This is a genomic window from Lysinibacillus sp. NPDC097214 (assembly GCF_050277945.1).
GTDB classification, from domain to species: Bacteria; Bacillota; Bacilli; order Bacillales_A; family Planococcaceae; genus Lysinibacillus; species Lysinibacillus xylanilyticus_B.
Genome location: NZ_JBNNSS010000004.1, coordinates 142,037 through 199,707, shown reverse-complemented (window position 1 = coordinate 199,707; position 57,671 = coordinate 142,037). Strand labels below are relative to the sequence as shown.

Annotated in this window: 53 protein-coding genes, 3 pseudogenes, 1 riboswitch and 1 other annotated feature; of the genes and pseudogenes, 11 read left to right on the top strand and 45 right to left on the bottom strand. The window is 35.4% G+C overall.

Annotated elements, in window-relative coordinates; all coding sequences use genetic code 11:
- Nucleotides 1-86 precede the first annotated feature (86 nt).
- Nucleotides 87-133, bottom strand: a riboswitch (PreQ1 riboswitch).
- Nucleotides 134-450: 317 nt separating this feature from the next.
- The 5 genes and pseudogenes from speE to ACQKMI_RS10975 all read right to left on the bottom strand — a co-directional run.
- Nucleotides 451-1,305 carry a polyamine aminopropyltransferase gene (gene speE, locus ACQKMI_RS10995; RefSeq protein WP_427488802.1) on the bottom strand — a complete coding sequence of 285 codons (855 nt, stop codon included), beginning with the start codon at nt 1,303-1,305 and terminating at the stop codon, nt 451-453.
- A complete protein-coding gene (gene speD / locus ACQKMI_RS10990) occupies nt 1,305-1,739 on the bottom strand; it encodes an adenosylmethionine decarboxylase (protein ID WP_082172725.1) in 435 nt (144 codons plus the stop codon). Before speD ends, speE begins: the two co-directional genes overlap by 1 nt.
- Entirely contained in the window at nt 1,736-3,232 is a 1,497-nt protein-coding gene (locus ACQKMI_RS10985) for an aminotransferase class I/II-fold pyridoxal phosphate-dependent enzyme (protein WP_427488800.1), read from the bottom strand. Before ACQKMI_RS10985 ends, speD begins: the two co-directional genes overlap by 4 nt.
- Nucleotides 3,232-4,407, bottom strand: a complete 1,176-nt coding sequence (gene metK / locus ACQKMI_RS10980; RefSeq protein ID WP_427488798.1) for a methionine adenosyltransferase — start codon at nt 4,405-4,407, stop codon at nt 3,232-3,234. The genes ACQKMI_RS10985 and metK overlap by 1 nt, the downstream gene beginning before the upstream one ends.
- 663 nt (nt 4,408-5,070) lie before the next feature.
- Nucleotides 5,071-5,196 (bottom strand): annotated as a pseudogene (locus ACQKMI_RS10975) (radical SAM protein); the annotation flags it as partial.
- 180 nt (nt 5,197-5,376) lie between these two features.
- On the opposite strand from ACQKMI_RS10975, the gene ACQKMI_RS10970 reads away from it, so the two are divergent.
- Both ACQKMI_RS10970 and ACQKMI_RS10965 read left to right on the top strand, forming a co-directional pair.
- On the top strand, nt 5,377-6,060 hold the full coding sequence (locus tag ACQKMI_RS10970) for a GntR family transcriptional regulator (RefSeq protein ID WP_427488796.1): 684 nt from the start codon (nt 5,377-5,379) through the stop codon (nt 6,058-6,060).
- 21 nt (nt 6,061-6,081) lie between these two features.
- Nucleotides 6,082-6,699: a sterol desaturase family protein gene (locus tag ACQKMI_RS10965; protein ID WP_427488794.1), complete on the top strand. Its 618-nt coding sequence runs from the start codon at nt 6,082-6,084 to the stop codon at nt 6,697-6,699.
- A gap of 520 nt (nt 6,700-7,219) precedes the next feature.
- Here the strand turns inward: ACQKMI_RS10965 and ACQKMI_RS10960 are convergent.
- From ACQKMI_RS10960 to ACQKMI_RS10950, 3 genes are all read right to left on the bottom strand, one after another.
- A complete protein-coding gene (locus ACQKMI_RS10960; protein WP_427488792.1) occupies nt 7,220-7,324 on the bottom strand; it encodes a hypothetical protein in 105 nt (34 codons plus the stop codon).
- A 115-nt stretch (nt 7,325-7,439) separates the two neighbouring features.
- Complete coding sequence (locus ACQKMI_RS10955) at nt 7,440-8,015, bottom strand: hypothetical protein (protein WP_427488790.1); 576 nt, start codon at nt 8,013-8,015, stop codon at nt 7,440-7,442.
- 136 nt (nt 8,016-8,151) lie between these two features.
- The gene (locus tag ACQKMI_RS10950; RefSeq protein WP_427488788.1) at nt 8,152-9,027 is read right to left on the bottom strand and encodes a tyrosine-type recombinase/integrase; all 876 of its coding nucleotides are present in this window, start codon (nt 9,025-9,027) and stop codon (nt 8,152-8,154) included.
- A gap of 368 nt (nt 9,028-9,395) precedes the next feature.
- Between ACQKMI_RS10950 and ACQKMI_RS10945 the strand changes: the two genes are divergently transcribed.
- On the top strand, nt 9,396-10,190 hold the full coding sequence (locus tag ACQKMI_RS10945; protein ID WP_427488786.1) for an enoyl-CoA hydratase/isomerase family protein: 795 nt from the start codon (nt 9,396-9,398) through the stop codon (nt 10,188-10,190).
- A 47-nt stretch (nt 10,191-10,237) separates the two neighbouring features.
- On the opposite strand, the gene ACQKMI_RS10940 is transcribed toward ACQKMI_RS10945, so the two are convergent.
- Nucleotides 10,238-11,053, bottom strand: coding sequence for a hypothetical protein (locus ACQKMI_RS10940; protein ID WP_427488784.1), 816 nt, complete (start codon nt 11,051-11,053; stop codon nt 10,238-10,240).
- 655 nt (nt 11,054-11,708) lie between these two features.
- Between ACQKMI_RS10940 and ACQKMI_RS10935 the strand changes: the two genes are divergently transcribed.
- Nucleotides 11,709-12,884: an aminotransferase class I/II-fold pyridoxal phosphate-dependent enzyme gene (locus ACQKMI_RS10935; protein ID WP_427488782.1), complete on the top strand. Its 1,176-nt coding sequence runs from the start codon at nt 11,709-11,711 to the stop codon at nt 12,882-12,884.
- Nucleotides 12,885-12,942: 58 nt separating this feature from the next.
- Here ACQKMI_RS10935 and ACQKMI_RS10930 read toward each other — a convergent pair.
- A pseudogene (locus ACQKMI_RS10930) lies at nt 12,943-13,244 on the bottom strand (NUDIX hydrolase); the annotation flags it as partial.
- A gap of 27 nt (nt 13,245-13,271) precedes the next feature.
- On the bottom strand, nt 13,272-13,652 hold the full coding sequence (locus ACQKMI_RS10925) for a hypothetical protein (RefSeq protein ID WP_427488780.1): 381 nt from the start codon (nt 13,650-13,652) through the stop codon (nt 13,272-13,274).
- Nucleotides 13,653-13,805: 153 nt separating this feature from the next.
- On the opposite strand from ACQKMI_RS10925, the gene ACQKMI_RS10920 reads away from it, so the two are divergent.
- Nucleotides 13,806-14,165 carry a hypothetical protein gene (locus tag ACQKMI_RS10920; protein ID WP_427488779.1) on the top strand — a complete coding sequence of 120 codons (360 nt, stop codon included), beginning with the start codon at nt 13,806-13,808 and terminating at the stop codon, nt 14,163-14,165.
- Between the two features lie 139 nt (nt 14,166-14,304).
- On the opposite strand, the gene ACQKMI_RS10915 is transcribed toward ACQKMI_RS10920, so the two are convergent.
- The 5 genes from ACQKMI_RS10915 to ACQKMI_RS10895 all read right to left on the bottom strand — a co-directional run bounded on the left by ACQKMI_RS10915 (nt 14,305) and on the right by ACQKMI_RS10895 (nt 19,011).
- A complete protein-coding gene (locus ACQKMI_RS10915; protein ID WP_427488777.1) occupies nt 14,305-14,724 on the bottom strand; it encodes a DUF1801 domain-containing protein in 420 nt (139 codons plus the stop codon).
- A gap of 101 nt (nt 14,725-14,825) precedes the next feature.
- Nucleotides 14,826-15,389 (bottom strand): GyrI-like domain-containing protein, encoded by a 564-nt coding sequence (locus ACQKMI_RS10910; protein WP_427488775.1) that lies wholly within the window; start codon nt 15,387-15,389, stop codon nt 14,826-14,828.
- A gap of 64 nt (nt 15,390-15,453) precedes the next feature.
- Entirely contained in the window at nt 15,454-16,404 is a 951-nt protein-coding gene (locus ACQKMI_RS10905; RefSeq protein ID WP_427488773.1) for a helix-turn-helix transcriptional regulator, read from the bottom strand.
- 392 nt (nt 16,405-16,796) lie between these two features.
- Nucleotides 16,797-17,996: an AI-2E family transporter gene (locus tag ACQKMI_RS10900; RefSeq protein WP_427488771.1), complete on the bottom strand. Its 1,200-nt coding sequence runs from the start codon at nt 17,994-17,996 to the stop codon at nt 16,797-16,799.
- A 64-nt stretch (nt 17,997-18,060) separates the two neighbouring features.
- Complete coding sequence (locus tag ACQKMI_RS10895) at nt 18,061-19,011, bottom strand: LCP family protein (RefSeq protein ID WP_427416933.1); 951 nt, start codon at nt 19,009-19,011, stop codon at nt 18,061-18,063.
- A 175-nt stretch (nt 19,012-19,186) separates the two neighbouring features.
- Here ACQKMI_RS10895 and msrA point away from each other — a divergent pair, with 175 nt between their 5' ends.
- Nucleotides 19,187-19,711 (top strand): peptide-methionine (S)-S-oxide reductase MsrA, encoded by a 525-nt coding sequence (msrA, locus tag ACQKMI_RS10890; RefSeq protein WP_427488769.1) that lies wholly within the window; start codon nt 19,187-19,189, stop codon nt 19,709-19,711.
- Nucleotides 19,712-20,268: 557 nt separating this feature from the next.
- Here the strand turns inward: msrA and ACQKMI_RS10885 are convergent.
- The 5 genes from ACQKMI_RS10885 to ACQKMI_RS10865 form a co-directional block, all read right to left on the bottom strand.
- A complete protein-coding gene (locus ACQKMI_RS10885) occupies nt 20,269-20,658 on the bottom strand; it encodes a YidH family protein (protein ID WP_427488767.1) in 390 nt (129 codons plus the stop codon).
- Between the two features lie 60 nt (nt 20,659-20,718).
- On the bottom strand, nt 20,719-21,900 hold the full coding sequence (locus ACQKMI_RS10880) for a serine hydrolase domain-containing protein (RefSeq protein WP_427488765.1): 1,182 nt from the start codon (nt 21,898-21,900) through the stop codon (nt 20,719-20,721).
- A 16-nt stretch (nt 21,901-21,916) separates the two neighbouring features.
- Nucleotides 21,917-23,152 carry an MFS transporter gene (locus ACQKMI_RS10875; RefSeq protein WP_427488763.1) on the bottom strand — a complete coding sequence of 412 codons (1,236 nt, stop codon included), beginning with the start codon at nt 23,150-23,152 and terminating at the stop codon, nt 21,917-21,919.
- Between the two features lie 132 nt (nt 23,153-23,284).
- Nucleotides 23,285-24,862, bottom strand: coding sequence for a class I adenylate-forming enzyme family protein (locus ACQKMI_RS10870; RefSeq protein ID WP_427488762.1), 1,578 nt, complete (start codon nt 24,860-24,862; stop codon nt 23,285-23,287).
- 88 nt (nt 24,863-24,950) lie between these two features.
- Nucleotides 24,951-26,126, bottom strand: coding sequence for an acyl-CoA dehydrogenase family protein (locus ACQKMI_RS10865; protein ID WP_427488760.1), 1,176 nt, complete (start codon nt 26,124-26,126; stop codon nt 24,951-24,953).
- A gap of 173 nt (nt 26,127-26,299) precedes the next feature.
- Between ACQKMI_RS10865 and ACQKMI_RS10860 the strand changes: the two genes are divergently transcribed.
- The gene (locus ACQKMI_RS10860; protein ID WP_427488758.1) at nt 26,300-27,208 is read left to right on the top strand and encodes a LysR family transcriptional regulator; all 909 of its coding nucleotides are present in this window, start codon (nt 26,300-26,302) and stop codon (nt 27,206-27,208) included.
- 1,490 nt (nt 27,209-28,698) lie between these two features.
- Entirely contained in the window at nt 28,699-28,998 is a 300-nt protein-coding gene (locus ACQKMI_RS10855; RefSeq protein WP_427489322.1) for a VOC family protein, read from the top strand.
- 166 nt (nt 28,999-29,164) lie between these two features.
- On the opposite strand, the gene ACQKMI_RS10850 is transcribed toward ACQKMI_RS10855, so the two are convergent.
- The 3 genes from ACQKMI_RS10850 to ACQKMI_RS10840 form a co-directional block, all read right to left on the bottom strand.
- Entirely contained in the window at nt 29,165-29,680 is a 516-nt protein-coding gene (locus ACQKMI_RS10850; RefSeq protein WP_427488756.1) for a hypothetical protein, read from the bottom strand.
- A 466-nt stretch (nt 29,681-30,146) separates the two neighbouring features.
- A complete protein-coding gene (gene recQ, locus ACQKMI_RS10845; protein WP_427488754.1) occupies nt 30,147-31,916 on the bottom strand; it encodes a DNA helicase RecQ in 1,770 nt (589 codons plus the stop codon).
- A gap of 8 nt (nt 31,917-31,924) precedes the next feature.
- Nucleotides 31,925-33,028, bottom strand: coding sequence for a TcaA NTF2-like domain-containing protein (locus ACQKMI_RS10840; protein WP_427488752.1), 1,104 nt, complete (start codon nt 33,026-33,028; stop codon nt 31,925-31,927).
- Between the two features lie 584 nt (nt 33,029-33,612).
- On the opposite strand from ACQKMI_RS10840, the gene ACQKMI_RS10835 reads away from it, so the two are divergent.
- On the top strand, nt 33,613-34,350 hold the full coding sequence (locus ACQKMI_RS10835; protein WP_427488750.1) for an AraC family transcriptional regulator: 738 nt from the start codon (nt 33,613-33,615) through the stop codon (nt 34,348-34,350).
- Between the two features lie 183 nt (nt 34,351-34,533).
- Nucleotides 34,534-35,463, top strand: a complete 930-nt coding sequence (locus tag ACQKMI_RS10830) for a DMT family transporter (RefSeq protein WP_427488748.1) — start codon at nt 34,534-34,536, stop codon at nt 35,461-35,463.
- 221 nt (nt 35,464-35,684) lie between these two features.
- Here the strand turns inward: ACQKMI_RS10830 and ACQKMI_RS10825 are convergent, their stop codons facing one another.
- The 7 genes and pseudogenes from ACQKMI_RS10825 to ACQKMI_RS10795 form a co-directional block, all read right to left on the bottom strand.
- A complete protein-coding gene (locus tag ACQKMI_RS10825; RefSeq protein WP_427488746.1) occupies nt 35,685-36,251 on the bottom strand; it encodes a DUF6434 domain-containing protein in 567 nt (188 codons plus the stop codon).
- A gap of 118 nt (nt 36,252-36,369) precedes the next feature.
- Nucleotides 36,370-37,542 carry a CynX/NimT family MFS transporter gene (locus ACQKMI_RS10820; RefSeq protein ID WP_427488744.1) on the bottom strand — a complete coding sequence of 391 codons (1,173 nt, stop codon included), beginning with the start codon at nt 37,540-37,542 and terminating at the stop codon, nt 36,370-36,372.
- Nucleotides 37,543-37,713: 171 nt separating this feature from the next.
- Nucleotides 37,714-39,388 (bottom strand): annotated as a pseudogene (gene argS / locus ACQKMI_RS10815) (arginine--tRNA ligase).
- Nucleotides 39,389-39,521: 133 nt separating this feature from the next.
- Nucleotides 39,522-39,741, bottom strand: a binding site (T-box leader).
- A gap of 158 nt (nt 39,742-39,899) precedes the next feature.
- Entirely contained in the window at nt 39,900-41,783 is a 1,884-nt protein-coding gene (locus tag ACQKMI_RS10810) for an FAD-dependent oxidoreductase (RefSeq protein ID WP_427488742.1), read from the bottom strand.
- Between the two features lie 1,440 nt (nt 41,784-43,223).
- Nucleotides 43,224-43,661 carry a VOC family protein gene (locus tag ACQKMI_RS10805; RefSeq protein WP_427488740.1) on the bottom strand — a complete coding sequence of 146 codons (438 nt, stop codon included), beginning with the start codon at nt 43,659-43,661 and terminating at the stop codon, nt 43,224-43,226.
- Between the two features lie 350 nt (nt 43,662-44,011).
- Nucleotides 44,012-44,788, bottom strand: coding sequence for a putative protein N(5)-glutamine methyltransferase (locus tag ACQKMI_RS10800; protein ID WP_427489320.1), 777 nt, complete (start codon nt 44,786-44,788; stop codon nt 44,012-44,014).
- 180 nt (nt 44,789-44,968) lie between these two features.
- A complete protein-coding gene (locus tag ACQKMI_RS10795) occupies nt 44,969-45,451 on the bottom strand; it encodes a hypothetical protein (protein ID WP_427488738.1) in 483 nt (160 codons plus the stop codon).
- Nucleotides 45,452-45,623: 172 nt separating this feature from the next.
- Here ACQKMI_RS10795 and ACQKMI_RS10790 point away from each other — a divergent pair, with 172 nt between their 5' ends.
- On the top strand, nt 45,624-45,869 hold the full coding sequence (locus ACQKMI_RS10790; RefSeq protein WP_427488736.1) for a hypothetical protein: 246 nt from the start codon (nt 45,624-45,626) through the stop codon (nt 45,867-45,869).
- A 467-nt stretch (nt 45,870-46,336) separates the two neighbouring features.
- Here ACQKMI_RS10790 and ACQKMI_RS10785 read toward each other — a convergent pair whose 3' ends face one another.
- From ACQKMI_RS10785 to ACQKMI_RS10720, 14 genes are all read right to left on the bottom strand, one after another.
- Nucleotides 46,337-47,161: a copper amine oxidase N-terminal domain-containing protein gene (locus ACQKMI_RS10785; protein WP_427488734.1), complete on the bottom strand. Its 825-nt coding sequence runs from the start codon at nt 47,159-47,161 to the stop codon at nt 46,337-46,339.
- Between the two features lie 149 nt (nt 47,162-47,310).
- The gene (locus ACQKMI_RS10780; protein ID WP_427488732.1) at nt 47,311-47,448 is read right to left on the bottom strand and encodes a hypothetical protein; all 138 of its coding nucleotides are present in this window, start codon (nt 47,446-47,448) and stop codon (nt 47,311-47,313) included.
- 66 nt (nt 47,449-47,514) lie between these two features.
- A complete protein-coding gene (locus ACQKMI_RS10775) occupies nt 47,515-47,649 on the bottom strand; it encodes a hypothetical protein (RefSeq protein WP_427488730.1) in 135 nt (44 codons plus the stop codon).
- A complete protein-coding gene (locus ACQKMI_RS10770) occupies nt 47,636-47,833 on the bottom strand; it encodes a hypothetical protein (RefSeq protein WP_427488728.1) in 198 nt (65 codons plus the stop codon). The genes ACQKMI_RS10775 and ACQKMI_RS10770 overlap by 14 nt, the downstream gene beginning before the upstream one ends.
- Nucleotides 47,834-47,842: 9 nt before the next feature.
- Nucleotides 47,843-48,004: a hypothetical protein gene (locus ACQKMI_RS10765; RefSeq protein ID WP_427488726.1), complete on the bottom strand. Its 162-nt coding sequence runs from the start codon at nt 48,002-48,004 to the stop codon at nt 47,843-47,845.
- 108 nt (nt 48,005-48,112) lie between these two features.
- The gene (locus ACQKMI_RS10760; RefSeq protein ID WP_427488724.1) at nt 48,113-49,216 is read right to left on the bottom strand and encodes a siphovirus ReqiPepy6 Gp37-like family protein; all 1,104 of its coding nucleotides are present in this window, start codon (nt 49,214-49,216) and stop codon (nt 48,113-48,115) included.
- Between the two features lies 1 nt (nt 49,217).
- A complete protein-coding gene (locus ACQKMI_RS10755; RefSeq protein WP_427488722.1) occupies nt 49,218-49,886 on the bottom strand; it encodes a hypothetical protein in 669 nt (222 codons plus the stop codon).
- A gap of 118 nt (nt 49,887-50,004) precedes the next feature.
- Nucleotides 50,005-51,588, bottom strand: a complete 1,584-nt coding sequence (locus ACQKMI_RS10750; protein ID WP_427488720.1) for a DUF6273 domain-containing protein — start codon at nt 51,586-51,588, stop codon at nt 50,005-50,007.
- Between the two features lies 1 nt (nt 51,589).
- Nucleotides 51,590-52,564 carry a hypothetical protein gene (locus ACQKMI_RS10745; protein ID WP_427488718.1) on the bottom strand — a complete coding sequence of 325 codons (975 nt, stop codon included), beginning with the start codon at nt 52,562-52,564 and terminating at the stop codon, nt 51,590-51,592.
- A 77-nt stretch (nt 52,565-52,641) separates the two neighbouring features.
- Nucleotides 52,642-53,499: a phage tail domain-containing protein gene (locus ACQKMI_RS10740; RefSeq protein WP_427488716.1), complete on the bottom strand. Its 858-nt coding sequence runs from the start codon at nt 53,497-53,499 to the stop codon at nt 52,642-52,644.
- 13 nt (nt 53,500-53,512) lie between these two features.
- Nucleotides 53,513-56,269 carry a phage tail tape measure protein gene (locus ACQKMI_RS10735; RefSeq protein WP_427488714.1) on the bottom strand — a complete coding sequence of 919 codons (2,757 nt, stop codon included), beginning with the start codon at nt 56,267-56,269 and terminating at the stop codon, nt 53,513-53,515.
- A complete protein-coding gene (locus ACQKMI_RS10730) occupies nt 56,269-56,610 on the bottom strand; it encodes a hypothetical protein (protein ID WP_427488712.1) in 342 nt (113 codons plus the stop codon). Before ACQKMI_RS10730 ends, ACQKMI_RS10735 begins: the two co-directional genes overlap by 1 nt.
- A 23-nt stretch (nt 56,611-56,633) precedes the next feature.
- The gene (locus ACQKMI_RS10725; protein WP_427488710.1) at nt 56,634-56,987 is read right to left on the bottom strand and encodes a hypothetical protein; all 354 of its coding nucleotides are present in this window, start codon (nt 56,985-56,987) and stop codon (nt 56,634-56,636) included.
- A gap of 50 nt (nt 56,988-57,037) precedes the next feature.
- Nucleotides 57,038-57,652, bottom strand: a complete 615-nt coding sequence (locus ACQKMI_RS10720) for a hypothetical protein (RefSeq protein ID WP_427488708.1) — start codon at nt 57,650-57,652, stop codon at nt 57,038-57,040.
- Between the last annotated feature and the right edge of the window lie 19 nt (nt 57,653-57,671).

Sequence of the window (57,671 nt, the reverse complement as noted above, 5' to 3'; positions counted from 1 at the left end):
AGAGAGGCATTACCAATCGTTCTATTAAAACATAAGTAAAAACATAAAAAAAAGCCACGTCCGATATGGACATGGCATATTATCATGTTTCCATAGTTTTTTATAGAGGGTATCAGCTATGAACCTCTCCCGTTCTAGTCCGGGCATTCTTTTCTTCAATATAATACAAAAAATAGTACAAAACGTCAAATGGATTTTTTTTATAAAATTTTCCCATACATGTTTTTCTGAAAAAACCACTGTAATATTGCCCTAATCCTGACGAATTACTTGCATTGCAAAGCGAGTTTCTGGTCGAAAACTAGTTGTTCCGTCGAAAGGAATACCGAACTATCCAATGAAAAGCTCATGGAGTGTTTCGGAATAGTTCGGTTTTTCTAATTATCGTGTTTTGTTAATTTAGAGATTATTCGGCTTTACAAATGAACCATTTAGTTATGTTCCAGCCTCTTATTCATCACGATCAAGTGACTCTTTCACAAATGTAGGAAGTGCAAATGCACCAACGTGTAAATCTGTATTGTAATATTTCGTTTTTAGACCAAATTTGTCCCAAGCATCTACTTGAATATCTTTAATTGGATGTAATGCTTTTGAAGCAAATCCGAATAGCCAGTGTCCCGATGGGTATGTTGGCATATGGAATTGATATACGCTCGCGATTGGGAAAATACCTTTAATTTTTTTATGTGCTTTACGCATGTTTTCTGCATACTCGGCAAAGTATGGTGATTCATGTTGGTTAATTAAAATTCCTTTTTCATTTAATACACGGTAACATTCTTTATAGAAAGCTGTTGTAAATAAACCTTCGCCGACTGAAATTGGATCAGTAGAATCTACTAATATTAAATCGAATGATTGATCAGCTGCGTTTTGAACATAAGCTAAGCCATCATCGAAAATCATTTCCATACGTGGATCTTCTTCAACACCAGCAGCTGTAATTGGAAGATATTTTTGGCTCAAACGAAATACTAACTCATCGATTTCTACCATTACTACTTTTTCAACTGATTCGTAACGTAGTACTTCACGAGCAGTACCTCCATCACCACCACCGATAATTAATACCTTTTTTATATCTGGGTTAGTAGCGAATGCTGGGTGCGTAATCATATCGTGATAAACGAACTCATCTTTTTCATTAACCATCATCAATCCGTCTAACGTGAAGAAAGTACCAAACTCTTCACTTTTATAAAAATCGATTTTTTGGAACGGAGATTGATCACTATGAATCTCTTCGTTGTATCCGATTGAAAATTTACAGTTATCGCTCCATTGTTCTGTATACCATTTCATTAAATCACGTCCTCTAATACTTCTTGTTTCACTAGAATTGTATCAATTTCTTGTTCTGCAAATTGGCGAATTTTATCTGCCATTCCACGTGGTACTTCAAATGATTCTGTCTTTTTCGCTTGCAGTTTTTGTTCTAAATATTCTGCTGCCTTCCAAGGACTTACAGAGTCACCACAAGTGTAAACATCTACAGAAGCAAAACCGTATTCTGGCCAAGTATGAATCGTTAAATGTGATTCAGCAATAATTACTGCACCCGAAACACCATATGGGTTGAAATGATGGAAGCAAGATTCTACAATTGTTGCCCCAGAATAGTCAGCAGCTTCATTCATAAACTGCTCGATTAATGCGTTTTGCTCAATAATTTCACTTGGGCAACCATAAAATTCAATTAATACGTGTCTTCCTAATGTTGATAATTCAATGCTCATTTATTTGTCTCCCTTACGACTGTAATATAATTTTCTTCTTTCGTTTCGAACAGAACATTCCCAAAATTAAGAAAATAGAAGTTATATAATTCTACTACTTCCTCTGAAATAACTTCACCAGGGATAATTAGTGGTATTCCCGGTGGATAAATCATTAATGAATCTGCGCTGATTCGACCTACCGCATCATAAATTAAAATTGTTTCTGTTTCAGCATTACACGCCTGTTGCGGTGTCATTGCTAATTTATTAATTTGATTCGCTGTCACATAAGCTGACTGAATCGCATCTTTTTTTGCGTGATTAAGTTCAATATCTTTTAACGCATGTACTAATTTACCGATTGTTTCATTCGTATCAACATGACTAATGACTGCCATTATGACATATCCTTCAGCAAGTTCTAATTGAATGCCATACTGTTGTTTCAATATTGTGTAAACTTCGAAACCAGTTAAACCGAGATCGTTCACACGAATTACAAGTTTCGTCCAATCATAGGATTGATTGAAATTTTGTTGTACATATTCAGCTTTTAGCACTTCATAGCGTGAATTATTTTCAATTTCTTCAATTGCTGTATCAACAATTGACTTTAATTGGCTATAACGTTGTTGTCCATACACCGCTAATTCCCTTCGCGCTACATCTAAAGAACTCATTAATAAATAATTTGCACTCGTCGTTTGAAGCATATTTAATACTTTTTGCAAATGCTTCGAATCGATTCGTTTTTCTTGTAGTAATAGAAGCGAACTTTGTGTTAATGAACCCCCAGTTTTATGCATACTGACCGTTACTGCATCTGCACCAGCACTAATTGCATCGTTTGCATCAGGTAAAAATGTTAAATGGGCTCCATGTGCACTATCAACAATAACTGTTACATTTTGTTCATGTGCGAGCTTACAAATTTCTTGCAGTTGATTCATCGAACCAAAATATGTTGGATACGTCACAAGTAAAGCTTTCGCTTGTGGGTTTTCTGCAAGTGCCGATTTTACATTTTCAACTGAAATTCCGTGTGCAATACCAAAATGTTGATCAACTTCAGGTTGAATAAATACTGGCTTTGCTCCACTTAATATAATGCCGTTCATAACTGATTTATGGCAGTTACGAGGTACAATCAATGTATCGCCCTGTTTACATGTCGCTAAAATCATCGCCAAAATTCCTACAGTAGTTCCATTTACTAAAAAGTAAGCGTAGTCTACATTAAATGCTTGTGCAGCTAATTGTTGAGCTTCTTTAATAACCGATTCCGGGTGACTTAATAAATCAAGCTCCTTCATCGAGTTTACATCCATTCTTAATGTCATTTCTCCAAGCGTCCATTTTAATGGGTTTTCATGTAGCCCCATTTTATGACCAGGTACATCAAACGGCGTAACATCTTGTTTAGTATAATTGACTAAAGCTTCAAATAATGGCATGCGGTCTTGAGTGGCTAAAAATTCCTCAGTAGCCACTCGATTTTGCACGCATTGCATTATTGTCCCATAGCAACTGTTAAAAGTTGCTCTAATTCTGAAACTTTGTCTGTTTTTTCCCAAGTTACGTTTACATCACTACGTCCAAAGTGACCATAAGCTGCAACTTGTTGATATTGTGGTTTACGTAGATTTAGCATGTTAATAATGCCATTTGGCGTTAAGTCGAATAATTGACGAATCGCTTTTAAAATTTCTTCTTTCGCTACTTTTTCTGTACCAAATGTTTCTAAAGCGATACTAATTGGTTCACTTACACCAATTGCATATGATAGTTGGATTTCACATTTATCTGCCAAGCCTGCTGCAACAATATTTTTTGCAACGTATCGCGCTGCGTAAGCCGCTGAACGGTCAACTTTTGTACAGTCTTTACCAGAGAATGCGCCACCACCATGACGAGCTGCGCCGCCATAAGTATCAACAATAATCTTACGTCCTGTTAAACCTGCATCTCCGTGTGGTCCGCCTACTACGAAACGACCAGTAGGATTAATTAAAATGCGGAAGTCTTCATTCATACCAAATTGCTTCGCAACAGCTTTAATTACATTTTCTGTAACGTAATCAATGAATTCTACTCGATCAAAATCATCATCATGTTGTATTGACATTAAAACAGTATCAATTTTAGGTTGTATACTATCCGTATAATCAATTGTTACTTGTGATTTCATATCTGGTCGAGCCCATTTGAATTGACCATTTTTACGTAGCTCAGTTGCACGTTTTACAAGCATATGTGCCATTTCAATTGCTAAAGGCATATAGTTTCCAGTTTCATTAGTCGCAAAACCGAACATAATCCCTTGGTCACCTGCACCAACTTCTTTTGTATCGCTTGAAGAATCAACACCCATTGCGATATCAGGAGATTGCGTGTGTACTAAAACTTGTACATTACAGTTATGACCATCAATACCGAACTTATCGTCTGTGTAACCAATGCCGATTAGGGTATTACGGGCAATTTTTTCGATATCTAGTTCAGCTTTAGTAGTGATCTCTCCACCAACAATTACTGTGTTTGTAGTTGTGAATACTTCACATGCCACACGTGATAGCGGATCTTGCGATAATGCTGCGTCTAATACTGCATCTGAGATTTGGTCTGCAATTTTATCTGGATGTCCTTCCGATACAGACTCCGATGTGAATAATACTTTTTCTGACAATTTTAACTACCCCTAACAAATTATAGATTTTTAGGGCATAAAAAAAAGCTCACCCAATTTTAAGGAAAGCTTCGAATACTATCAGCTGCTGTTCCTCTTATTGTTCACAAAAGTTAATTTTGTGCTCAGGTTCGGCCCACTGGATTCAGTTCATTATGAACTAAATTGTTTGGCCACCGTATCTTCGACCCCTCGTCTCAACGGTTATTAATAAGAGCTATATTATTATGCTGAGACTCATATTAAGTCATAAACATTTGAGTGTCAATTTATTTTTTTATATTTTTTAATGATTAATCGCTATGAAAATTAATTCATCTACCCTAAATACTAAGCGTAACAATTTGCAACGATTAAATATATATTAGAAAAAGTGAATAAAAATGCATATCGGATTTTTTTATATTAATAATAGAATGAACACCTATTAAATTTGTTAATATATGCGTTAAAAAAACATATTGTAAGCATAAAAAATTTTAGATCATCAAGGTAGATTTAGGAATTTTTTAGATCTTTTATTTATAAAATCATTTAAATTTCTATAATTCAGATTATTATTTTCGGTCAGTTATTAAAAAATCATGACGATTCTTTGATTTAAACCAGGTGTATTGATTAACTAATTTTAACCCTATTGAATAAACTGCGAGGTTGATTTCCACTACGGATACTTCTCACATACCCCCCCTTATCTTTAAAACCACTATGGCCATCAAAGCTATGGAATGAGAAATTCATTTGTCTTAGCTAAGGCTTATTTAAAGCTTTTTCCCTCTTTCTATTAATTGTTTGATTCAAATAATTTAAATTTATATTGCTTGCTACTAAGTATTTACTGGTTTGTTTGATAATCCTATTTATAAATATTTGCACTTGTTATTGACAGAAAATTCAGACTTAACGTATAATTTTTGGTATTACCACTGTATTTAATTTGTATTACCACATAGCAAAGGGGACGAGGATTTGAAAGAAAAGGAACGCTCCTCAGATAAAATTGAGAATGAATTAATTAGATCCATATTGGCTGGTGTTTACTCTGTAGGAAGTACTTTACCGCCGGAAAGAGAGCTTGCAAAAGAATTTGGTGTTGGTCGTCCAACTATTCGGGAGGCACTTCAACGGTTAGGAAGGGGTGGATGGATAACAGGGAGAAAAGGAATGCCTGCGGTTGTTAATGATTATTGGCGCAATGGAAATCTAACGACACTTGTTAATATTGTTGAGAATCATCATACTATAACAGATGAATTTATCATGTACTTATTAGAATTAAGGAGTTCCTTGGCTCCGACTTATATTCGTGATGCCATCACGTTTAATCAACCTAAAGTGGTTGCTCTCCTTGCCAATCTAGAGCAGCTTGAAGATCGTGCAGAAAGCTATGCAGCATTTGATTGGGATTTGCAAAAAAGATGTGCTGGCCTTGCTGTCAATCCAATCTTTCTACTCATTTTAAATAGCTTCGATTCCATTTATATAGATATGGCAAAAAGATATTTTTCTGTAAAAGATCATCGAGGGTTGTCCTTCAACTATTACCAAGACTTATTAAAAGCTGCATTAAAGGGAGATGCAATGGAAGCGGAAAGGCTTTCTACGACAACAATGGCGAAAAGCTTGGCTCTTTGGAAAGATAGAAAAAAATAAAGAATACTGGAGGCGTGATAAATGAGATTGAAATATTTTAAAGAATATTTTTCCTACCCTGATATATTAATCATGACCTGTCTATTCCTTATTAGCTTTGGATTTATGATTCTACATTTAACCTCTATCGGAATTTTGGGTGCTTTTATTCTGGGAATGATTATGTATTCCTTAGCTGAGTATGTTACACACAGGTTTCTTTTTCATCTGAAACCACCAAAGAATGCATTTTTGTTAAAAATGCTTAAACGCTTACATTATGACCACCATTCAAATCCTAATGAATTACACTTATTATTTTTACCCTTATGGTATAGTGTGCCAAATATTGCAATTGCAGCAGCCATTTTTTATTTTCTTTCATCTAGCTTTGTAATGACAATCGCATTTATTGCAGGTATCATGCTCTTTTTATTGTTTTATGAGTGGAAGCATTATATCGCCCATCGTCCCCTTCGACCAATCTCTCCATGGGGCCGGTGGATGAAAAAAGTTCATTTATGGCATCATTTCAAAAATGAAAATTACTGGTATGGTGTTACGAACCCAGCCTATGATTTCCTCATGGGTACCTTTAAAAACCAAAAGTATGTTGACCAAAGTAAAACTGCTAAAAATCTAGAGAAACGCGGCAACTAAAAAATAGAATTATAAAATATATGCCTTATAGGTAAAATATTCGGTCCTATGCTGTCTTTATGATATATTTTGCTCGTTAGAAGAAATCTGTTACGTGAAGTATAAAATGTCCTAGAATTTAGAGACACATATTTATAGACTTCAAATAAACATAAAAAGCCACAACCCATTAATAAAGGGGTTTTGTAACCAAAAAAATCCAATCATTGTTTTTCAATGATTGGATTTAAATAACACTTATTTATGATACGGTCCTCCGTGAAATGTCTAAAAGAGGTTAGTAAATTTCCATTTTATTTCTGTCTCCTTCAAATATAAGAGTCCGTTCTAAGCGGTACTTCAATATGCATTTTTATTTATTGTTCTAGTTGTTGAATATCTATTAAAACTACATTATAGAGTTCCATGAAGTTAAATCCATTCTTATGGAAAACTATAGGATATAAAAAGGACTGTCACAAAATTCATTTTCATGACAGTCCTTGTAAATTTTCTCATGGACAATAAATAAAAGTGTTTGTTATTTAGAAACAACTACTATGACTGTTGATTCAATTTTGTTTCCAGACTTATCTTTAGCCACAACAGTTAGGCTTGTGCCTGCTTTTGGGGCTTTAATCTTCACAGTGAATTTCCCTTTTGAATTTGCTTTTGCTTCCCCTAATAATGTTTCCCCGTTTTACTATAAGTACAGGTATTCATTATCTATTTTAGTAAAAAATGAAGATGAATATTATTAATTATGCCTCGGCATTATTTCTCTCCCAAAATAAAATACCACCGTCATCTGCAATTACAAAATAATTGCCACTAAATGAAAACCCATAGCAATCCAAAAAACCTCTATAAATGCGAACACAATTTTTATTGTGTCCTTCGACCAAACAGTCCTCAAACGCAGGTTGATAAATTATATCTTCACAAGGGTAAAGAGGAGATACTCTTTGTAAACAATCTCCGAATTTATTACTGACTGGAAGTATGCTTCCACCATATTTGCTTGCCAATTTGATCGATTTATCTTTTAAAACGTCGAAGCCTTCACAGATTAACAATGTTTCATCTAAAACAAAGTCATCTGTATAATCTCGGGATATTTTTTCTGCTCTTGCTAAATCTATAATTCCCCTACCATTACTAGATACGACAAGTAATAAATCGGATGATACATCAAACCCGAAATATTCAAAACTGCCAATACTAAAATTACCCTTAAAAGTCCATCCAACCGGACTTTTAGCAGAAGGTATTTGTTCTAATATGTTATATGTATTTTTTCTATGTTCCTCAAATGCCTTACTATTAAAGTAATCCATGATAACCTCCATTATAGAACTGTTAAAAAATATACTAAAAAACTATTAATTAATTTATAAAAGCGTGCACAAATTTCATATTGTTATTTATACACGCTTAATCACAATCCACTACAGAAGAAAAAACGATCTTTCTTTATTCAAAACGCTCCTGTCTTTCAGTAAGTACCCATTTTCGTACATAGCCCATTTTTTCCTGAATATTTTCAACTGTTTTTTCACTTTGAAATGCCTTTTGCATGACAGTGTAGCGTAAATCTGTGGCTCTCACATTTGTGCTGATATCCTTTGATATCGTTTGGAAAATTCGCTCAATTGTTTTCGTTGAGATGGCTTTAGATTGACTAGCCTCACTTACCCAAACCCATTCTCCCAGCTTTTCTTCATGTAATTCCTCTGCTGCTTCTTTATAGTGCTCCAGCATACCCATTAAAATTGAAGTAAGCTTTATTTCTCTTCGTCCATTTTGATTAGCAATGTAAACCATCGATGTGCCAAAATTAAAATGAGACCATTTCATGCGTACAAGCTCTGCTGGCTTACATCCTGTTTCCATCAGTAGTTGGACAATGCAGCCATTACGTCTTGCTAACCAAGCATGCTCCATTGTTTTCGCGTATTGGAAATAAGTTGGCCAGACGTTCGAAATTTGCATCAATTGCTTCTTAGTCAATAATGTCAAAGCCTCTTTCTGTCTCTTTTTGGGCTGTAAAATACCCTCATAGTCAAAGGGTTCCACCCACTCTCTTAAAAAGACAAAGTCTACAAAGCCCCGTAATGTAGCAATTTTATGATTAAACGTGTTGACATTTGCGTAGGTCTCTTTCAAATAATTATTATATATAAATAACAATTCTTTTATATGATGATCTACATACAAGTAGTTGTTCTCATGAGCAAACGCTAAAAACTGCTGTCCATCTATATTGTATTGCTTTTTCGTCGCAGCACTTTTCTTCAATGAGTTTAAAAGTAAATAATAGCTGTTCCATGCCTCCACTAGTGTGACCATCTTGTGACCTCCTTATCGACTGTGCGTGTTTTAATTTAAGTTTACTATATTTTGGGGCGTTAGTTTATAATTCATTTATATAAATTGTAACGTCGGATAATCTGTAATATTCATACACTATCGCGCTTCCCGTGTTCAAATGCTTCTTTCGAAACAAAGAAACAAATGATCCTTTAGCAGTGTCCCACATCTTTTGTTTTCTTACAATAGTAATTTTCCGCACTTTGTTGAAGTACAATTTCTTTAAAATGACCCTATTCTTGTATAACTAGGCTAATTTACATGAAAATTCGTATAATTTAGTGTTTATACCCGTTTGTGTTATATAATAAGAGTATCAACTATAACATGTAGGGGGCTTTGCAAGTATGCAAGTAAAAACAACTCGACTTGAAGCAGAAGACGCAAAAATTATTTATCAAGAAACAGCTGGGCTAGCAATTATTACAATCCATCGCCCACAGGCTAAAAACGCGCTAACAGCAAATATGTGGGATCAATTAGCTAAAATTGCCCTACAGGTATTAGATAACCCGAAAAATAAAGTATTGATTTTACGCGGCTCTGGTGAAAACTTTACAGCCGGCTCAGATATTAAAGAATTCAACGCCATTTCTCTTGAAAAAGCCGAAGAAGCATTTGTACATATGGAAAAAACAATTTCAACAATTGAGCGTTTACCAATTCCAACGATTGGCGTCATTAATGGTCCTGCAATGGGTGCTGGTTTAGAGCTTGCATTAGCTTGTGATATCCGTATCGGCTCTGAAAAAGCAAAGCTCGGTATCCCTGTAGGTAAATTAGGGATCACGTTAAATAACAAATTTGCACAGCGTTTAGTTCAATTAGTTGGCCCTTCTACAACAAAGGATTTAGTTTTTACAGGGCGTATGTTTAAAGCTGAAGAAGCCTTTAAGCTTGGCATGCTTAACTATTTAGTAGCTGAAAAAGACTTAAATAAATACATGATTCGCATGGGTAAGCTTGTTGCAGGCATGTCACCTGAATCTTTACTAGCTGTGAAGCAATCTGTTCAGGAATGTGTGGATAGTGTACCTTCATTATGGCAAGGTTCAACACCGTTTGTTGGAAATGATTTTGCAGAAGGTTGCCGTGCCTTTGTAGAAAAACGTCAACCGAAATTTACACGTCAATCAAAATAAAAAACAGGTACTCTGCTCGCTCTCTCGCGAATGGAGTACCTGTTTTTTTAGGATTTTCGCTTTTGTACAACCGACTTGATTTGAAGATGAAACGCATCTAATTCATAACCAAATTGCTGATGAAATTCCGCCTGTATCGTTTTTTGCAATGCATACAATCGATCTGGTAAAGAATAAGTAATAGGTAGCTTTAGCTGTAAAGTAATCGTAGCTTGCGCTAGATCGCCTAATACGAATTGGACATGCTCGACTTTCTGAACAATATCTTGTTTTGCACAGCAATACGTTAGTAGCTGCACATAAACATGCTTACCAATTTCAATATATTCTTGTTGAAAATCAGGACGAACAATCGTCGTCTCCCCTATTTTTTCACGCTTTGTAGAGAAAATCTCCATCCCTTTTTGAACGAGTCGTTTAAAAAAGTTTTGCTCGACTTGTCGGTACGGTATTGGCATCACATGCTTCCCTTGCGTCTGTCGAATAAAGCGAGCTTTTGCAATTTCTTTTTGAGAACGCACATCCTCAACATAGTAATATGTATCGATCGGACCAAGCTCAAGCTGACGAGCTATCGTGTTAGTCATTTTATCTGACGTGCCAATCAGCAAAATCGACTGTACCTTATATGTATCAAGTGCTTTTTTTACTTCATCACGATGTGTATCATCTGTAAAAATAGCTCGACGAACGGCAGTTATCGTATTTTTCTCAAATTTCGCGGAAATTCCAGCTACTTTCACACCATTTACAATGAGAAGACCATCATCAATAAGAGCCTCTACCCCGATTTTATGGGCGAAAACTAGTGCGCTTGTACTTTTCCCTGTTCCACTTGGACCACTTAAAGAATAAACATCCATGACTGACAGCTCCTTTCCATTTTATGATAGCAGAAACGTTACATTTTTTCCGTCAAAATTACTATTTCCAGCATTAGATCAATTATGCCTCGGTATAATTGTAGCTGTCGCTTCGCTTTCGCACAGATAAACAATGCGTCCGGAATCGGCTTTGTGCTTAGGCCTGCACGAGGGCCGACATGATGTCAGTCATTTCGGTAATGCCACAGGACGTGGCGTTTTACCGATGCAAGTCAGTTAGCCGTTATCGCATGAATGCGATGATTTTAGGCTAACATCCTTTTTAAGAACTCCTTTCCGATTCTGCGACATCCGCCGGAGGCTTTGGGCCAACAGATGTTTTTTGCGCGAAAGCTTAGTGCTAACGTAGCGGCAGCAGAGGGTTTTGTTTGTGCGAAAGCGCAGCGACAGCAACAGCACCGACGTTGGTCACTAAGTCATTGCCACAGGACGTGGCGTTCTTAGACTGAGTTCCTCTCTTTCAGCGGATTTTGGACCTCGCCGAAAGAAGTTAAATCATTCCCGCTAGTCTACGCATACATCTTCTCCATTATAGAAATATATTCTTTTTTCAGAATAACTTTCCCTTTATATGATTGAGTATGATAAAATGTGAACTACTATTCTGTTATATAACTATAAGGAGTGTACTAGTTTGAAAATCGTACCATCTAAAAAAATGTCTTTATTTACACCAGCAATTTTCGGAGATTTAAAAAACCATGCGAAGCAACAGGAAGCGCAAGGCATGAAAATGATTGATTTAAGCTTAGGTAGTCCTGACCTTCCCCCTCATGCTAAAATTCGCGAGCATTTATCGTATAGAGCAGGTTTAGCAGAATCCTACGGCTATACATTAACAGGCACGCAACGTTTTTATGATGCCGTTAGTCGCTACTATAAACGTCGTAGTAATGTAGATTTAGATCCCGCTTCTGAAATCATTCAAACGATCGGCTCTCAAGAGGGCTTAGTCCATTTACCAATCGCCTTTTGTGATCCAGGAGATATCGTACTATCCACAAACCCAGCTTACGTGGCCTATGATGCAGGAATTCATCTAGCAGGCGCTACACCTTACTATATGCCTCAAACAGCTGACAACGATTATTTACCAGACTTAGATGCTGTTCCTGAAGAGATTGCGCAAAAAGCAAAACTACTAATTTTAAACTTACCAGGTAACCCTGTACCTGCAATGCCTTCAATCTCCTATTTTGAAAAAGTCATTGCCTTTGCGAAAAAATACAACATCATCGTTCTACATGATGCAGCATACTCTGAGTTCTACTTTACTGGTGATGGCCCAATTAGCTTCTTAGCCACTCCTGGCGCAAAAGAAGTTGGGATGGAAATTAACTCATTATCGAAAAGCTTTAGCCTTGCTGGTACACGTATCGCTTATATTGCGGGTAACGCTGAGATGATTTCGATTTTAAAACAATTAAAATCAAATTTAGATTTCGGTATTTTCGAACCAATTCAAGATGCTGCGGTCGTAGCACTTGATAACGCAGAAGAAATTACAGCAGACCTACGTGCAACATTCTCAGAGCGCCATAAAACATTAATGAACGGCTTACGTGCTTTAGGATGGGATGCAGCTCCTTCTGAAGGTGGCATGTTCGTCTGGGCAAAATATCCGTACGATATTGATTGTACAGAGCTAGCCTTTAAACTAATTGAACAAGCTGGCATCGTGACAGTTCCTGGTACAGTATTTGGCTCGGCTGGACAAGGCTATTTACGTTTAGCCTTAGTACAACCGAAAGAAATGTTACAAGAAGCTGTTGATCGCTTAGCACAAGTGCAAATTACATCACAAAAGTAATCTTATAAACAATATGAAAACCCTTCTAACTTTAATGGTTGGAAGGGCTTTTTCTATAGCTTACAACGTTATAAACTTCATCCCCATGCGGATATTGATAATAACATTCTTGTCCAGAATACGTATTGATTAATTTTAGTTTTTTAGCCTTGAGCCCTGTTTCCTCAAATAATTCTCGATGGGCAACTTGCTCTAATGTCTCACCTAGCTCCATTGAACCCCCAATTAAACCCCATCAACTATTATCTATACGAAGCTGTAATAAACCTGTTGACGTTTATTAATAACAATTATACAAGCACCACACATAATTAACGGCCTGGTTCCAACTACTTTACGCAAATCTTTTATATATCCCATAAAGCCCTCCTTTATCTTTAAACGCTCTTATTCGTTAAAATTGGCAGGAATTTTCACTAACACGTAGTATCCAGTCCACATTTGTGTCGACACAATCAAGTTTTCGCCATGTCTTTCAAAGAAGAGTCCATTCCCCTCCTTTTGTTTGAAAATCCAACCATTTTGATTAAGCATATCTTTGATCATTTCATCAGCTGCGGATATATTTCCTCCCTTTATTACATACCATGCTTGACCGTTTTCGTTCGACAAGTTAACCATTTGGGTCTCGGAATCATTTATTTTTTCTATCACTGTTTTTTTACTTAAATTTTCTATTGGGAGTGGAGGAAGATAGAGTTTGTTGTTAAATACGAATGCTCCAACTAGGAAAATGATTAACCCGATTGTTACTAACATCTTTTTCATAATACACTCTCTCCTTTTAATATAATATATTACTAATTTTAATTTTTGATTTCCACATATTATATTCCATTACATTAATGACCAAAGGAGGTAATTTACTTAGTTAATCAGACGTCAAAGTTAGCAAACGAAATAATGAAGGGATGAGATTTTTTGAAGTATAATATTTTGGGGTGTCTAGTGGCTGTAATAATAGTCTTGAGTGGCTGTTCAACAATTCAAGAAAATGATATTTCGTTAGAGCTAGAACAAGAACAATCGTATGCACCCATGGTAAATTTAAATGGAACAATCTATGCCTCTTATGACTTAACAAAATATGAAAAATATTCAACGGGAGAAGTATTTGGTGAAATAAAAAGAAGGGTACCATCCTCTGATATCGAAAACGAGAATTTAACTTCCAATTATTACGATGAAGGTACAGTCATTTACAATGTCAAAGAGGATAACGAAATTTTTCTAATCGAAGAGTCGCCTGGTATTTATTCCATTCTAGAAAAATTAGAGTAATGTTTATATCATAGGAGTCCTTATAATTAAAATCATAGTTTACGAGATATCTACCCTATATGACAGACACTTAAAAAAGTCTCGCTTATAGGGTACTTTTATTCATAATGAGCCTAACAATTAGATGGAGCTTATATTACTATATCCCAAGCATTGGAAGATGCTTTCGAGTATGATACGTAAGTGCCAAAGCAATACACTGTTTTACTTCATTTACTGGTATTTCATCATTTACAGCAAATACAATCGCTCGGTTCCCTTCATAGTTGAATACATCTCTATAAACCTCTTTAAATGTATCAATTAGCTTCGTATTACAGTTAAAATACATGGCATATTGATCTGGATTTGACTGTTTCCAACCTAGTCTAATTGTACTCCCTTTTTTTGTGATATAACTTGGTTCTCCCCATTTTAACGTTTCTTCCACATGATCAACGCTTTCTGACTCCATTGCCGTATCTAAAATTAACTGACGAAGAATCAAAAGTTTCGACTGAATGTGTTTAGGGTACTGTTTGAATACTTCCTCCACCTTGATATTTTCAATTGCACTCATTTTAATCATTCCTTTGTTAATAATATATACAAATATTTTTAGATACTTACCCGTACAGATTTAGCGATTAATATATTTCTATAAGCAATTCAACATGAAAGCTATTTTATCGAAATATATATTTCTACTTGTCCGTTCTCTTGGTTAATATCCTTGCTATAATATTCAAAATCCCCTGTAAATGCTCGGTTGTTCCCTGGCTGCTGTGACCATTGCCAAATATCAGCCCAAGTACGCTGAATCATTTCTATAATTGGTCCACGTTCTGTAACGAATACAGCATATTTTGCAGCAGGAACAGTAAATGCTTTTATCATATTTAGGTTTTGAAGTTGTAATTCTTCCTTTATAAATACGCTGACCATTACTTCATAAAGTCCCGCATCTCCCTGTTCATAGTTGAAGTAACAGCTATAATGACCATCCTCTTGTATATGAGCTCCAAGCTCCTTACCAATATTTTGAGAATGGAACTTTTCGAACAACTTACCAATTTTTCCATCTTGACTTTGTTCGGCTTCATTTGTTGTAACGGTACTAATTCCAGCTAATGTGAAGGAGGGTAATACTTCAATTCGGCTAGGTTCAATTCGTTTCGTAGGGACGTTATCTTCAGACAATACGTGATTCCCGCCAGTCATACTATTTTGTTCGTTTTGTTTCATCCTAAATCATTCTCCTTATAATAGAATAAAACCAGTATAAAACACTCAACCTGACAACTGATTGTCATGTTACTTTGTCATTTTTATAAATGATCGCTATTTTTTCAGCACGACTAGCAATGATTTCCCGTAAATGATGAGGCTCAAGCACCTCTACATGATGTCCCAAGCTAAGAATGAAACTATAAAGCCATGCATTTTCTGGATACGCCTTTTTTACTAGCCAACTTCCATCTTCAACTGGCAAAAGTTCTTCAATACCAAACCATTCTTCTGCTAAATGCCGAGCTTCATCCTGGAATCGAAAGACAACTTCTAGTACATCGGATGGCTTGAATTCACGTTTGCCTTCGACCCGTTTCTGAGTAGCGGGAACTCGACGAATGAAGTTTCTATCACGATCTAACTCGAGCCCTTTCATTCTTTTTAGTTTAAAAAGGCGAAACTCTTTTTTCTCTAGACAATAAGCTTGTAAATACCATTGCCTCCCTTTGAGCATGAGCATATGTGGCTCTACTATTCGCTGTGATACTCCACCTTCTGCATTCGAATAGGTGAAGTACACTAATATACAGCTATCTATTGCTTCTACCAGCACATGAAGAAGAATTTCAACATAAGACAAATCGCGTACTAATCGATTACTCTCCTTGGGAAGGTATTGAACGTCTCCGTCCGAAATTACAACTATTAGAACGACGCTATTTATTTTTTCAACAAGTTGTTGGTGTTGCTCTTTGCCATATGAAGTGGAAATACTGCGAAGAGCGGTAACGATAGTAGCAAGCTCGTCATTTGTTAGCAAATTTCGATCCAAACGGTAACCTTCTGCCAAACCAATGCCACCGTTTGTTCCTTGATAGGTGACGATCGGGATGCCAGCTGCATTAATTGAGTCAATATCTCGGTATATCGTCCGAATGGATACCTCAAACTGCTCCGCCAGGTCCTTAGCCTGCACCTTTCGACGGTTAAGTAAAAGAATAATAATTGATAAGAGCCTTTCCAGTTTCAAAATATGTAACCTCCGTTTCGATGGTAAATAATTCTTAGAGAATATTTGATTAGATGATGTTGATCGTTTAGTACAAGTGCAAGTTACACCACAAAAATTATCATATAACAACATAAACCCTTCTAACTTTAATGGTTTGAAGGGTTCTGTTGCGTATATTAATTTTTCATAATGAAAAGTTAAATCCGAACATCATTTTCTTTCGTGTTCAAAAAAATCTGTAAATTAATCGGTAAGTAATTCATTCTCTGTTCCCTACATCCATTGCGACCCAAATCCCTAATATAAGGTTAACATATTGACACCTCTTAAACGGAAGATTCTTATCGTTAATGCAATGATCAATTTAATAAAAAAACAGCTACTGCACTTCCGCAGTAACTGTCTCTTCATTACACATCATATTTTTGATGAATCTCATCCGTATAACGATTATAACGATGTTTATATAGCTTAAATAAATGGGTTACAAGCACTTTTAAGATGGCATAGCCCGGAATCCCTAAAATGACACCTGGTACGCCAAATAGAGAACCAGCCGTTAATAACACAAATATAATTGTAATTGGATGGATACTCAGTGATTTACCCATAATTTGTGGAGAAATAAATTTCCCTTCAATGAGCTGTACGACCGTCCACACAATGGCTAGCTTAATCAGCATGAATGGCGATGTAACAAGAGCGATAATGACCGCTGGTGTAATGGCGATGACAGGCCCTAAGTATGGAACCACGCTCGTAATCATAGCAAGGAAGCCAAGCAATAAGGCATATTTCATACCGATAATTAAAAAGCCGATAGTCACCATTGCTCCTATACACATGGACACTAAAATTTGTCCTTGAACATAGGAACTAATTTGCTTGTCCATGTCTTGTAAGATTTCTGTTACTTCTTTACGCATACGTGGCGGACAAATTTTTATAATAAAACTCGGTAGTTTTTTACCATCTTTAAGTAAGTAAAATAAAACAAATGGCACCGTCACTAATGATAGAACAATTCCAGTTAACGCTGAAACGAATCCAGTAATTCCAGATGCTACACCTTGCGCTAAATTCGTAGCCGTATCTTTTACCGTATCCACCATATCTGTAGTAAAATTCTCTACCATTGAATCATAATTTAAGTTAACTTTATCTAAGTACTCATTGAGACGTGCATTATTGAGAAACTCAGCAATATTTTGTGTAAATGCCATAAAATATCCTGGGAATTCCTGTGCTAAATTAGTAAACTGGTCTCGTAAAAACGGATAGACAAGTACTACTAATAACGTAATGATGCCAATCAGAATGATATATAGAAGAAAGATACCCCAAACTCTTGGGATTCGCCATCTTTCGAAAAGGCCCAATATCGGACGAAGTAAATAATACCCAATAATGGCTAATACCCCTGGTAGAATAACTACCTCAAATAAAACTTTTAGCGGGGTAAATATAAAGGAAACTTTTTGGAACATAAAAATAACGCATGCTAATAATAATAAAACAATCAGTGTAAAAAATAAGTTTTTACCACCGATAAAGCGAATAAACTTCGTTGAAAAGAAATTCGAACGCTCATTTGATCTGTCTTTTTCCATCTAATCACCCCAATACCAATCCTATATCCTTATTTTACAAGATGATGTTGGATTTTGCGAAAAATCACTCTAAAGGAATTCCTAAAAATTTACGTAAAAATTCTTTGTTTTTCTCTACATCCATAACAATTGAATCACCGACACCTCTAAAGCTTTGGAAATTATAACTACCTTCAATTGGAACTGTTGCTTTTTCTATATTGACTTTACCTTTCGACACCATCTTCAGCACTTGCTTAACCTCTTCTGCTGATGAATAGTCTGTTGTTATATACCCTTGTGCTGCACCAACGAATTTTGGTAAATTCACCATATTTTGAGGTGATAAAACTTCATTCTTTAAGGCTTCAATAACCTTTTGCTGACGTGCTACTCGACCAAAATCTCCTTCAGCATCGTGACGGAATCGGGCAAAGCCAAGTAATTCTTGCCCGTTTAAGTTATGAACACCTTGTTTTAATGAAACCCCAATATTTTCGGACATATCTTTGTCTACATCCATTTCAACACCATTTGGCGCTAAAATATCTACAAGAGATTCAAAATTTTTAAAATCAATAATGGCATAATGATGAATCGGTAGGCCAAACATATTAGTAATCGTATCTTTTAATAATTGAACACCGTCTAAATAGTACGCAGTGTTAAGCTTATAGGATTTATAGCCTGGAATATCTGCATAAATATCTCGCATGAGTGACACGAGCTTCATATCATTTGTTTTCTTATTCCACGATAATACCATCATTGTATCTGTACGTGATTTTTCTTCACCACGAGTATCGATCCCTAATAATAAATAGTTTTCCACATCACCATTTACTGTATCGCCCTTGAAATCCTCTTGGGCTACCTTTGTATCACTTGCCAATTTGAGTCCACTTCGATATTGCATAACGGAATAACCTGCAATTACGATGACACAAAGTAATAGCAATGTGAAGAATGCTCTCCCTTTACGCAAGCGCCGTTTTTGGGGGCGCTGCGAGCGTCTTGAATAATCTTGCTCTTCCATAACTGTTAACTCCTCTATTTTTTATAGTAATGTAACGATTCAATGTAAAGAAAGGTTCATTTTATAGTATGTTGCGAATCCTTTCATTTACTATTTAAAGGTTATTTTACACCCTTTTTGCCAGGAATGAACCAAATAATGCTATAATATTTTCACGACAGAAAGGATGATGAACATGATTGAGAAAGCTACATTTGCTGGCGGTTGTTTTTGGTGCATGGTAAAGCCATTTGTTGAATGGGATGGTATACATAAGGTCACTTCCGGCTACATGGGTGGCCATATAGACAATCCTACTTATGAGGATGTCAAAAAAGGGACTTCTGGCCATATAGAAGTAGTCGAAATTGAATTCGACCCAAGCGTTTTTAGTTATGAGCAGCTCCTTGATATATACTGGATGCAAATCGACCCTACAGATGCTTTTGGTCAATTCCATGACCGTGGTGAATCCTATACGACAGCAATCTTTACTTATTCAGATGAACAAAAACGCATTGCAGAAGCTTCTAAAGAAACACTAGCAAACAGTGGTCGCTTTGATAAACCTATTGTAACCACAATTCGCGATGCTAAGTACTTCTACCCTGCAGAAGATTATCATCAGGACTTTTATAAAAAAGAGTCGGAGCATTATCAGAAAGACCGAGCGCTTTCTGGCCGAGATCAGTTCATCGCTGGGCATTGGGGAAAAGAGTAATTCTTTAGATTACTGTTAAAAAAAGCAAGTTATCATTAAAAACACGTATTTTGAAAGACATTTAGTCAAAATACGTGTTTTTCTATATGTACGCGATTTCTCATATACCACCTAGCTAAAGAACAGCTAAGATGAAATTTGTTTTAGAGTCAGCTCTTTAATGTTTATTATTCGCATGCTAACTCCTCGCGTTAACTCATTCATCTTTAATGGACCTTTTTCGTTATATTGTTTTGAAAATAAAAGTCGTTTAAAAGCAAAAAAATGAGTTGTACGAAATTGTTGACAAACTCATTTTTGTGGATGCATATTAATTTTTCTTATCATTATATAAAATTTCTTTTCTCATTCAAAACCCTTAAATATTGACTGGTAGTAGTTTGTTAGAACCACCATCAAACTAACTATAAAAAACACATTTTATTCTGTATCATATGAGTAGGGCTTTATTGCAATTCCTAATTATAATTGACGTTATCATGCCACTTAATTTTATCTTTAGAGAAAAGTTCTAAATATAGAAAGATATAGCCTTTCTATAGCACGCAATTAATAACTTACAGAAGTAATAAGAAAGAAAGATACATTAAAATAATGAAAATCAAAATGGAGAAAAGGGAAGAAATAATATAAATACTACGATTTGATGGATTAAATATACCATCCTGGATTTCTTTCCTTTTCCTTGAATATTGAAAAGTAGCCAAAACTCCTATTATAAAACCAACGATACATGCGAAGATGCCAAGGCATATCGCTACGATATGAATAAAATGATTCGAGTTAATTTGAATTGTAAAATGCAAAGAAGTGGTCAAAAACCCCACTCCTACAATAGAAATACTAGTCCGGATCCAAGCTAAATAAGTTCTTTCATTCGCTAAATGCTGCTGAGCAAATTTTACACTATCATCCGCTACTTCTTTCCATTTATTGAATACCTCCATAAACGGTAACCCTTCCCTATCCTTTTTTAAAATTCTCGAATTCTATAGATAGATATGATGTTATTGCTTTACTAAATACTCTATTATCGCTTGATACGCATCGATTCCTTCTGATTTAGGCGAATGATAAGAAGATAATTTTACAATGACTGTATCAGCTTTTGATGCAATGTGTATTCGCTGGTCAAACTTTCCTCGAGCTGAATATCCCCCATATCGATCATGGCTAACCCACCATTGATTATGATAAGAGAATCCTGAAAGATAATCATGAGTACTTTCCGTAAGAAATTTTGGGTTCCCACCTTTTTGAATTTCTCTAATTATATGTTCCGGAATAATTTGTTGGCCATTATAATAACCATCGTTGCACATCATATCACCAAAACGTACCAAGTCTCGCAATGTAGCCCGCATACCACCACTGGCTATGTCTGTACTGATTTGATCTAAGTGCATCAAGGCATTTTCTTCTGCACCCAATTTAGACCATATCAATTCTTGAATTAATTCTGCTAAATTTTTTCCTGTTAAGCGTTTGACCAACCAGCCCAATGTTTCTGTTTGCCCATTTTCATATTTAAATACAGTACCAGGCGGTATATCTTTTTTGCTTGATAACATAAATTCGTATAGGTTTTCTGGTCCATTATAGTTATCAGGTTTTGGTATTGAACCAGAAGCAATAAAAATTGGTGTCCCACGGCCTATTCCCATTGGCGTGTTTGCTTCCATATATTTCACAGGAACTTGCATATCAAGCAATTGCTGAACAGTTCCCTCACCAAGTCCTGTGCCTATTAATTCAGGAATGTAAAAAGAGGCCCTTTTTTTATAATCCAATAATCCTTCATCAGCCAGGAAACTAACAATCAATCCGACAAATGACTTTGTAGCAGAGTTCAATGCATGCGGCTGATACGATTTATATCCATTAAAATAATTCTCGTACAAAACTTTTCCTTTATGCAACACTAAAAAAGCATCTGTATTCGTTCTTTCAAGATACGATAACACACTTTCATCCTTATTCACGTAAATATTTTCCAGATCTAATGAATCTTTAGAGTATGATAAAAGGGAGGGCTTATGACTTCCTCTCCAGATAATACGGCAAGGACTCAATTCACCGATATGACAATACCCTTGCAAATTATTTTTTGAAGTAAACCAATTATCCTTTGTCACGATATCCGCTGGATTTGGCGGAAAAGCTTGCATTTTATTTGTTAAGTTCTGCATGACAATCTCTCCTTCATTAAAAAGAAGGCTCTATAAGCACATCTTCTTTTGATTCTTTACCTTTATTTCTAATCGTTAGTGCTGCAATTGCCCCTGCCAATGCAGTAGCGATTAAAAACCAAAAAACAGCAGTATAAGATCCGTTGAAAATAGTAAGAACAAACCCAATGACCATTGGTGAAATCCCCCCGGCAATCTGTCCGCCAAAGGAAACAAATCCTGTCACAGACCCCGTTAATTCCTTACCTGAATACTTTATAATCATTGTGTATAATGATGTTCCGATAAACGAGATGGAAATAGCATTGAAGGTCAAATAAACAATCCCAAGAGCGACAGATGTTGCATTAAACATCAAAAATAGAAAGACACTGGAAGATAGTAATCCTCCCATTGCTAGGTATTTTTCTCTTCCAGCCATATACTTATCTAAAATCAAGCCACTTACATTAAACATGATAAAGGAAGCAACATAGGGAATGGCCATCAAGACACTTGCAGATAACAAGTCCAAACCTTTACTTACCAAATAAGAAGGCATCCAGGTAATCATTCCCCAATTCACCATATTAGAAAAAAATTTCGTAAAAAAGAAATTCCAAAAATTATTGGTTTTAAATACCATTTTGTAAGGAATCTTATTTTTATTTTGTTCCTTATTGTTTATTTGGTTATCTTCTGGGGATTTCAGAAAGATCCAACTGGCCCATGCTATAAAAACTCCTAGAATTCCAATGCTGACAAACATCCATCTCCACTCAAAAGAAACCAACAAGAAACCTATTGCAACGGAACCTATGACACCACCTGCTGTTTGTGCAGATAGAAAGAATGAACTGGCCCTTCCTCTTTCATTTTCGCCAAAGTTGTCAGAAATCGATTTCATACTGGCAGGAAAGACACTACCTTCTGCTATACCAAACAGGAAACGAATTAAAAGTAGTGAAGTAAATGACCAGGCAAGACTTGTAAGTGCAGTAAAAAGCGAAAATCCTAAGATGGAAAAGACCAACACCTTTCGTGCACCATACTTATCGGTAAACCACCCTCCTATTGGATGCATCAGAGCGTAACTGAAAAAGAAAATACTTAAAACCAAACCTGATTCAAAAGAATTAAGGTCCAAAGCTTTCTGAATTGGAATGATGGCTACATTCATTGATGTTTTATCAATGTAACTTAATACCATTCCAATAAATAGTAGAATGATAATAATAGATTTACGCCTCTTATCAGAAGCATATACTTTCATTTTGATTCACTCCTTTTTGAAGTATCGCTATAGATTCTTCCCCTTTGCGGTATTCCTTTAATGGTCATAATCGTAACCAAACTTAACAAATTTCAAAAATACCATTTATCAGGGCTTCCATTATGCATCTTTCTAATTTACCGAACGTGCTGTTTCTTCCCAGAAAGGTTTTCTCAGCTCTTTCTTATCAATCTTCCCTAGCATTGTTAACGGTAAAGACGTCTCAAAAAAGATCTCTTTTGGAACCATATAAACTGAAGTACGTTCTTTACAAAACTCGATTAATTCTTCCTTCTTACAAGTTTCACCCTTACGCAGTACAACAAATATACAGACCGCTTCACCCCAATCGTTATGTGGTATGCCAATGCAAGCGCTCATCGCCACCTTAGGATGCTGATTCACGATCCTTTCTAATTCAGCAGGGTATACATTAAAACCGCCAGAAATGATCAAATCCTTTTTACGTTCGACAATATGAAGATATCCGTGTTCATCCAGTTTTCCAATATCCCCCGTAAAGAACCAGCCATCCCGATAAGCTTCTGTTGTCAGGTCTGGTCTTTTGTAATAACCAACGGAGCCAGAAGGGGTTTTGACAGCAATCTCCCCCGGTTGCAATGGTTTCACGTCTCGCCCATTATCATCAACCAAGCGAATTTTGCTGAGCATACACGGTTTTCCGCAGCTCTTTAATACATCAAGATTGTTCTCATAAGCAAAAAGGTGATCGCTTTTTGTAAGTCTAGCAATCACAATACTGCATTCAGTCATCCCATATTGCTGTCTAAAAATAGGTCCAAAAATTTCAAGTGCTTCTTTTAGACGTACTGAAGAGATGGGTGAGGAACCATAGTTTATATTACGCAATGAGCTGACATCATAGCTTCTTCTCTTAGCCTCATCTATCAATCGGTAAATAATAGTTGGAACTACAAAAGTGCTCGTAATCCGTTCTGTTTGTACAATCTGCATAAATACTTCTGGATGAAATGCCTTCATGATATATACATGACATCCCGATGCTAATGACCTCTGTAGTAACACACCTGCAGCATGAATAATGGGTGTACAAAACAAAACCTTGTCTTGGTCATCGTAAGGATATTCCATACATGAAGCCATGAGTGATGCACCAAAGCCCTGTTGAGAGTGCATGACCCCTTTTGGCGTCCCTGTTGTACCACCGGTGTACGATATAATTGCTAAGTCATCTAACGAGGCAATAGGGAACGCTACGCTGCATTTTTTATCATCTAAATCAATAGAATAAAATTCGTCTGGGTATTCAACACCAAAACCTGGCAGACCAATAACTGTTACATTGTTTTTACCTGTCTCTTTTTGATAGTTAAGGACAGATTCTACATGCTTCTGAGTTGCCATAATAACAACTTGGGGCTCGGCATCACTCAAAATAAACTCAATCTCTCTAACACCCAACTTATCATTTAATGGGACAACAGTTGCCCCACATAAACTTACAGCTAGATTATATACAACATTTTCAATACTATTTGGAATCAGAACTGCAACATTCCTTCCAATCTGTACGCCAAGACGTAATAGTTGGCTTGCTACCGCCTCAACATTAACCCTTAATTCTCTGTAAGAGATAGTTACATTTGTATCAACACAAGTAAGTGCTGGCTGATAATCAAATTTGTTTATACTATTGAACAGAAAAGCCTGAAAAGTTAAAGTATCCATAAAAACTTCCTCTCCCTAGTAAAATATAAAAATAGTTGTTTTCAATTTGAAACCTCGATTTTATAATCGAATGAGTCATTCTTTCTTTTTATTTATTCAGTAATTCCTTAGCAATCATATTTTTCTGAATTTCAGATGTACCAGTCAGAATCTTAAACATACGTACGTCTCTGTACATTTTCTCAACAGGGTGCCCTTTCATTAACCCTTGTCCGCCAAAGATTTGAACTGCCTTGTCAGCAACCCGATTAGCAACCTCAGAGGAATACAATTTAACCATCGATGCACTTCCTCTTATATCTTCACCGTGATCAATCTTTTCAATCACATCGTAGAGCATGCAACGTGCCGCGTATATTTCAGTTGCCATTTCCGCTAACATATGTTGAATTGCTTGAAAATCTCCAATTGGTCGTCCAAACTGAATCCGCTGTTTGGCATGATCAATAGATAAGTCTAGTAGTCGCTGTGCTACCCCAAGGTATGTAGCTCCCCAAGAAGCCCGATTTTCATTTATTCTGCCGAGTCCGAGCATCAACCCCTTGCCCTGTTGACCAAGAATATTGGCAGATGGCACTCGGCAATGATTAAAGATTAGCTCGGCTGTGCTCCGTTCTCCGGAAATTGGAACCTGAATGTTTCCTAATTCAAAACCTGGTCTTCCCTCTAATTGTTTCTCTACAATAAAAGCAGTTACGCTTTCACTAGCTGGCTCCACAATCTCCTTTGCCAAAACAATAGCCCAATCTGCATATGGAGCAGCGCTAATAAAATGCTTTTTACCATGTAATATATAGTTATTACCTTCGCGAACTGCCGTGGTCTGAATGGCACGGGCGTCAGATCCTGCCCCAGGTTCTGATAATGCAAAGCAACATCCCGCTTCAGCATTAATCACTGGCATTACATACCTTGTTAATTGATCCGGAGTAAATATTTTTAACATCTGACCAATGCGTAAAGGTCCCCCTATTTCACCTAAAACATGCCCCCATAAAGCCGCCCCTGATTTTGCCAGTTCTTCTTTTAGGATACATAGCCCTTTTAGGCTAAGTGACTGTCCCCCTACCTCCTTAGGAAGGTTGATACCATAAAACCCAAGCTCCTTTGATCGCTTTCTGACCCATTTAATGTGTTCCATTGGAATCTCTTGTTCTGAATCAATTTCATGTTCACTTTCAAACGGTAACAATTCGTTGTAAATGAACTCAAGTAACCTCTCTTTTAAATGTTGAATATTCTCGATTTGTACTGTTCCATGCATACTTTACTCCTTTCCAAAACACATTCTTCCTAAATTAGAAAGCGGTTTCATTTATAAGATTTTCAGAATACTTTTAATATTCTTAATGGTTATTTTATATATGGCTGTAGGTAAAGTAAAATGGTAATATATCATATACACTTGAATTAAATTCATACTAAGGGGGTAACGTTATGCATTTAGAGCAATTAAAATATATTGTTGAAGTAGCTAAAACACGTTCGATTTCCGTCGCTGCCCAAAATCTTCATGTTTCTCAATCTACCATTAGTAAGGCAATTACCAGTTTAGAGCAAGAATTACGCATTCATTTGTTTACACGTTCACGGTTAGGCGCCCTGCCAACCGCAGAGGGTAAAAACATTATTAAAAAAGCGTATGAAATTGTCATGAAACTTGAAGAACTACAGGAAGAAGCACAAGAGCAAGCATCATTAATAAACGGAGAATTAAATTTATCGGCCAGCCCTAGCTTCTTTCTGCCAATTTTACTAGGAACGTTATCAAACTTTAAAAATGAATATCCTAACTTTCGTATTCTCATGACAGAAAAAAAGTCACCAAAAATTATTGAAGATGTTATCCAAGGGAGAATTGACATCGGATTAGCTATGCTTGATGAAATCGATTGGAGCGCACATGAAGAGCTAATTTTTGAAGTCTTATTAGAGGGCAAAATCATGGTATGCGTCAACAAACATTCTCCATATGCATTCAGTGATTATATAACGCCTGAGGAGTTAATAAATGAAACAATAGTGATGTATGATGGGGTAATATGGAAAGATTCCATTTCTACATTTATGAATAAATACGGACCAATGAATATTTTATTTACATCTAACAATACCGAAGTCATTAAAAAGGCCGTTGCAGAAGGTTTAGCGATAAGCTTTTTGATGGATATAGCATTAAAAGATGATCATTATGTTAATAATGGAGACATTATCCCGATTCCGTTAATAAATTTCGAATCTCATCAACGATCTTTCGGATGGGTACGATCAAAGAAAAAGCATTTTTCATTGGCAGCTCGAGAATTTTTAAAATACCTCAAATTTAATATCTCCAAGTTAGAATAACGTATTACAAAATAATTTAAGGAGCCTTTATTTTGGTTCCTTAAATTTAAGGATATTATTTCTCGATAAAAACAGGGTCTATACTGGTCATGGGCTCGTTCGAAATGTTATTTCAAAATTAGAAAAAAACCAAAGTTCCCAAATACAAGGACTCGGCATTTTTTATATGCTTGATACATTAATCGTCAGTTTAAAACAAACAATTATTTATATAATCAAGGGATTTTTCTACTTTGAAGCTTATGGTTAATAACGGCTTATCATTTATCTCTTTAAAATCGAAAAGCTTTAAAAATAACGTGTATAAAAAATTATGAACGGTCTATACTATTAAAGATTTCACTTCAAATCCAATGACAAGGAGGGTTAACCCGATGAGTGGGGCTGACCGGTAACTCAGAAGGACCATCAAAGCTGAATGCAGCTAAAGCACAGTTTCTTAAAAATTTTAAGATCAATGCGGAAGCGAGGCAGTGTGTCATGGAGCACTATAAGTAAGTGAATCAAGCCCGGAATATTAATATTCCGGGTTATTTTTTTATTTTATCTCCTCTTTAGTTATTCTTCATACGATAATGGCAAACTGACACCACGTTGTTGCTTTCGCTTCGCTTTCCGCACAGACAAAAACATGTTGTTGCTTTCTCGCAAAAAACATCTGCGGGCCTAAGGCGATTTAGGACGCATTTATGCCGCAGTATAAGTATAGCCGTTGGATTTTTTTCCTTTTTAAAAACGTGTATAGAAAATGATGAACGGTCTATACTATTTAAGATTTCACTTTCAAATCCAATGACAAGGAGGGTTAACCCGATGAGTGGGGCTGACCGGTAACTCAGAAGGACCATCAAAGCTGAATGCAGCTAAAGCACAGTTGTCTTAAAAATTTAAGATCAATGCGGAAGCGAGGCAGTGTGTCATGGAGCACTATAAGTAAGTGAATCAAACCCGGAATATTAATATTCCGGGTTATTTTTTTATTTTATCCCCTCTTTAGTTATTCTTCATACGATAATGGCAAACTGACACCACGTTGTTGCTTTCGCGCAAAAAAACATCTGTTGCTGTCGCCTCTCTTTCGAGCGAAAAACATCTGCGGGTCTAAGGCGATTTAGGACGCATTTATGCCGCAGTATAAGTATAGCCGTTGGATTTTTCTCCTTTTTAAAAACGTGTATAGAAAATAATGAACGGTCTATACTATTTAAGATTTCACTTTCAAATCCAATGACAAGGAGGGTTAACCCGATGAGTAGGGCTGACCGGTAACTCAGAAGGACCATCAAAGCTGAATGCAGCTAAAGCACGGTTTCTTAAAAATTTTAAGATCAATGCGGAAGCGAGGCAGTGTGTCATGGAGCACTATAAGTAAGTGAGAATCAAGCCCGGAATATTTATTCCGGGTTTTTTGTTTTTGTTTTGTTACTACTATAGGTACCGCCAATATTTCGGAAAATCTAATATAAATTTGACGATAAAAAGCCCAATATCTGCACAAGAAATGGTACAGTGAAGTGTTGAAGATGGAAATAGAAAATTGGAATGGGACTGTGATTAAACCCGAATTAGGAAATGAGACGATCTTTTCATTCTTCAACGAAAATGACAGTTACTTTCCAATAGAACAACAAGTGATGTTAAATTTCCAGGTCCATGATCTAAACGAGACTATTAAGCATCTTGAACAAATTGTTGTACCTCTTGAAAAGGAAAAAGAGATTAGTGAATTCGGAAAGTTTATTTGGATTAAAGATCCTGAAGGTCGACTAATCGAGCTTTGGGAGAAATAGCGGTTTGTAATACATTATAAATAAGGCTGTTTTCTTAAAAATTGTTGCTAAACTAAATCTCGAAGGACAACAAAAAACAGAGCTAATCTACAAAAATGCGTAGAAACAACTCTGTTTTTTTATAGTTCGAAACTAAAGCATCCTTTAGCCCAATATCAAGTAAATGTTAATATAATGGGTATTTAATTTTTTCGTTTAATGTCTCTGCTTGATCTATAAAGGAATCCATATCTGGACTTATAGTATTATTTAATCCTAATCCTACTTCGCGAAGTGTTTCCCGCAACTCTTCAAAATTCTTTTTATCCTCTTCGGTTAAATCTACAAATCTATATAATTCATCATTAGGATATTGATTTAATTTAGAATATAAAAGTTCCAGAATGTCGTTGTTACTTTTAGAAAGCGTTCCCAATTGCTTTCCAGTAGTCATACCAAGCCAAATTCCATTCAATACATCTCCTAATTCAGTTGTAACCAAATTGGGTTCTGACCAATTATCATCAATCTGATTTGCTATTAAACCTTCCAGTTCTACTAAATTACGCTGTACTTCCGTAACGAGAACTTGCTCTTTAACAAAATTCATTTTTATAATTCCCCAAGCTACAATTGCGATAAGAAATATGTTCAAACATATGGAAATTCGAAATAGCACTTTTTTCTTTTCACTCAATTTCATTCTCCCCTCCAACAAAATTTTACCATAAACACCCTTAGTTGTTATCGATGTTTTAGTTTTATGCCTCTTTAGTTGCATAGCAACAACATTTTTTTGAAAATGGCTTTCTGATTTACTGCAACAATTTTGGAGAAAACAACCATAAATAAAAAGGAAGTGCCTAATTCTGTTGAATTAAGCACTTCCCTTTTTCACTATCAATTATGCCTCGGCATAATTGTGTCCGGAGGCTTTAGGTCGACACGATGTCGGTCTCTCAGGCGTTTTCACAGGATGTGAAGTTCTTAGCCTGAGTTCCTCTATTTCAGCAGTTGTTTGGAATCACACTGAAAAGTGACTTAAAACTGCATTCATTTAACCACAAATAGCGGTGGGAGACTTCTGTAATTGTATTGGCAATTTCGTTACAAAAGACTGTTATAGCTGTCGTTCCACTTTCGCTACGAAAACACTTTGCTGAAAGAAGTTAAACTGTTTTCAAAAAAGACTGCAGAGCATCGAAGAAACGCTCGCCATATTTTTCGAATTTTACTTCACCAATCCCACTAACATGTCGTAAATCTTCTAGCTCATTCGGTTTTTTGTCACATAAATCACGTAATGTTTTATCAGAGAACACAACAAATGGTGGTACCTTTTCCTCATCTGCAATCTCTTTACGTAATAATCGTAAATGCTCAAATAACGGATCATTGTCTACAAGCTTACGCACAGTAACAGCTTCTTTTCTCATGACTTGTTGATTCCCGAGTAGAACTTCTTTGCCTTCCTCTGAAACATAAATGGTTGGAAACGTGCCATGTTTAACGGCAAGAACGCCCTCAGCAATTAAAAACTCAATAAAGGTTGAGACATCCTTTGATGAATATTGCCCTTTTAATATGCCATAGGTAGACAGCCTTGCAAAGCCAAATTCAGTGACCTTTTGATTTTTGGAGCCTATTAACACTTGGGCTACCATCGTCTTACCGAATTTTTGCCCCATCCTTACGACACAGGCTAACACCTTTTGTGCATCTACCGTCACATCTTTCACTTCTCGTCCATCATTGCAATTACTACAACGGCTACAAGGCGTCCCCGGTACTTCGCCGAAATACGTTAAGATGGCATTTTGTAAACAGCCTTCTGTATGGCAATAATCCACCATCGTTTGCAGCTTTCCTAATTCCTGTGCAATCCGTGTTTCATCCTGCGTCTGTTCAATTAAAAAGCGCTGTGTTTGAACATCACCTGATGCATACAGTAATATACAAGCACTTGGTAAGCCGTCACGCCCTGCACGTCCCGCTTCCTGATAATAGCTCTCCATATTGCGCGGCATTTGATAATGAATGACGAAGCGTACATTACTCTTATCAATACCCATTCCAAATGCATTGGTAGCTACCATAATGCGCGCCTCATCTTTTAAAAAGCGCTCTTGCTCTGACATACGCATGTCCTCTGATAGTCCCGCATGGTATTTTGCAACAGCTTCGCCCGAACGACTTAACTGCTCATAGATCGCGTCTACAGCCTTCCGTGTAGCCGCATAAATAATGCCCGCTTCATTTTTATTTTTCATTAAATAATTTTTAATGTAGCGCTCTTTGTTTTCACCGATTAACACAGAGAAAGCTAAATTGTCGCGTGAAAAACCGGTAATGACAGTTGATTGCTCGTCAATGTCTAATAATTGTCTAATATCATCACAAACAGCTGGTGTAGCTGTAGCAGTAAGTGCTAAGACAGTTGGTTTTTGCGGCCACAACGTAAATAATTTTTGGATTGCTCGGTAGCTTGGTCTAAAATCATGCCCCCACTGAGATATACAGTGTGCTTCATCCACAGCAATCAAAGGTACAGATAAATTCGATAATACTTGTAAAAATGTTGCACTTTCTAATCTTTCTGGCGCTATATAAAGAAGCTTTAAATAACCCGCACTTGCAAGTTGGATCGTTTCATTCACTTCTTGCACGGTTAAGGTACTGTTTATATACGCGGCTGGAATATTTGCAGCACGTAATGCTTCTACCTGATCTTGCATCAGAGAAATCAAAGGGGATATGACGACTGTAAGGCCATCTAGCATGAGCGCCGGAATTTGATAGCAAATTGATTTACCTCCGCCAGTTGGCATCACACAAAGACTTGATTGACCTCGTAATGTTTGTTCAATAATTGGTTCCTGTCCATTGCGAAATGAATCATAGCCAAAATGATGTTGTAGCATTTGTCTTGCTTGCTCCATCCAACTTTTCACTCCTCAGTTTTTAGACGAATAAGCTGATACTCGCCTTGTTCATTTTTATTTATTTCATATACCATCATAGAGTTCGCAAGTGCCTCTTGACCCGTAGAATTTGTTAGAACATATTCCGTTTTGGCACGAACAACAATAGTTTGTCCTTCCATGTTGATATTTTTAATCGTCGTATTGGAAAAATAAATTTGCGCATTTTTGGAAGCGTAATAGGCAATCATATTATCCAAGGTGCTTTGTAAATCGTTTGTACCTATGAAAGATTTCAAGACATTAGCATCATGAACGTCAACGGCTGCTTTTAATTGCTTATGAAATGAATCTAAAAACACTTTTATTTCATCGGCATTAACAGCAAAAATGTTCTTTCCATATTGATCAATTGCTTGCTGGACTGCTTCCTTGTCTCCCTGTTCTATATACGGGTACAAATTTTTGGCTTGAGCTAGTCGATTACTTGGCTTCATACCACCTTCACACCATTCATCCAATAACATCACAATATCTTTAAATGGCAGTATAAACGGCTGTGATACACCGTTTTCCTTGCGTTTAAAATAGATGCCCACTAGTTCACCATTCTCCTCGTCTAGAACAGGACTCCCAATACGTGTATTTTGTTCTGCATCTATGTAATAAGCTGCTACTCGGTCACTATATTTTTGAATGATGTATGGTAAGCTATCGACATAAACAGCTTGCTGATTTAATTCTCCATTATAGACGGTCGGCACCTTTACCGATACGTGATATGGTACTTCCAAAATAGCTATATTATAAGCTGTCGATAAATAGTGCACTTCAGCTTCCATCAGTTTATCATTATTAAATTGTACAAGCGCAGTTGGCTTTGAAGCCACGAGCGCCCCGTTCGTCACAATATACAGCTTACCGTCCTCTTTTTTGATAATAATCCCTGCACCGATTCCATTCTCCCCAACTACTTTTACTTCCGGTACAATTTTCTCTTGCTGCTTCGTTACAGCCTTTCCCGTTTTCACATCGGTCTTTTTACTTTGAACCACCTCTGCAAATGTTTCATTGCCACAGCCCGTTAAAAGTAAAGTTGTTGCTCCAAGAATGAGCATCTTTTTCCACATACGTTCACCAAAACTTTCTTCTATTATACATATTCCTATTCTATCATAAACAAGGTTACTCTACGTTTCAAGTTTACATAATAATATTATTAATAAATCCATATTATAAAAATACCGCTCCTACTTTTTATTAAATTCGTTTTACCTATAAAAAACGACTCTTTTTTAGCTTTGCAATGAAAAACGACTTATACTATGCGGATAAAATGTTATAAAAAAAGACTGTTTTCTCAAAGATTGTTGCTTCTGGTTTGACTATCTTCTTCAACTAAAGCATCTTTTTCTAGTTTTGCTTGACGTAAATTCCTTTCTATTTGTCATAAAAGCATCTCTATTTTAAAATACCTGCCATATTTTTAATTAACTATAAATCCTATCTTTATGCGGATTTTAAATAAATTCGTACCGAATATAAAAAGTTGCACCGTCTTACCTCTTTGGATATGGTTATCTAAAGGGCTTTTTTAGTGAAAAGGAAAAGAACATTTGAATAAAAAGATTGATTAAAAAACTATTGAATGACAATTAATTGTTCTATTAAAGGGCTATTGACTAACCCTAAAGCAAGATAGGAGGAATTGAAAATGGAAGAGATTAAAGAAATTGTAGCAGAAAGAAGAACCTATACACGTAACCAAAACACTCATTCCCATTGTTATGCTCAGTTAATTTTGCCTCTCCAAGGAGAACTGTATATTAAAGCAGGGGCACAGGATATTCAACTAGACCACCAAACATTATTTTTTATTCCTCCTGAGTGTAATCATACTTTTCATTCAGCTGTACGTAACGAGTTTTTGGTTTTAGATATTCCTCATTTTATGCTAACTAGTAGAAACCTATATAATAAAGGAATTTCCTTCAAATTAGATAATCAATGGAAAGGAATTCGGTATCTTATCCTGAATGAAATCGATAAACAATCTTTACAGTGTTCTGCTCTTAAAGACCTATACCCCTATATTTCACATTATTTACTTCAAGAACAACAACCTAAATCTATTAGGTATATTCACGAACATTACAATGAGAATATTACGGTAAATAAACTGGCTTCACTTGAACATTACAATCGTACATATTATTCGGATTGGTTTTTAAAAGAAACTGGGAAATCCCCTTCAGTATATATACAGGAAGTTCGTTTGAATAAAGTAAAAGAATTGCTACGGGATACAGATTTACCCATTTTACACATCGCAATTCAAGTAGGTTTTGAACATCAATCTTCCTTAACACGTTTATTCCAAAAATATGAGGACAAAACACCAAGCCAATTTCGAAAAAAATATAGAGAAAATACCCCTAATAAATTGGTATAAACTAAGCAAATACTGAAATTCGGATAAAATTATTCTGAATTTCAGTTAAAAATTGTTATCCGATGTTTGTAAAATTTTAATATGGACTTGGTTAAAGGCCAAGTTACTTCTTGATACCTGTGGTTCTTTCTGTAATCACGGTTCTTTTTTTGAGAAGTTACTTCATTTAAAAGGAGCAAAAAGATGGAAACAGTTTTAGGTTTATTTTTTACACTTTTATGGTCATCTGCAGCAATAGCTACAAAATTTGGCTTAAACTCTACCACGCCTTTGGTATTGGCAACTACTCGCTTTCTGATCGCTGGAGGTTTACTATTTCTTTATGTTTATTTGTTCAATAAAAAATATCCTTGGCCTCGGGCACAGGAATGGATCCCATTAATTTTTTTAGGGTTATTAAATACAACAATTTATCTGGGTGCAACCTTTTGGGCATTGAATTATGTATCAGCAGGCTTATTTAATTTATTTGTTACAACAAACCCTTTTGTAGTTGCTTTCCTGTCCTCCATATGGTTAAAACGGAGAGTAAGTTTACAAGAATGGATAGGAATGGTCATCGCAGCATTTGGCTTGTTAATTGGCATATGGCCATCTATCACAACTAGTGAGGCTAGTGTAAATGGATTGATTATTTTGGGACTAGGAATGGGATCAATGGCGATTGGAAGTGTTTATTTTAAAAAAATTAATTTACATCTTCCGGGGATTGTCATTAATACTTGGCAAGTGTCTATTGGTGGAGTTATTTTAATCCCTATAACTTATATTCTCGAAAAAGAAAATACTTTTTTAAAATTGGATTATAATTTGCTTGGTTCGTTAATTTGGTTGGTGTTCTTTATTTCAATTGGCACAATGTTACTATGGTTTTATCTGTTGAAACAGGATGCGGTTAAGGCTAACAATTGGCTATTTATGACGCCAATTTTTGGATATCTATTAGCTGCAATATTTTTAAATGAATCTATTACTATGTTTGATATTACAGCAACAGTATTTGTGGTAATGGGCTTATTATTTTCAGGAAATATAGCCATCCTCCCTATCAAAAAACGCCCAAATAGAATCCGAAGATTTAGTCATGATTCAAGGAGGAAAAATGGTAAATAAGATTTGGCTAGTGCTTACCAATTAGATTGAATTAGGGCACAGAAATGATTAAATTGGATTTATTAAAAGCGTGTTTGGTTCAATCTTTTTTCAAACACGCTATTTTTTGTTCATTTATCAGGTTTATTAATATCAATCTGATCAAACTTTATATTAAAGTAACCTAAATTGTAGTACCTATGAGCGTCTCTACTTCTCTCCATAAATTACGGAAGTATCAACTAATTATTCGACGTATATTTATTGTTTCCAGGTAGTTTCTTGATTTTATTCCAAGCTTCAATCGCTTCTTCACGACTTTTCCCTTGATTTTTCGGGTCAGAAAAAAAGTCACGAATAAATTGGTTATATTCGAATTGAGGTGCAATGTTTTTCTTATATGTAGGGTCTTTCTTCCGTTCTTCCTCCTTATCCCATGCGTCTACGACATCGCGATAAGTTTTTCCAACATTGTTTTTAAAATAGTTTTGGATATAGGTAGAAAAATGAAATTTAGGAATTACTGTCTTAAAAAACGCCCTTACATTTTGACTACAACGATGATTTTCTGTAATGACTGTATCAAGACTTAAATCTACTTGCTTTTCGATCTTCTTCTCTATTGATTTTCTGACAGGCTTTTTAATCTCCCCTGTCTGAAGAAATGTTTCAATCCTATTAGAAATCTCTATTTTAGAACCAGAAGCACTTATTCCGTTTTCTCTACAAAAAGATTGCAATTCTTCCTTTAACCAATAGTAATCGTTAAAACTTTCTACACTTATATCTTTCGTTAGATTAGGTCTCATAAATTACACCTCCATATTACTTATGTCACATTGCAGAACAATCGTTCTCATTTAGCAAAAACAATAACGAAAACAGTCTTTAAAAAAACATGCGCGTACATTCGCGCATGTCTCCACATTATTTTTTCTTAAGAAAAAGGATAGTAGCTATAATGCCTAGCATTAATGTAATAAAAATTGCATAGGTAAATGTATGGTTACCAGTCACATCATAGCAATAGCCGATTAGTATAGGGATAATGGCGCTTATCATGAAGCCGCCTGAAAGCACCATAGATGACCAACTATTTGCCTCCTCGTCATTTCTTGCCTCATCCAATGGTAACAATAAACCGATTGGAAATAAGCCGCTTAATACGATACCTATAATGAATACCGCAATCCATAACAAAGTCCCTGAGCCTACCCATAGCAACACAAAGCCAATAATGCCAAAGACCCCTAAAGAGATAAGCCAACCGATTCGACTTGGCCATTTTTCCATTAGTATGGGAACCGAAATATTCCCAATCATTTGTACAATAGACATAAATGTTAGCATAGAGCTTGCAGCACCAAGGGAAAAACCCTTATCCTGTAACATCGGTGCTAACCAGGACATCATTGAGAAGAACAAAGATGTTTGTAAGCCAAAGTAAATTAAAATAGTCCAAGCACGGACATTTTTCCACGGATTTCGTGCTACTTTTTCCGTACATACAGCTGTCTCTGGTAGCTCTTGATTTTGTATTGTCAGGATCCATATGCATAGAGCAATGATAGCAAGAATTGCCCAAGAACCAAGGGCCATCGTCCAGCTCTCATGAAAATGAGTATAAAATGGTAATGTTAGTGCCGCACTCAATGTTGCCCCTGTTCCTATTCCAAATGAATAAATACCTACCACCGTAGTAAAACGGGTCGGGAATTTTTTCTTGATATAGGCATTTAATATAGGTCCAATAAGGGCAATGGCAAATCCTGCCGCAAAGCTTGTGACTACAAGCAGTACATAACTTTCTTGTAAAAAGCGTAAGCCATTTGCAATGGTTAGGATGATTAATAAGAGCGTAATAGCCATTTTTGTCCCGAGTTTTCTTTGTAATGGTACTGCGAATGGTGCAAAGAGTCCCATACAAAACACAGGAATAGATGTTAAAAAGCTCATTTTCGTATTTGATATATGGAGTGATTCTAAAAGTACATTAAATAGTGGTCCTATTCCTGTGACTGCAGGGCGCATATTGAGCGCAACCAAGAAAATACAAACAACCACAAGTACTATGGAAACACGCCATTTCTTTTTCTCCATACTTTCTAAAAACCTTCTCTCTATTTATACGGTTAAAAATTCAACGAAATATGGTAAACCTTTGAATTCTCACTATATCCTTTTACCATTTTTTCTTTGAACGGTCAATTTCATGGCAACTAATATTTGCCGAATGTAGCTAGTATCATGTCGTAGATACGCTAATCGTCCTTACATATTTTTAGGTGCGGCAATACCTAACAGTGCTAACGACTCTTTTAACACAATGGATACACATAAACAAAATGCCAATCTTGATTTTCTTTGGCTGTCATAGATCAATACTTTATTTTGCGCATAATATTTATTAAATTGACGCGCTAATTGTAAAGCGTATTTAGCAATTTGTGATGGATCTGCTTCTTCAAAGGCGCTAGCAATTACTTTCGGAAACTGTTCCAGTAATAAAATAACAGGCCATGCTTGCTCACCTAATGCTTCGAAAGATACTTCATAACTATGTTCATCTGCTTTTTCCAAAAGAGATGCAATACGTGCATTCGTATATTGAATATATGGTCCTGTTTCGCCTTCAAAATTCATCATGTGTTCAATGGAAAACTCAATATCATGAAGACGATCATTTTTTAAATCATTAAAAATGACCGCTCCTACACCAACCTGATGTGCGACGCTATCTTTATCCATTAGATTTGGATTTTTTTCTTCGATATTTCGCTTAGCCGTAGCAATCGCCTCTGTTAGAACATCTGCTAATAAAACAATTTTCCCTTTACGCGTCGACATTTTTTTACCATCTTTTAGAATCATCCCAAAAGGTACATGCTGCAAGTCTTTTGCCCAATCATATCCCATCTTCTCAATGACCTTAAATAATTGGTTAAAATGAAGTGATTGTTCATGCCCTACAACATAAAATGATTTTTTAGGGTCATATTGTTGTTGACGATAAAAAGCAGCTGCTAAATCACGTGTAGCATAGAGCGTAGCACCGTCCGTTTTGGTCATTAAGCATGGAGGCATATTGTCTATTTCAACAACATGAGCACCCTCAGATTTCACAAGCAGTTCTTTTTCTTCCAATTCCTTAATAACAGCAGCCATTTTGTCATTATAGAACGCTTCCCCAGCGAATGAATCAAAATTAATTCCAAGCAGTTCGTAAATGTTCTTGAATTCTTCGAGTGATGCATCTCTGAACCATTGCCAAAGAGCTAACGTCTCTTCATCCCCATCTTCTAATGCTTTAAATGCGATACGTGCCTGTTCATTTAGTGAATCATCCTGCTCCGCTTCTTCATGGAACTTAAATTTTTAGCAGTTTCTCTATTGGGGCAGCTTCAATCGTTTTTTGATCTCCCCATTTTTGATAAGCAACGATTAATTTCCCAAACTGTGTTCCCCAATCACCCAAATGATTAATGCGAATTGCTTTGTAGCCATTCTTCTCGGCAATGTTAGCCAAAGCATTGCCAATCACTGTAGAACGTAAATGGCCCATAGAAAAAGGCTTCGCTATATTAGGTGAAGAAAAATCCAACACTACATTCCCTTTTGACTCCTGTTTGGTCCCATATAAATTTTTTTCTTTTACGATTTGGCTAAGCACTTGTTGAGTAATCGTTGGCTGATGATAAAATATATTGACATAACCACCTACAACTTGAACTTCTTGTATACAATCACAGCTTAAATTGTTTTCTATGTCGGAAGCGATAGTTTGAGGGGATTTTCTTAATTTTTTTTCTAGCGTAAAGCACGGGAATGCCAAATCCCCTAAGTCCAATTTTTTCGGTTTCTCCAATAAATTTTGAATTTCAATAACAGACAGCTCGTTATTTAAAGCCTCAGCAATACTTTTCGCGATTTGTGTATTCATGTTCATTCTCCTCTCTAAAATAATCAATTACGCCGAGACGAAATTCCCGCTTTCGCGCAGATAAACAATGCGTCCGGATTTTGAATTGTGTACGTTCAATTCATACTGAATGAAGATAAAAAAAAGCCCCCGTCTCTAAAATAGAGACGAGAGCATAGTTATCCCGTGGTACCACTCTAGTTGCCATATAATATGACCACTTTCAGTTGTTAACGGGGTGACTCCCCGATATTCTCTACTACTAATTCGAGAAACTTCTCCAAAGTGCGTTTCATTTATGGCTTCTGTATTAGGCTCACACCATCCCTAATTCGCTTTCCAGTTGCTCCATAAACTACTCTCTTTATCTTTGAATTTAACTATATTTTCAAAATATTCTACAGGAGTTCCTTTTTTTAGTCAACTGTGTTTTTGATATTAAAATTATCGTATTGATAAGCACTTTCGGTGTTAGGGCATATTACGATAACCTACAACATTAATGCCTGTAACTATAAGGAAAAGGAACATCCCCCACTTATGAGTGGGAATGTTCCTTTTCTACGTAACGGATGACATCAGCCATAATGGCATACATCTCTTTTAATTTAAGTTTCTTGTTTTCAGTAAATCTTTTTGCTATTTTTTCACTGATAACCCCTTTTTCAATCAATACATCCCAGTTGTTATCACTTGACTTACCTACTAATACTTCCGCCAAGAATTCTGCGATTTCATCTCTTGTAATTGGGTCACTTTCTTTATTAGCAACTTTATAGATAACGATATCTAGCTTCTCGCCTAGAGCTTTCATTTTCTCAGGACTAACACGTTGAATGCCCTCTTTTAGCATTTTCGCAAACTTAATCTTTGTTGCTGCATCTTCAACGTATAAGTCATTCGAATAACCACCGACAACTAGCCCGTAATTGATTAATGTTTGAATGGATTTATCATACCATTCATCTTTATAAGGATAATCCTTATTAAATGGATCTACAAGAGCCCCTTGTTTTTTTAAATCTTCCCTTAAGGTATTGATGAGCTCTTTGTTCTTGCTCATTGCTCTAAAGGTTACGTTGTCTTTAATTGCTAATGCTGCCGCTGCTCCCGCTGCTTCTCCAGTCACCATACCCGTTGGAACGACACGTGCACTTCCCGCTGCAAGCGATGAATAACCTGCAGAACGACCTACAACAAGCAAGCCATCGATTTTTTTAGGTACTAAAGAACGGAAAGGAATGGCATATTGTTCTGGAGCCGAAATAACGTATCCATAATCTTGAGGCGTTTGCGCTTGGACATCAACTGGATACGCAGCCAAACCAATGCTATCCCAATGATCACTATTTTTCCAAACATCAGACATCGGTAATTGGTATTCTGCCCAAATATGTCTTGTTTCGCGAACATATAGTTCTTCGGGATAACTCACAATTTCTGCTTTTTCAAAGCCAGGAAACTTCTTTTGCAAATAGTGTAAAATATGTTCTGTCTCTTTCTTGCCTTTTTCGATTGCTTCTTGTTTGGAACTTTCATTCAATCCATCGATTCCAAAAATTTGTAAAGCGTTAATATAATATTCATCATCTACTTTTGCTAAATTCAAGCCTCGTAATCTCGTACCTTCTTGTACTGGCTTATAGTCATCATGTAGCTTTGTAAACCCCCACATGACTGAATCATTTAGGTGTGCACCACCAAAAGTATTTGAGTGAGCTGCTTTCTTCACCTTAACCCAATCAACATTTTTCAAATGAATCATTAAGGTAACAGCCATTCTTTTATCCTTGATGCCAATATCTTCTCCACCCATGAAAAAAGGAACTTTTGACATTGCAGCAAAATCAGCATCCTGTGTAGCATCAATGAATGCCTTGCCTTTCACATCATACGTACCATATTTATTTTTTAATTTCACTGATGTTATTCTGTTCGCATCAAGATTGGCATTAACGACTTCTGTTTGTACAGAAAGCGTTAAATTTGGTTCATCATCGACAAGCTTTTTAAAAGCTGCCTTAGCATCTAAAATTCCAAATGCATCTTTCCCTCTAACATGATCATGCCACTCTTTAAAAATCCCCATACTGACTGGTCGTTTAGCGTCATTTCGAGGTATATCAAGGAAATTGAGCATTCCATACGTAAATAACCCTCCTAATTCCTCACGCTTTTCTACTAAAAGTGTTTTTGCACCATTACGAGCTGATGATACTGCAGCAGCAACCCCTTCTGGTTCTCCACCAATGACAATTACATCATATTCTTCATTTAGTTTATTCGGAATTGGCTTTTTATAGTTTTCCAGAAGTTTTTTATGTGCCATTTCACTTCTTATTTCTGTTATAAAATAATAGCTTCCTATCCCTAGTACAATGACTACTATTAACATGGCTGATCTTATCAAGCCCTTACCCATAATATACCTCCAATAGATAAAATTTCCATATACATTTCTTGTTTTTAATCATGCTCATCTCTTGAAAAAGTTGACATGACATATTTATATAGTTATTAACGGCTTTACATTTCAACGTGAATTTGTAGCAAACCAAGTAGGTCGTTACAGTCTAGGTACTCTTCAAAATAGTTTTCATGCAGTAGGAAAAATTGAATCCTTCTTAGCCTGACGAGTTCAAAGGTTTTCATTTCCTATAACAAGTGTACCATTTCTGGACGGTGCGGCATGAAAATATGATGAATAATAGTCTTCTACTGACAGTTACCTATACTGATATTCGAAGAGGTGGAACGTTGGAGTTGGAATAGCAGAATATCAACTTTAAAAACTATCCAAATGCATAAAGAGCATAAGAAACAATAAATATGTATGTATAACCTAAAACAAAAAAGATACATAATCATTCTAGTCGATTATGTAGCAAGGAAGCAACCAGAACCTATAAAATTGTTGTAGGTCTTTATGATTGTTTTATTGTGATGAAAAATCAAACTACAATAGAAACAAATGATAGACTATCATTTTACTGGTTATTTAAATGGTACCAGACGCTCTCTATGTACTTTGTCCTCCACAAAAATATATTAAACGTTTAACAGCCTTCAAATATCCCTCAACAAAACAAACATTAATGTATTTGCAACTGTTTGTACTACTTATCATATCCTAAACAATTTTAAAGATAATATTTTACTTTTAAGAAATCCTCTTCCACATAATTTCTTGTAAAGCTAAGACAACCTTGGACAATTCCTCTTTTAGTTAGGCTATTTTCTCAAAGATTGCACAAACAGAGTTAATCTACAAAATATGTAGATTCAACTCTGTTTTTATGTTTGATATTTCGTAATTTGAATATTTAACTATAGCTACTCGTTAGTTGAACAAGAAAAAAGAGTTGCCTAAGCAACTCAACAATCTTGATTTTATCTTGTCCACTTCATCAAATAATGTTCTTTATCTGCAAATTCCCCATCAGTTGGTTTAAATGTCAAGTGTGTATAGGGCATATAAGAAAAACTTAAATAACGAATTCGCATATGTAAATTTTTAAAATTTTCCCTCGATTAATTTCTACAATAACTTCTTCTTTAATTGACATAGTAGCAAAAGTTAATTCGTAGGAAAATCTTCTCCGCATGTAAAAGAAAATTCTTTAAATTTTAATGTTGATATTAAGTAAAAAATAGAAATCCCATAAAAGCGGAAGTTCTATTTTTTATTATTTGCTTATTAAATTAACCACCCGTTAGCCATCCATGAAGCGCAAAAATCAGCACTTCACCACAGAAAATGAAAGAAGATTCCAGTTCTTTCATGGGAGTTTAAGTACATTTCTTCACAAACTAAAAAATAGAAAGTAACAAAGAGTCGTACTTTCATTTTAATTAACATTACTTATTTGATTTCCTCAGCCAACTCCAAAATAATTCCTTCTGGACCACGAATGTAGCATAATTTATAACTTTCTTCATATTGCTGTATCTCACTAAAGATTTCCGTACCCTTCTTTTTCAATTTGGCAACAACAGCTTCAATATTTTCAACAGTAAATGCAATATGTCGGATACCCAGTGTATTTGCAAGGGATTGCTGATTATCGTTTTCATCTGACGGCGTATAAAATTTGATTAGTTCTATCCATGTCTGACCGTCTGGCATTCCCAATCCTACACACGCTACTTTAACGTCATTAAGCCCAACTGCATATCCCATCAACTCTCCTTCCATTTCCCATTCCCCTTTCACCTCAAGTCCAAAATCGAGAAAAAACTCTTTGGCGGCAGAGAGATCATTTACGATTACTCCCACATGATCTATTCTTTGGATCTTCAAATTTCATACCTCCTATGTTCCTGTTATTTTGCAATATCCTGTATTCAAATTCTAGTATTAACAAAGGGACGATTAATATAATAATAACAGTGAAGAAAAGAATCATTTAACTAATTTTGTATTAAATTATTTTTAAATTCCTTCCCATTTCCATAACGGTGTCAATTAGGGATAATTATTCATATACTTTCCACCTATTTTTTATTAATGTTTCCCATTGATTATTCAACAATACTGCCCCGTTCGTTCAATAATTCCAACAAAAAAGTACGTTAATCATTCTTGGATCAACGCACACCTATAGGAACAAAGATTTGGGATTATTTTCGAATTTACATGCCATCGGTAGTTTAAGGATTTCTTCCAATAACAACTGTTGCATCTAATTTATCATCTCTAGCTATTTTGGTAATTAGCCCAACATCGGCAAAAATTTCCGAAGTTTGAGTAGCCTGAATTTCACTCGTCTCTATCAATAGATGTCCTCCAGGAACAAGCCAGTGAGAAGCCTTTTCTACTACCCTTCGCTGAAGGTCTAGTCCATCCACCCCTCCATCAAGTGCCACTTTTGGTTCATATAAACGTGCTTCTTGGGGAAGTAGTTTTATTGAATCAGAAGGAACGTAAGGTGCGTTAGCCACTACGATGTTCATTCGACCTCTCAATGAATCGGATAATGCACCATATAAGTCACCTTGATAAACATGGCCACCAATCTTAGTTATGTTACGGGAAGTACATCGTACAGCAACGGGGTCAATATCAACGGAGTGTAATATAATTTTTTTAAGGTCGGTTACAATTGCAGCACCAATAGCACCAGACCCGCAACATAAATCCAAAACAATATCATATGGGCGGATTAAAACTTTAGCTTGCTGAACTAAAAACTCCGTACGTCGTCGTGGTATAAAAACTCCCCGTTCTACTTCTATTCGTAGCCCACAAAACTTCGTAAACCCAAGCGCGTATTCAAGCGGTAAACCACTTACTCGTTTTTCTACCATTTCCATTAAATCCTCTATACTTCTAGCCTCAGAGATAAGTAACTGTGTTTCTTCTTCAGCGAAGACACAACCCTCACTCCGTAGTCTGTTGATTATGCTTCGTTCAGTTTTATTATCTATAAATAAATTGATTTTCTGTGCTATTAATCTCACCGCTTCCTTAATCCAAGTTATTTATCTTTTTATTCTAGAAATTATAATAAATGTCCTTCTTCAATTAAACTGCTTGGTAGCCCAAGAAGCGATTGCTCTAATTGAACAATCGCCCCCGATAGTTCAATAAAGCTTATATTCGCTTCTTTATTGAATTTTTATCACTTCGTCTACATAGTTTAAAAGAGTTTTATATTTAGATTTTCCATTAAGATATTGAATAGTTTCATAAATCGGGCATATTACTTTATCTAATTTTTTTGAGTAAAGAACACTTTCGTCTTCTACACTCATCAGATAGTTATTTAAATGAATCGTATTTTCTTGGATAGAATTAAATTCAAACCAATTAAATTGCCCGTTAGTAAAGTTTTTAATAACTTCTCCTAAATAGACTCCAATTCGTACAGGAAAATTATCTGGATGTTCTTTTAATAGTTGCTGTCCAAATTCTGTATGCATTAACCTATCAGCATAATCATCAACCAAACGAACACTTTCAATTGAAAAATTTAAATTATCTTTTGTAAGGTTTTCTTGGTCCCATTTTTCAGGAGATACATCTTGATACAACAGTTCCGCCATATACTTTATGTCACTTTTAATAAATTTTCGCTTTATAAAAAACATCTATCTTCCCTCTTTCTACAAACTGTATTTAGTATACAGCTTACTCCACTATCCTGCCTCGTTAGTTGAATAGCAACAACCTTTTAGAAAAAGCCATTAGTTAACAGCCCCGTCAAGCTTTATAATGTAATAACATACTTTTTCATCTGTACCTTTTAAGCACTTTCTAAAAATGCATGAAAGAAAGATTAAAGCTGGTAGTTTTTCAGAATGTGTAGGACCAACTAAGTTATTCCTAGCCTTTATCCGCTGTCACTTGTTTGAACACCCTCGATGGGATTACTATTCCGATTCTAATTTAGAAAAACTATGGATATTTCTGCAATGCTTCGAAAAAACGCCGAAAGAAGAAAAAAGCGGTTTTAAAACAGAAAAAGCAACATTGAAAGCCATTTTTGTAGTAAAGCCGCAACTCTAACATGGACATGTTTTGAAAGAATCAAGATCTTTATTCAATAATAGATACAGGTGGCACGGCAGAAAGCTGAGGTAATTCATTGTTTGAATAACGCCAAACGTTGATTTAATAATGTTTATAGACTATGGTACATATTTCATGATATACTAGTGCCATTGTGAAAAAAGGAGGAACTTGCATGATTCAAGTAAGTAATGTAGGTCTTCGCTATGGCGATCGTAAACTATTTGAAGACGTAAATATAAAATTCAATAAACTTTGTTTACTAAAACCATTTTACGAAGAAAGGTAGATATATCGTGGTTCAAATCTATATTTAATACGTTTTAGGTATATGAAAAAGTAAGAATAAAATTCTATTACCTTCTTTAACTAAAACTATACACTACTCACCTATTTTTCATCAAGTACTTAATCTAAATGAAAGGCAAATAAAAAAGCCACCTATCAAAAGGTGACTTAATTATTTATTCAACAATCCACTTTGCTTTAGGATAATTAACAATCCCTGTGTTATATTCTATTTCTTTAATTGATATATCTTTGTCAAAGAGATACTGATAATGTCCTTCCGTTGTTTCCCCTTTGTAAATATATCCTTTTGAATCAAAATGATGTGAATATCCTTTTCGATTCAATTCTTCTTCATATTTAGATTCATTAATTTTAAATTGTAATCCACCAGGATATATTAACGGCTTTTCAGATTTATTAGTTACAGAGAAATAAACATTAAATCCCTTATTAACATCATCTACATATTCCACTTTTTTAATTGTAACTTCTACTTGATCATCTGAAAAAGTCTCGCCAATTTTTAAAGTTGGAATTTCCAATTTTTCTTTTTCCGTTTTTCCAGTATTTGAATCTCCAGTAATTGTTACCGTTTGAGTTTTTTGATTCCATTGTACATTTGCCCCTAATGACTCACTAATAAATCTAAGTGGAACAAGAGTTTTTCCATTCTTAACTTGTGCTGGAACTGATAAATTTACTGTATTACCATTTACTTTAGCATTTTTTGAACCTATTTTCAGCCATACTTTTGTGTTACCTTTTGAAGCGTCAATTGTTTGAGTAGATTGATTCCACTGGACATTAGCACCAAGTGATTCAAAAATACCTCTTAATGGAACTAATGTACTACCGTTTTCTATTATCGCTTGATTACTAAATGATTGTTTCTCACCGTTTATGTAAATTGATACTCCCAGTGATGCACTAACGTTATTAATGCCTAATCCTAATAACAAACAAAAAAACAATGGAATTATAAATCTTAACTTTTTCAATTAATTCTCCCCCTCATACATTATCAGTGCAATTATACCAATTAAATACATTAAAGGGAACAATTATTCTTATGGGCGTGTGTAAATTGATATTATGGCAAGCACTAAGAAAGGCAAAAAAAGAAGGCAAGTAGCCCTCTATAAAAAAATTATTTTATTTTCTTGTCGTCACTAGAGTATTCATCAATTGCTTTCTGAAAACCTTTTATATTTATTCTCTGTATATTCTCATCTAAAAATTTTTTTAATTTATCTAACACATCTTGATTCTTAACAACTTTACCCATCAAGTATACCCCTAATTTCTTTAATGTTCATAAGTTAGGATAGTAGAAACCTACTATCCTTTACACTTAATAATTTTCAAATATTATTTTTGCTAATTTCCGCAAAGCTTCTTCTGAAATTAATTTTGGAATTTCCTTTTCTAGTTGCTTTTTCATTTCAGGACTTACTCTAACCTCAACCTTTCTACTACTCATCCCCATTCACACCCTCCTTCTTATGTAAATTATTTTTATAGTAATTTACAAACATATTTACAATACTTTTCTTCAATATCTCTTCATTTTTTTTAGCTTCAATAGGATCATTGTTATACTCAATAGATTCTACGACTGGAATTGTCTTCACTTTCATGCCTTCAAATTCTTTATACTTAACCATACACATTCTCCTTTTTTAGCTTTCAATTGCCAAAGCTACAGCAGTTTTTGCTAACCTTTTAACATTTAATTCACCGCAAGTATAATATATTGTTCCGTCTTCCATCTTCACTTCTCTCATAACTTGATTTCTTTTTTTAGCTTCTTTTTTCAAGATATCTAATATTTTTTCATTCAATACGTATCACCCCATTCCCTACCCATTAATCCACTCCTTTAGCTAATGTTACCATTGAAATAATTAAACTGAAACATACCCACAAACGTTTAAGTATGTGGGTATGTATTATATTTCATAAACTCTATTCTCGCGTTTTAATTTATCAATAATGCTTAATATTTTACTTCCAAAACGTGCGTTTATAGTACGTCCATTATTGTCGTATGTCTCTTCAATACTGATAATACGCATATTCTCCTTCATGTTCCAGGATGGATTATATACGGTAACTTCATCACCTAAATCATAATCAACTTCAAATTTAAACGTATTACAATCACGTATTTCAGCATCTACAGTCTTTATTTTTGCATGTTCTTTTAGTAAAACATCGGATCTTTCTGGAACGTCTATGTACTTACCGTCTTCCTGTGAAGCAACTTGTAATGTAATTTCTTTTCTGTCAAAACCACTTACACGTTCAGATTCATATATCTTACGTCCTGCTCCATTGCCATCTGATAATGTATAAGCAAATGTTCGCTCATCGTTAGTATCTTGAACATATTCCATGTTAAAAATATTTTCGTGTTTGCGTGAAAACACTACAGGACTATTACCTTCCTCATTGTCTATGGTTAGATTTCTACCTTTGTAGACATCATAAATTAATTCACCACTATCAATATCTGCTTTAATTTGCCAACCATATTCGTACATTTCAGATATAATTTTAATAGTATCTAATAATCTAGCTTGTTTAGATGTCCATCTGATACTTTTACCTGTCTTATTATCTTCAGATGCTTTTAATAATGGAAATTTACGTGCATTATCAAATGGATTGATACAGTGGTTGTAGACGTAATAATACAAGATTGATTCAACATTAGCTGTGTATGTAATAGAGGTTTCATTTTCATGAGGAATAATTTCACGATCATTAAGTATTACCCCTAATGTTTTACCATTGACTACAATCTTACTAGTACCGTCTTCATTGTCCCTCATTTTTATATTGGTTATTAATCCTATTTTACGTTCATCTGTGCCAAGCATAATAAAAACGCCCATATCAAGCGAATGAGCTTGACTGGACGTTATCTTGTCAGCAGTTACTATGAATTCTCCTACGTCATTGTATTTACGTTCAAAGTACAATGATTCGTATTCATCTAATACAGTTAATCGGCTTAAATCATGATTTAAAACGTTAATTTTTACTTTCATATCACACCTCGTCGGGCTGTAATGCAAATTGTACGTTGCTTATATTTACAGATTTACTTGAATCATCTCGAATAGCTTCAACTTTCGTATGTAAAATATCACCGATACCGTTCCGTACCTCGTACATTTCCTCCACTTTTCCATCTACAAATACGGATTTAACAAATTCCATCGGAAGCATTGTTGTCGTTTCATTGTAGAAAGAAAGACTTGCGTATGGAATAGTCGTAAATGAAGGTGCTTCAACAAATGATGAAACTGGAATGTCACTTAGTAAGGTACTATCTAAAGTAACAGAATCACCATTGTTTGATACCACTTGATACTTCTTACCTTTTATATGTATGGTTGAGTTATTTTTAATTGAATTAGTAGTTAAATCCTTATTCACCTTGAACATTTTCAAATGCTCTATTTCTTCGCTATCTACGACAATAATTCGTAACAAATTCTCGCCTATGTTTAACATAGCAGGATTCAGATAATAAATGCATTCATGCTCTGTGATACTCATTTCACTAATTTCAATGTCATTTAGAATAAATTTAGCTTTTTGCATAAGTTGATTGAATGTAAGCTTCAGATGGAAATCATCCAATGCAATTACCGTAAGAGCAGGTACTTCACCAGATTCAAATTCCACCGTACTATGTGCGCTAATCGATTTCATTTTGAAATGAGATGATTCGGTTACAGTGTAATCAAGTGAGACATCAAAAACGCTGCGTACTTTAATGTTAGGCATTTTTATAGTCACATTTTCAACATAAGATACCAATTATCTCACCTCACATTTCATCTTTAAATTTATAATTTTGTGCAATTGATTTCAGTACAATTTCATCATGTGCTGATTTCCTATTAATATCTACTTTGGTCTTACTGTATACTCCGTCACCTTCAAAAACCCACGTTTCTCTGACTGTTCCATCTAAATTAGAAGACATGCTTTTAAATTTCATTTCTTGATATGACGGTGTAGAGTGATAATTTTCTGTGAAATGTACTCTAGGTTGATAATTGAATGTCAAAAGTTCAATATTCTTATTATCTTCTATTCGATATTTAAGATTTCTATCTACAATTAACGTTACTGTACCGTCATTATTATTCTGAATATCAGCTACATCAAACGTTTCATTGTGACCACTTACCTTATCCCCTACTTTTACAAGATTAGTTTTAATGTCTAATTTAAAAGTTTGGTGTCCCTGTAAATTACCATCATCTTTTGTAATAAAGATTAATTCATTTTGTAATGGCTTAACAGAATCGAATGGAATAGTAGTAATTAAAGTTTCATCTAGGTTAGATATAAATGTGTCCAATAAAACTCCATTGAAATACGTTTCAACGCTGACAGGTTTCCCCTGCATATCTTGTACGTTGAAATGAACATCTAGTACATCAACTTTCTTCACTTCGACTACAGGAGGGACATCCGCAACAATCGTATAAAACCCTTCTTCATCTGGATTAATGCTAATTAATGTCTCGCCATCGATATTACACATAGGACGCAAACAATATACACTATATGGACTTCCTGCTACATCTAATTTCCCACTACTTAAATGAAATTGAGTAGGTGAATCTAAACGTGAAGAACGAGTCATGTAAGAATAGATCAATGCGTCATGTGTGTAATTGGATTGGACATTGTTATATTTAGAGTTAGTAAAGCAGTCCTTATCCATAGCTGATTTTCGATTTTCATCTACTTCAAAGTATGGAATATGTACACCTTCTGCAATCCCTTTACCATCTGGCGTATTGTATTTGTTTTCTCCGTAACCTAGCTCCGTAACAGAAGGTAAAAAGAATTTATCATCTAATAAATCATATCGTTCTAAACCATCTACAGTTGGCGCAAAGTCATATGTTTCATTTACTCCCACTTTGATTTTTGTAGGTAAAATAGCATTCAATTCATAATCACGAAACATGGTAGAAAAACCATTTAAATTATCGTATGGATCATGTCGCCACTCTGATTTAATGAATTCTGCTGAAGGTGGAGTATCTCTATCGTTATAGTGGTATGCTCCAATGATATTCTGTGGCTCATACCAATGACCATCTCCTAGCGTAGAATTTAACCATTGTCGAACATTCGATAAGCGATAACGATTATTCCCAACCTTAGAGCGTGCTTCATTTGCGTTATCTGGTTCTTTGGCATCGTAAGTCATTGTATTAATAACTTTATCAGTAATGAGCGTAATTGCATTTAATGGATAATTAGGATCTAATGTATGGTGGTTAGTTGAAATAATTCGCCAAACCATAGGATAGTCTTTTCTATGTGATTGAAACTTTCCCATTTTAATTTTTGCTCCAATCGGCAAATCTTTAATACGCTGTACATTCAAACTAAATCACCTCCGTTAACGTTACTTCAACATTTTTAATCTTGATTTCATTTGATCCACCATAAGCCGTTTCAACAACCTCTAATAGCTGACCAATTGGTCTTGTATGGAAATGTTCAACCTTACTCGCAAAAAAGCCAATAGGGTGTGTTTTCCACGTTACATGACCATTTAAAGCTGTAGGATTTAAATTGATACACATGTTTTCCGTATCAATGATCGCTGTTGTATTTGTCGTATCAATCTTTTTACTATCTGCTAAGTTGTCGTAAAAGAATCCTCGTTCTCCTGCTCCTACCTTGCCCTCTAAATTACGTTGCATAATCAATTCAGTATAGTTACGCTTTAGTAATTCAAAATCTTGTCGTAAGTCTGGAACATCTAAGCCTTGCTCAATGTCTTGAATCCAATCATTAAACCAAGTATTTAATCCATCCTTAAAATTAGCGAAATCAAGCTTCATTTTATCAAGTGGAATACTGAAACGAGAATGAGATAATCCACATACAGATTCGTCAAAACGTTCATCAATTATTTCTACTGTATTGTTTGTTTTTACATTGATTTGAAATAATGAAAGTTCGTAGATTTCATCTGAACGTGTTAGTGTTGGTGGCGTAGGATTAATCGATGGAATACCTTCAATAATGAAAGCATTAACAGCTTTAACCTCTTGTCGATTATCGTAGCGTAATACTAAACGATCAGTACGAATAAATGAGTTTTCGAGCGGTTTAATATCAAAAAATAAATCGTCTGTATTCTTATACATGTGACCATTTATCATTGCAATTCCTTTTGATAAAACCACTTTTAATCCACCTTCATTATCTTGTGTTGCATTCAGCAATGGAATGTTATTTGTATGTACTAATCCATTAGATAGGAATGTAGAAAACATCTCACCGAAATGTTCAGCCGAATACTCTCGAATAAGATATTCCGACGAGTCGAAAAAATAAGATATTTCAGTCATATTAAACCTCCTTATATTTATGGTTACAATTATGTTTACATATACTTAAACGTTTACATATTAATTAATCCCTATACTTATACACCTAAGTAATTAGTTTCCCATTTCATTCTTACTAATCCTTTTTTGGAATCAGATTCAACAGTAAACTTTATTGTATTACTTCCTTTTTCAAGATGTATGTATGTTGAACAATCAAGTGATATTAAACCATAACCATTTCTTTGTTCACCTTTATTATTAATAATACTTATTTCTTTTTGTCCTGTTGTTGAGTTGATAATTAACTTTTCATTACTATGTAGTTTCTTTTTAATTTCAATCCACTCACTGTTTGTTTTATTTACAAACTTTACATTTTTAACTCCACCCTCAAATTCTAATATTAACGGTGTTCGTTCATTTCCTTTATTGATAAATGTTTGAGTATCAGTATGGAATCCCATTTGAGAAGTGGAAGTTTGAGGGAATGTGAAAAGTGATTGATAAGGAGTAGTAAATGTATGTTCGTAAAATCCCATGTCATGCCAAAATGGATTATGAGCGACCATATTAATTATAAAATTCACTGAATTTCCTATGTAGTCACTGAAGATGGGAAGTTCCTCAGCGATGGAGTAGACAAATTTCGTTCCTGCACCTGCATCGTATGTAAGCTTCCCATCCCTCAAAGATGGGTTAAATACTTCACTTAGTTTCTCTTTATGTAATGCTAATTCACTTCTATTCGCACCAATCAATGACCCACGTAAAACCATGTATCTAGGATTTAGTGTAGATGATGTGCGCTGTGATCCATGTGTTAATGGAATATCAGATGTACGATGATTAGCAGATACACTACCAGTTCCATCAATTCCACTTAAAATGAATGGTGAATCAATATTAAAAACAATTACTTCATTCAATTCGTTTGTAAATGTTACAAGTTGCAATTATCTCACTCCCTTACCAAGCAAATCCTAGTTGTTCTAGCGATTTCTTTGTTAGTCTTACAATCTCTACTTCATTTGGTTGCTTATTCACATAGAAATTTTGTTCTATATTGATGTTACCTTTACCTTTTTGACCCATTACATCAGTTACAGCTTCTTTAACATATCCAGTTAATGTGTCAATCGGCGCGACTGCTTCTGCACCTTGCTCGCCTACACCTTGTAGACCTTGGTTGGCTGTATTAAAGATAGTTGGCTTATTAAATACTGCACCTTTAGCATTCCATTTAATGGATGGCATATCAATCTCTTTACCGAAAATAGTCTTCTTAGTAGTACCTAGTTCAATTTTAGGTAGCTTAGGTAATTTGATTTCTGGTAGCTTCAACTCTAAACCAGTGAAGAAACCTTTAATTTTATCAATTCCATCACCAACCCACTTAACTGCACCATCAATACTGTCTGTAATTGAATCGGAAATATCGCCCCACCATTTATCAGCAGACTTCCACATATTTTCCCATTCTGTACCTACATCATTTTTGAAAACTTGCCACTTACTAAGGACTTCACCAGTTTCCCAATCAACCTGTTCAACATGATCACCGGCTTGAGTTTTCGCTTCACCGACTACTTTTTCATGCATCTCTTCAGCATTTCTAATCGATTCATCACGCTTTAATTTAGCATCATCGATGACTTTTTGAGCTTCCTCAGCAGACATAGCCCCTGTCTCATCTCTTTGACGAATAGCCCATTCAACAGTTTTGTCATACTGCTCATTAGCTTCCTTTGTAACTTCATCTTTTTGTTTCAATGAATTTTGTACGACTACTGAAGCTTGCTCTGCTGTAATCTTAGATGCTTCATTTTTAAGATTCTCAAGAATGACTCTTTGCTCTGCTTCACTTTCAGTCATGTGCTTAATAGCATTATTTTTCATTGTATCTTGAATCGAGTTTATTTCTTTTTGTTCATTTTCTGTAATTGCTCTATTCTCTGCTGCTGCATTAGCAAATATCTCTTTAATTCTATCCGTTCCTGCTTTAGTAGCCTTTTCACGTTCAGCATTATGAGTTTGAACACGTTGTAAAATAGCAGCCTCTTCTGCTTGACTTAAAGATGAAGTATTAGCAAAGTGTTGTGTCATTGTTTCTAATTCTTTAGCATGATCGGCTTTCATTTCATTTAAAACTTGATCGCCCATCTGACTATAGATTTCAGTCATCTTAGTAGCCATATCTTTAGTAATGGCTTGACCAGACCAAGATAGCTGATTCAATGAAGTAGTTGCCTTATCCGATAAATCCATAAAGCTACCTAATGCTTTTGCAGTTGATTCAGAAACTTTATCTTTCCATGATTCTATTTCAATTGAAGATCCACTCAACTCTTTAGTAATTGCATAGACACCAACACCTAATCCTGCTAATGCGGCAATAGTTAACCCTACGGGACCCGTTAAGACAGCTAATGCACCTGCGAATATCCCTGCTCCTGCACCTGCTCCTGCGAATAGTGGGATTATCGAACCGATTGCTCCAATTGCAGGTGATAAAACAAGTAATAATCCACCTAATGCACCGACAACTGCACCTACTGTTACAACTGTCTTCTGCGTTTCTGGTGACATGCCCGACATAAAACTAGTTAGTTTTTCTATCCCAGATGAAACATACGGCAATATCTGCATACCTAATTTCATCATTTCAGTAGCCAATGGAACTAAAGAATCTTTCATTGTATTCCACTGTGCAGCCATTTGCTGTGCAGGTGTCTGTGAAAGAGTATCAGTTAATGCCTGTGCTTTACCTGTCGTATCTCCTATTGAGTCACCTGCACTTCGCATAGCTTCCATTACCTTTTTACCTACGTCCTCTGATTGAGTACCATAAAGAGCTGTAGTGATGGCAGTACGTTCAGTTTCACTTTTCAGACCTGCAATTGCCATATTGACCATTGAATATGCCTTTGATGCACCTTCTCCACCACTGTTAATCATGTCCATAATTTCTTGAGAATTTAATCCTAGTGCTTTGATAGCATCGGCTTCACCTTTACCCATATCCGATAAACGCAGGAAATTTTCCTTAATAGAATCTCCGATTTTATCTAGTTGAAAAGCTCCATTCTCCATCCCCGCAACCATGACATTTAGCATATCACCAGCACTCAAATTCATATTATCAAAGTAGATTGAATATTCAGCGAGAGAGTCAATAAATTCACCAGAATAGTTTAATCCTTTTTGGAAACCTACTGTGACTTTATCCATTGCTTCTTCGGCAGTTATCCCAAAAACTTTCATAAGAGTATCTGCGCCACGAGCGATTTGACTACTTTCTTCATTGAAATTCTTAGCAATAGTCGTAGCTTGTTGAGTGATCTTTGATAAATCAGCATCGTTTAATTGCGACATCTGTTGTTTTACTGCTAAAACGGCATCAGATGCTTCTTCCATCGAACCTGTGAAACCTGCTTTCCAAACCGCACGTGCTTGGTCTGCTACTACCTTTGTTTCTTCTGCTGTTGCACCTAATGTAGCTTGAATCTTGCGGTTAGCATTATCTGCATCTGAAGCGATTGAGTAAAAAGCAGTACCAATAGCACCAACAGCTAAAGTAACTGCTCCCCCAACCTTAGCCATACCAACCCCAATATCTTTAAACTTTTCACCTGCTTGTCGTGCTTCATTCTGTAAGTTACGTAATCCATTTCGGGCTTCCTCGTCTTGGAGTGCAACAGTCATAAATAAACTAAGTAAATTCATTATACTTTCACCTCAATTTGAGTCCCTTCACCTATTGTCATATTTAAAATATCTTCAGCTTCAGACATTAACTCATCAGCCGTTTTATCTATGTATTTAATAACATGATTGTGAGTTTTGGGAATATTAGTACCATTTTTCTTAGGTGATAATGCTCGTCTTTTGTACTCTTCAAATGAGATATATTCTCTCATAAGTGGTACTTGTACAAGCCATAATTGATACATTTTTTCTTCTTCTCGTTCACTTACTGCTTTGTTGTAATAAATAAAACCATCCCGAATACTACCATTTATAATCTTTTCAGACATACTTCCATACGTTTTGTACAGAACATGCATGACATCATATCGGTTAGGTAGTTCTATTCGGTTGGCTCTTGAGTAAAAACCATTTCCACTGTTTCTTTAAAGTTTAAGTCTTTGAATAATTCTGTGACTAATTGTATTAAGAATTTAATACCCTTTTTGCGTACTTCATCTACTGTTAAACCTGTTAAATCACCAATCATCTTGTAAATATCTTCTCGGGTTTTAGGTAAATTACGAATTAGTAAACTAGATAGATAACTTTGAATTGCCCCCCCATCTAACCCCTTTAGTTTACTTAAATCAATATCGACGTTTACTTTGTCATAAATTTCAAGCAAATCGAACATATCATCTAAATTAAACTCACGTACTAAAATTTTATTTTCACTCATAAATAAATTCCTCATTTCTAATTTTGTTTAATTTAAAAAAGCCTAGAGTTATCTAGGCATTGTGCTTATGGTTGTTCTGGTTCTGGTGGTGTTACTGTTTTAGCTTTTGGATAGTAAATTTTATATGGTGGTGTGCCGTTTAAAATATTTTCATCCGCATAGTGTCCAGTAAAGTTTAAAGCTAATACTACCTCACCTTTGTCTGTTGTTTTAATTGCAATTGGGTCTAGCTGTAGGACATTTTCGACCACAATAATTACTGGCTTATTACCTTCTTCCACCCCTAATCGACCAACAAAAGCGATGTTGTCTAAATAGTCATCAAGTGAAATAGATGATTTGCCCGTTAAAATGTCATACGCTTGGTCAGATGTCGTATCTAAGTTACTACCTGCAATTGCTAAAGCTAGATTACGAGCAGTGATTTCAAGCAAGTTTACTTTAAGTTTAGGCGTTTCAGTCTCTTTAACGTTCAATCCCTTCGCTAAACCTTTTACCCCGTCTACACCAATACTTCTAATCTCCGTATCGAGTGAAAATTCATTTCCGCCTTGTGTTGCTCCTAATGCAGTACCAGTAAATTTACCGTCTACAAATTTAGTATTAATATAAATAGCGCCTGCATCTAACATGATACGATTGACAATATCACCTGAATAATTACGAGTATTTAATGTCATTTATGTTTTTCCTCCAATT

Excerpts from the sequence above, each read along its gene's own strand:
- speE (WP_427488802.1), bottom strand. The coding sequence starts at position 1,305 with ATGAAATGGTATACAGAACAATGGAGCGATAACTGTAAATTTTCAATC.
- speD (WP_082172725.1), bottom strand. The coding sequence starts at position 1,739 with ATGAGCATTGAATTATCAACATTAGGAAGACACGTATTAATTGAATTT.
- ACQKMI_RS10985 (WP_427488800.1), bottom strand. The coding sequence starts at position 3,232 with ATGCAATGCGTGCAAAATCGAGTGGCTACTGAGGAATTTTTAGCCACT.
- ACQKMI_RS10965 (WP_427488794.1), top strand. The coding sequence starts at position 6,082 with ATGAGATTGAAATATTTTAAAGAATATTTTTCCTACCCTGATATATTA.
- ACQKMI_RS10955 (WP_427488790.1), bottom strand. The coding sequence starts at position 8,015 with ATGGATTACTTTAATAGTAAGGCATTTGAGGAACATAGAAAAAATACA.
- ACQKMI_RS10950 (WP_427488788.1), bottom strand. The coding sequence starts at position 9,027 with ATGGTCACACTAGTGGAGGCATGGAACAGCTATTATTTACTTTTAAAC.
- ACQKMI_RS10945 (WP_427488786.1), top strand. The coding sequence starts at position 9,396 with ATGCAAGTAAAAACAACTCGACTTGAAGCAGAAGACGCAAAAATTATT.
- ACQKMI_RS10940 (WP_427488784.1), bottom strand. The coding sequence starts at position 11,053 with ATGGATGTTTATTCTTTAAGTGGTCCAAGTGGAACAGGGAAAAGTACA.
- ACQKMI_RS10925 (WP_427488780.1), bottom strand. The coding sequence starts at position 13,652 with ATGAAAAAGATGTTAGTAACAATCGGGTTAATCATTTTCCTAGTTGGA.
- ACQKMI_RS10915 (WP_427488777.1), bottom strand. The coding sequence starts at position 14,724 with ATGAGTGCAATTGAAAATATCAAGGTGGAGGAAGTATTCAAACAGTAC.
- ACQKMI_RS10910 (WP_427488775.1), bottom strand. The coding sequence starts at position 15,389 with ATGAAACAAAACGAACAAAATAGTATGACTGGCGGGAATCACGTATTG.
- ACQKMI_RS10900 (WP_427488771.1), bottom strand. The coding sequence starts at position 17,996 with ATGGAAAAAGACAGATCAAATGAGCGTTCGAATTTCTTTTCAACGAAG.
- ACQKMI_RS10895 (WP_427416933.1), bottom strand. The coding sequence starts at position 19,011 with ATGGAAGAGCAAGATTATTCAAGACGCTCGCAGCGCCCCCAAAAACGG.
- msrA (WP_427488769.1), top strand. The coding sequence starts at position 19,187 with ATGATTGAGAAAGCTACATTTGCTGGCGGTTGTTTTTGGTGCATGGTA.
- ACQKMI_RS10885 (WP_427488767.1), bottom strand. The coding sequence starts at position 20,658 with ATGGAGGTATTCAATAAATGGAAAGAAGTAGCGGATGATAGTGTAAAA.
- ACQKMI_RS10880 (WP_427488765.1), bottom strand. The coding sequence starts at position 21,900 with ATGCAGAACTTAACAAATAAAATGCAAGCTTTTCCGCCAAATCCAGCG.
- ACQKMI_RS10875 (WP_427488763.1), bottom strand. The coding sequence starts at position 23,152 with ATGAAAGTATATGCTTCTGATAAGAGGCGTAAATCTATTATTATCATT.
- ACQKMI_RS10870 (WP_427488762.1), bottom strand. The coding sequence starts at position 24,862 with ATGGATACTTTAACTTTTCAGGCTTTTCTGTTCAATAGTATAAACAAA.
- ACQKMI_RS10865 (WP_427488760.1), bottom strand. The coding sequence starts at position 26,126 with ATGCATGGAACAGTACAAATCGAGAATATTCAACATTTAAAAGAGAGG.
- ACQKMI_RS10860 (WP_427488758.1), top strand. The coding sequence starts at position 26,300 with ATGCATTTAGAGCAATTAAAATATATTGTTGAAGTAGCTAAAACACGT.
- ACQKMI_RS10850 (WP_427488756.1), bottom strand. The coding sequence starts at position 29,680 with ATGAAATTGAGTGAAAAGAAAAAAGTGCTATTTCGAATTTCCATATGT.
- recQ (WP_427488754.1), bottom strand. The coding sequence starts at position 31,916 with ATGGAGCAAGCAAGACAAATGCTACAACATCATTTTGGCTATGATTCA.
- ACQKMI_RS10840 (WP_427488752.1), bottom strand. The coding sequence starts at position 33,028 with ATGTGGAAAAAGATGCTCATTCTTGGAGCAACAACTTTACTTTTAACG.
- ACQKMI_RS10835 (WP_427488750.1), top strand. The coding sequence starts at position 33,613 with ATGGAAGAGATTAAAGAAATTGTAGCAGAAAGAAGAACCTATACACGT.
- ACQKMI_RS10830 (WP_427488748.1), top strand. The coding sequence starts at position 34,534 with ATGGAAACAGTTTTAGGTTTATTTTTTACACTTTTATGGTCATCTGCA.
- ACQKMI_RS10825 (WP_427488746.1), bottom strand. The coding sequence starts at position 36,251 with ATGAGACCTAATCTAACGAAAGATATAAGTGTAGAAAGTTTTAACGAT.
- ACQKMI_RS10820 (WP_427488744.1), bottom strand. The coding sequence starts at position 37,542 with ATGGAGAAAAAGAAATGGCGTGTTTCCATAGTACTTGTGGTTGTTTGT.
- ACQKMI_RS10810 (WP_427488742.1), bottom strand. The coding sequence starts at position 41,783 with ATGGGTAAGGGCTTGATAAGATCAGCCATGTTAATAGTAGTCATTGTA.
- ACQKMI_RS10795 (WP_427488738.1), bottom strand. The coding sequence starts at position 45,451 with ATGTTTTTTATAAAGCGAAAATTTATTAAAAGTGACATAAAGTATATG.
- ACQKMI_RS10790 (WP_427488736.1), top strand. The coding sequence starts at position 45,624 with ATGCATGAAAGAAAGATTAAAGCTGGTAGTTTTTCAGAATGTGTAGGA.
- ACQKMI_RS10780 (WP_427488732.1), bottom strand. The coding sequence starts at position 47,448 with ATGGGTAAAGTTGTTAAGAATCAAGATGTGTTAGATAAATTAAAAAAA.
- ACQKMI_RS10775 (WP_427488730.1), bottom strand. The coding sequence starts at position 47,649 with ATGGGGATGAGTAGTAGAAAGGTTGAGGTTAGAGTAAGTCCTGAAATG.
- ACQKMI_RS10770 (WP_427488728.1), bottom strand. The coding sequence starts at position 47,833 with ATGTGTATGGTTAAGTATAAAGAATTTGAAGGCATGAAAGTGAAGACA.
- ACQKMI_RS10760 (WP_427488724.1), bottom strand. The coding sequence starts at position 49,216 with ATGAAAGTAAAAATTAACGTTTTAAATCATGATTTAAGCCGATTAACT.
- ACQKMI_RS10755 (WP_427488722.1), bottom strand. The coding sequence starts at position 49,886 with ATGAAATCGATTAGCGCACATAGTACGGTGGAATTTGAATCTGGTGAA.
- ACQKMI_RS10745 (WP_427488718.1), bottom strand. The coding sequence starts at position 52,564 with ATGACTGAAATATCTTATTTTTTCGACTCGTCGGAATATCTTATTCGA.
- ACQKMI_RS10735 (WP_427488714.1), bottom strand. The coding sequence starts at position 56,269 with ATGAATTTACTTAGTTTATTTATGACTGTTGCACTCCAAGACGAGGAA.
- ACQKMI_RS10730 (WP_427488712.1), bottom strand. The coding sequence starts at position 56,610 with ATGCATGTTCTGTACAAAACGTATGGAAGTATGTCTGAAAAGATTATA.
- ACQKMI_RS10725 (WP_427488710.1), bottom strand. The coding sequence starts at position 56,987 with ATGAGGAATTTATTTATGAGTGAAAATAAAATTTTAGTACGTGAGTTT.
- ACQKMI_RS10720 (WP_427488708.1), bottom strand. The coding sequence starts at position 57,652 with ATGACATTAAATACTCGTAATTATTCAGGTGATATTGTCAATCGTATC.